The organism is Blastococcus sp. SYSU DS0617 (assembly GCF_054051075.1).
The window spans coordinates 1-57671 of the sequence record NZ_JBJHAO010000008.1; the positions used below are offsets into that span (position 1 = coordinate 1).

Annotated in this window: 47 protein-coding genes (1 of these 47 running past the window's edge); 30 read left to right on the plus strand and 17 right to left on the minus strand. The window is 74.0% G+C overall.

From position 1 onward, the window contains the following. From ACI793_RS10600 to mce, 4 genes are all read right to left on the minus strand, one after another. Positions 1-1238 (minus strand): DUF4397 domain-containing protein (locus ACI793_RS10600; RefSeq protein WP_456606338.1); only part of this gene is annotated, 1238 nt, incomplete at its 3' end. Between the two features lie 77 nt (positions 1239-1315). Next, positions 1316-2605: a hypothetical protein gene (locus ACI793_RS10605; RefSeq protein WP_456606339.1), complete on the minus strand. Its 1290-nt coding sequence runs from the start codon at positions 2603-2605 to the stop codon at positions 1316-1318. Positions 2606-2761: 156 nt separating this feature from the next. Next, on the minus strand, positions 2762-4093 hold the full coding sequence (gene ccrA / locus ACI793_RS10610; protein WP_456606340.1) for a crotonyl-CoA carboxylase/reductase: 1332 nt from the start codon (positions 4091-4093) through the stop codon (positions 2762-2764). A 113-nt stretch (positions 4094-4206) separates the two neighbouring features. Beyond that, positions 4207-4668 (minus strand): methylmalonyl-CoA epimerase, encoded by a 462-nt coding sequence (gene mce, locus ACI793_RS10615; RefSeq protein WP_456606341.1) that lies wholly within the window; start codon positions 4666-4668, stop codon positions 4207-4209. Between the two features lie 202 nt (positions 4669-4870). On the opposite strand from mce, the gene ACI793_RS10620 reads away from it, so the two are divergent. Continuing rightward, positions 4871-6079: an acetyl-CoA C-acetyltransferase gene (locus ACI793_RS10620; RefSeq protein WP_456606342.1), complete on the plus strand. Its 1209-nt coding sequence runs from the start codon at positions 4871-4873 to the stop codon at positions 6077-6079. 122 nt (positions 6080-6201) lie between these two features. After that, positions 6202-7104 (plus strand): methylmalonyl Co-A mutase-associated GTPase MeaB, encoded by a 903-nt coding sequence (gene meaB / locus ACI793_RS10625; RefSeq protein WP_456606343.1) that lies wholly within the window; start codon positions 6202-6204, stop codon positions 7102-7104. On the opposite strand, the gene ACI793_RS10630 is transcribed toward meaB, so the two are convergent. Next, positions 7068-7961: an MFS transporter permease gene (locus ACI793_RS10630; protein WP_456606344.1), complete on the minus strand. Its 894-nt coding sequence runs from the start codon at positions 7959-7961 to the stop codon at positions 7068-7070. The genes meaB and ACI793_RS10630 overlap by 37 nt on opposite strands. Beyond that, entirely contained in the window at positions 7958-8449 is a 492-nt protein-coding gene (locus tag ACI793_RS10635; protein ID WP_456606345.1) for a hypothetical protein, read from the minus strand. Before ACI793_RS10635 ends, ACI793_RS10630 begins: the two co-directional genes overlap by 4 nt. 136 nt (positions 8450-8585) lie before the next feature. Between ACI793_RS10635 and ACI793_RS10640 the strand changes: the two genes are divergently transcribed. Then, positions 8586-10064, plus strand: a complete 1479-nt coding sequence (locus ACI793_RS10640; RefSeq protein ID WP_456606346.1) for a phytoene desaturase family protein — start codon at positions 8586-8588, stop codon at positions 10062-10064. Between the two features lie 57 nt (positions 10065-10121). On the opposite strand, the gene ACI793_RS10645 is transcribed toward ACI793_RS10640, so the two are convergent. Continuing rightward, entirely contained in the window at positions 10122-11012 is an 891-nt protein-coding gene (locus ACI793_RS10645; protein WP_456606347.1) for an endonuclease domain-containing protein, read from the minus strand. Positions 11013-11172: 160 nt separating this feature from the next. On the opposite strand from ACI793_RS10645, the gene ACI793_RS10650 reads away from it, so the two are divergent. The 3 genes from ACI793_RS10650 to ACI793_RS10660 are packed head-to-tail and all read left to right on the plus strand — an operon-like array spanning position 11173 to position 13128. After that, complete coding sequence (locus ACI793_RS10650; protein WP_456606348.1) at positions 11173-11715, plus strand: MarR family winged helix-turn-helix transcriptional regulator; 543 nt, start codon at positions 11173-11175, stop codon at positions 11713-11715. Positions 11716-11741: 26 nt separating this feature from the next. Continuing rightward, positions 11742-12116: a VOC family protein gene (locus ACI793_RS10655; RefSeq protein ID WP_456606349.1), complete on the plus strand. Its 375-nt coding sequence runs from the start codon at positions 11742-11744 to the stop codon at positions 12114-12116. Positions 12117-12174: 58 nt separating this feature from the next. Further along, the gene (locus ACI793_RS10660) at positions 12175-13128 is read left to right on the plus strand and encodes a tetratricopeptide repeat protein (RefSeq protein ID WP_456606350.1); all 954 of its coding nucleotides are present in this window, start codon (positions 12175-12177) and stop codon (positions 13126-13128) included. 11 nt (positions 13129-13139) lie between these two features. Here ACI793_RS10660 and ACI793_RS10665 read toward each other — a convergent pair whose 3' ends face one another. Genes ACI793_RS10665 through ACI793_RS10685 form a run of 5 tightly spaced genes read right to left on the minus strand, consistent with a single transcriptional unit; the run spans position 13140 to position 22760 of the window. After that, positions 13140-14507 (minus strand): neutral zinc metallopeptidase, encoded by a 1368-nt coding sequence (locus tag ACI793_RS10665; protein WP_456606351.1) that lies wholly within the window; start codon positions 14505-14507, stop codon positions 13140-13142. Between the two features lie 45 nt (positions 14508-14552). After that, entirely contained in the window at positions 14553-17423 is a 2871-nt protein-coding gene (glgB, locus tag ACI793_RS10670; protein ID WP_456606352.1) for a 1,4-alpha-glucan branching protein GlgB, read from the minus strand. A gap of 38 nt (positions 17424-17461) precedes the next feature. Then, positions 17462-18835 (minus strand): maltokinase N-terminal cap-like domain-containing protein, encoded by a 1374-nt coding sequence (locus ACI793_RS10675; protein WP_456606353.1) that lies wholly within the window; start codon positions 18833-18835, stop codon positions 17462-17464. Beyond that, positions 18832-20673, minus strand: coding sequence for a maltose alpha-D-glucosyltransferase (gene treS / locus ACI793_RS10680; RefSeq protein WP_456606354.1), 1842 nt, complete (start codon positions 20671-20673; stop codon positions 18832-18834). The genes ACI793_RS10675 and treS overlap by 4 nt, the downstream gene beginning before the upstream one ends. Positions 20674-20726: 53 nt before the next feature. Continuing rightward, complete coding sequence (locus ACI793_RS10685; protein WP_456606355.1) at positions 20727-22760, minus strand: alpha-1,4-glucan--maltose-1-phosphate maltosyltransferase; 2034 nt, start codon at positions 22758-22760, stop codon at positions 20727-20729. A gap of 184 nt (positions 22761-22944) precedes the next feature. Here ACI793_RS10685 and glgP point away from each other — a divergent pair, with 184 nt between their 5' ends. Beyond that, a complete protein-coding gene (gene glgP / locus ACI793_RS10690; protein WP_456606356.1) occupies positions 22945-25494 on the plus strand; it encodes an alpha-glucan family phosphorylase in 2550 nt (849 codons plus the stop codon). Positions 25495-25626: 132 nt separating this feature from the next. Then, positions 25627-26595 carry an FHA domain-containing protein gene (locus tag ACI793_RS10695; protein ID WP_456606357.1) on the plus strand — a complete coding sequence of 323 codons (969 nt, stop codon included), beginning with the start codon at positions 25627-25629 and terminating at the stop codon, positions 26593-26595. Between the two features lie 162 nt (positions 26596-26757). On the opposite strand, the gene glgX is transcribed toward ACI793_RS10695, so the two are convergent. Continuing rightward, a complete protein-coding gene (glgX, locus tag ACI793_RS10700; RefSeq protein WP_456606358.1) occupies positions 26758-28893 on the minus strand; it encodes a glycogen debranching protein GlgX in 2136 nt (711 codons plus the stop codon). Positions 28894-28964: 71 nt separating this feature from the next. Between glgX and ACI793_RS10705 the strand changes: the two genes are divergently transcribed. From ACI793_RS10705 to ACI793_RS10750, 10 genes are all read left to right on the plus strand, one after another. Then, the gene (locus ACI793_RS10705) at positions 28965-29771 is read left to right on the plus strand and encodes an ABC transporter ATP-binding protein (protein WP_456606359.1); all 807 of its coding nucleotides are present in this window, start codon (positions 28965-28967) and stop codon (positions 29769-29771) included. Between the two features lie 10 nt (positions 29772-29781). Next, a complete protein-coding gene (locus ACI793_RS10710; protein WP_456606360.1) occupies positions 29782-30570 on the plus strand; it encodes an enoyl-CoA hydratase/isomerase family protein in 789 nt (262 codons plus the stop codon). 146 nt (positions 30571-30716) lie between these two features. Then, on the plus strand, positions 30717-31865 hold the full coding sequence (locus tag ACI793_RS10715) for an extracellular solute-binding protein (RefSeq protein ID WP_456606361.1): 1149 nt from the start codon (positions 30717-30719) through the stop codon (positions 31863-31865). Between the two features lie 62 nt (positions 31866-31927). Beyond that, positions 31928-32767: an ABC transporter permease gene (locus ACI793_RS10720; protein ID WP_456606362.1), complete on the plus strand. Its 840-nt coding sequence runs from the start codon at positions 31928-31930 to the stop codon at positions 32765-32767. Next, positions 32764-33648 carry an ABC transporter permease gene (locus tag ACI793_RS10725; protein ID WP_456606363.1) on the plus strand — a complete coding sequence of 295 codons (885 nt, stop codon included), beginning with the start codon at positions 32764-32766 and terminating at the stop codon, positions 33646-33648. The genes ACI793_RS10720 and ACI793_RS10725 overlap by 4 nt, the downstream gene beginning before the upstream one ends. After that, positions 33645-34745 carry an ABC transporter ATP-binding protein gene (locus ACI793_RS10730; protein WP_456606364.1) on the plus strand — a complete coding sequence of 367 codons (1101 nt, stop codon included), beginning with the start codon at positions 33645-33647 and terminating at the stop codon, positions 34743-34745. Before ACI793_RS10725 ends, ACI793_RS10730 begins: the two co-directional genes overlap by 4 nt. Positions 34746-34849: 104 nt before the next feature. Continuing rightward, positions 34850-35014, plus strand: coding sequence for an RGCVC family protein (locus tag ACI793_RS10735; RefSeq protein WP_456606365.1), 165 nt, complete (start codon positions 34850-34852; stop codon positions 35012-35014). A gap of 27 nt (positions 35015-35041) precedes the next feature. Continuing rightward, positions 35042-36157: an L-cysteine desulfhydrase Cds1 gene (cds1, locus tag ACI793_RS10740; protein ID WP_456606366.1), complete on the plus strand. Its 1116-nt coding sequence runs from the start codon at positions 35042-35044 to the stop codon at positions 36155-36157. A 116-nt stretch (positions 36158-36273) separates the two neighbouring features. Continuing rightward, positions 36274-37053 carry an electron transfer flavoprotein subunit beta/FixA family protein gene (locus ACI793_RS10745; protein WP_456606367.1) on the plus strand — a complete coding sequence of 260 codons (780 nt, stop codon included), beginning with the start codon at positions 36274-36276 and terminating at the stop codon, positions 37051-37053. A 35-nt stretch (positions 37054-37088) separates the two neighbouring features. Beyond that, positions 37089-38051 carry an electron transfer flavoprotein subunit alpha/FixB family protein gene (locus tag ACI793_RS10750; RefSeq protein ID WP_456606368.1) on the plus strand — a complete coding sequence of 321 codons (963 nt, stop codon included), beginning with the start codon at positions 37089-37091 and terminating at the stop codon, positions 38049-38051. 57 nt (positions 38052-38108) lie between these two features. Here the strand turns inward: ACI793_RS10750 and ACI793_RS10755 are convergent, their stop codons facing one another. Beyond that, positions 38109-38783, minus strand: coding sequence for a response regulator transcription factor (locus ACI793_RS10755; RefSeq protein ID WP_456606369.1), 675 nt, complete (start codon positions 38781-38783; stop codon positions 38109-38111). After that, positions 38780-40135, minus strand: a complete 1356-nt coding sequence (locus ACI793_RS10760) for a sensor histidine kinase (RefSeq protein WP_456606370.1) — start codon at positions 40133-40135, stop codon at positions 38780-38782. Before ACI793_RS10760 ends, ACI793_RS10755 begins: the two co-directional genes overlap by 4 nt. 161 nt (positions 40136-40296) lie before the next feature. Here ACI793_RS10760 and ACI793_RS10765 point away from each other — a divergent pair, with 161 nt between their 5' ends. From ACI793_RS10765 to ligA, 8 genes are all read left to right on the plus strand, one after another. Next, complete coding sequence (locus ACI793_RS10765) at positions 40297-40974, plus strand: hypothetical protein (RefSeq protein WP_456606371.1); 678 nt, start codon at positions 40297-40299, stop codon at positions 40972-40974. Between the two features lie 64 nt (positions 40975-41038). Continuing rightward, on the plus strand, positions 41039-42430 hold the full coding sequence (locus ACI793_RS10770; RefSeq protein ID WP_456606372.1) for an MFS transporter: 1392 nt from the start codon (positions 41039-41041) through the stop codon (positions 42428-42430). Beyond that, positions 42427-43617: a cysteine desulfurase family protein gene (locus ACI793_RS10775; protein WP_456606373.1), complete on the plus strand. Its 1191-nt coding sequence runs from the start codon at positions 42427-42429 to the stop codon at positions 43615-43617. Before ACI793_RS10770 ends, ACI793_RS10775 begins: the two co-directional genes overlap by 4 nt. A gap of 10 nt (positions 43618-43627) precedes the next feature. Then, on the plus strand, positions 43628-44698 hold the full coding sequence (gene mnmA / locus ACI793_RS10780) for a tRNA 2-thiouridine(34) synthase MnmA (RefSeq protein WP_456606374.1): 1071 nt from the start codon (positions 43628-43630) through the stop codon (positions 44696-44698). Between the two features lie 110 nt (positions 44699-44808). Continuing rightward, positions 44809-46662 (plus strand): bifunctional metallophosphatase/5'-nucleotidase, encoded by a 1854-nt coding sequence (locus tag ACI793_RS10785; RefSeq protein WP_456606375.1) that lies wholly within the window; start codon positions 44809-44811, stop codon positions 46660-46662. A 43-nt stretch (positions 46663-46705) separates the two neighbouring features. Then, a complete protein-coding gene (locus ACI793_RS10790; RefSeq protein WP_456606376.1) occupies positions 46706-47740 on the plus strand; it encodes a methionine synthase in 1035 nt (344 codons plus the stop codon). A gap of 59 nt (positions 47741-47799) precedes the next feature. Continuing rightward, a complete protein-coding gene (locus tag ACI793_RS10795; protein WP_456606377.1) occupies positions 47800-50022 on the plus strand; it encodes an insulinase family protein in 2223 nt (740 codons plus the stop codon). 40 nt (positions 50023-50062) lie between these two features. Further along, positions 50063-52204: an NAD-dependent DNA ligase LigA gene (gene ligA, locus ACI793_RS10800; RefSeq protein WP_456606378.1), complete on the plus strand. Its 2142-nt coding sequence runs from the start codon at positions 50063-50065 to the stop codon at positions 52202-52204. Between the two features lie 10 nt (positions 52205-52214). Here ligA and ACI793_RS10805 read toward each other — a convergent pair whose 3' ends face one another. Next, positions 52215-54356, minus strand: a complete 2142-nt coding sequence (locus tag ACI793_RS10805) for a DUF222 domain-containing protein (protein WP_456606379.1) — start codon at positions 54354-54356, stop codon at positions 52215-52217. A gap of 238 nt (positions 54357-54594) precedes the next feature. Then, a complete protein-coding gene (locus ACI793_RS10810) occupies positions 54595-55263 on the minus strand; it encodes an ACT domain-containing protein (protein ID WP_456606380.1) in 669 nt (222 codons plus the stop codon). A 174-nt stretch (positions 55264-55437) separates the two neighbouring features. On the opposite strand from ACI793_RS10810, the gene gatC reads away from it, so the two are divergent. The 4 genes in view from gatC to gatB are tightly spaced (each overlapping or abutting the next) and all read left to right on the plus strand, a layout consistent with a single transcriptional unit that may run on beyond the window. Further along, the gene (gene gatC / locus ACI793_RS10815; RefSeq protein WP_456606381.1) at positions 55438-55755 is read left to right on the plus strand and encodes an Asp-tRNA(Asn)/Glu-tRNA(Gln) amidotransferase subunit GatC; all 318 of its coding nucleotides are present in this window, start codon (positions 55438-55440) and stop codon (positions 55753-55755) included. Next, on the plus strand, positions 55752-57269 hold the full coding sequence (gatA, locus tag ACI793_RS10820; protein WP_456606382.1) for an Asp-tRNA(Asn)/Glu-tRNA(Gln) amidotransferase subunit GatA: 1518 nt from the start codon (positions 55752-55754) through the stop codon (positions 57267-57269). Before gatC ends, gatA begins: the two co-directional genes overlap by 4 nt. Continuing rightward, positions 57266-57469, plus strand: a complete 204-nt coding sequence (locus tag ACI793_RS10825) for a hypothetical protein (RefSeq protein WP_456606383.1) — start codon at positions 57266-57268, stop codon at positions 57467-57469. Before gatA ends, ACI793_RS10825 begins: the two co-directional genes overlap by 4 nt. Further along, positions 57466-57671: the start of an Asp-tRNA(Asn)/Glu-tRNA(Gln) amidotransferase subunit GatB gene (gene gatB, locus ACI793_RS10830; RefSeq protein ID WP_456606384.1), read on the plus strand. Its footprint extends 1309 nt past the window's final position; the window shows 206 of its 1515 coding nt (coding positions 1-206); the start codon lies at positions 57466-57468; the stop codon falls past the right edge of the window. Before ACI793_RS10825 ends, gatB begins: the two co-directional genes overlap by 4 nt.

A 57671-nucleotide genomic window follows, 5' to 3' on the forward strand; every position in this document is an offset into this window, starting at 1 on the left:
CCCCCCCCCCCCCCCCCCCCCCCCCCCCCCCCCCCCCCCCCCCCCCCCCCCCCCCCCCCCCCCCCCCCCCCCCCCCCCCCCCCCCCCCCCCCCCCCCCCCCCCCCCCCCCCCCCCCCCCCCCCCCGCAGGTGATCAGCCGGAGCTCCGCGCCGGGCACCGGCCCGTAGACGGCGTCGGTCGGGAAGGCGTGCTTGGGCACCCGGACCACCCGGTCGACGGCGAACCGCACGCTGGTGCCGTCGGCCCGGTCGACCGCGATCTCGTCCCCGGGGGCGAGCCGGTCGAGTCCGTCGAACACCGCGGGGCGGCCGGCCCAGTCCACGTGCCCGGCGAGCACCGCGGGCCCCGGCCGGCCCGGAGCCGGACCGGCGACGTACCAGCCGGCCACCACGGGATCGGCCGGCACGGTCAGGGCACCGGCGGCGCCCAGACCGGAGCCGGTCACCGCGGCGTCGATGCCGGCCGCGGGCACGCGCACCCGCACCGGCAGGTCGTCGCCGGCAGCCCGGTCGTGCGCGGCCGCGGCGAGAGCGGCAGCGAGCCGGGGGAACCGGGCGGGCCGCGCGATCGATCCGCCGGCCTCCACCCCGCCCACGGGCTGTACGGCCGGTGCGACGGCGTCCACGAGCGTCCGGACGGTCAGGCCGCCGCCGGGGGCGTCGAGGACCAGCAGGCTCACGACGGTGCCCGCGGTGAGGTCCACCGGCACGGCGGTGTCGTCCGCACCGCCGGTCAGCCGCACCGTCGCCGGGCCGGCCGGGACGGCGGTGTAGCCGGACGCGGCCGTGAAGGGGAGCTCCGCGGCCAGTGCCGGGCCCGTGTCGAGGAGCACGTCGAGGCTGGGCGCCGCGGCCGCCGCCGCGAGCACCCGGACCCGGGCGGTGCCGTCGGCCGGCGCGGTGAGGTCGTCGGGGAGGGGTGTCAGCGCGAGCTCGGCGAAGGTGCCGGACAGCGCGAGGGTGCGGGCCCCGCCGGCGGGCACGTCGACGAGGGCGGAGAGCGCCGGTGGCGTCTCCGGTGGCGTGTCCGCCGGCCGGACGCTCACCGCGTAGCTGCCCGCGGGGAGGGTGCGGTAGCCGCCCACCTCGCCGTAGCCGAGGGCGCCGGCGACGTCGGGTCCCGGGTCCGCGGCCGGCCCACCGGCCGCGGCAGGGGTCAGGGCGACGTCGACGGCCGGGGTGTCGGGGGACAGGTGCGCGATCCGGAGCCGGCCGGACTCATCGCCGGCCGAGGCCACCGGCGCCCCGCCGAGGACCGGGAGCAGGGTCCACAGCAGGGCGGCCGACAGGAGGGCCAGCAGCCTCCGCGGAGCGGTCAGGAACGCCCCTGCCCGACGGGCTGGTCGATCGACTGGGTGGACGGACCGCCGGCCGGAGCGGTGGTCGTACCCGCGGGAGTCTGGCCCGGCCGGGGCGGCAGGGGCAGCTGACGGGTGGCGGGCGCCTCGGCCCGGGTCGGCTGCCGGGTGGCTGCGGACTCCCCGTCACCGCGCGACACCGGCGAGGCCGCGGGCGCGGGCTGGGCCGGCTCGGTGGACTGCTGCGCGGCGGGGGCCGGCTGGGTGACCCGGGGCGTCGGCTGGGGACGCTGCTCGGCGGTGGTGCGCGTCGCCTCGGGCCGCTCGGTCTCGGTGCGCGCGGGCTCCGGACGGGCGGCAGGCTCCGGACGGGCGGCCGGCTCGGGACGGACTTGCTCGGCACGGACCTGCTCGGCACGGGCCTGCTCCGGGCGGGCCTGCTCCGAGCGGGGCTGCTCCGCACGGGCCGGCTCGGGTCGCTCCGTCGCGCGGGGCGCCGGCTGCTCGGCGAGGTCACCGAGGTCGGGCAGGTTGTCCAGCAGGCGGCGGGCCTGGACCAGCCGGCCGGTGAGCTCGTCGCGGACACCGCGGATCGCCTCCGCCTTGGCCTCGGCGTCGGCGACCAGCTGGGCGGCGTGCTGCTCCGCGGCGGCGATCCGCTGCCGTGCGGCCTGCGTGGAGACGCGCTCGCGCTCTTCCTCGGCGCGCGCTGCCTCGGCGCGGCGAGCGCGCTGCGCGATGTCGAAGTCCTCCTCGACCTTGGCGCGCCGGGCCTGCGACTCGGCGTCGAGGCGGGCCACCCGCTCCTGGGCCTTGGCGACCAGCTCGTCGGCGCGCAGCTGGGCCTTCTGCATGATCTGCTCGGCGGCCTGCCGCGCCTCGGCGATCATCCGCTCGACCTCGGCCTGCCCGGCCGCGTGGCGCTCGAGCAGTGCGCGCTCCTCGGCGTCGGTCTGCTCCCGGACCGCCTGGGCGTCGAGCTCGGCGGCCCGCCGGATCTCGCCCGCCTCCTCCTCGGCGAGCTGCAGCATGTGCTGGATGCGCTCGCTGATGTTCTCGAAGGTGGGGGCGGCCGCGGTGGCCGCCTTGCGGCGCAGCGACTCGATCTCGCCGTGCATCGCCGAGAGCTGACCGGCCAGATCGGCGGTGCGGGCGACGGCGGCGTCGCGGTCGGCCAGCGCGATGCGGAAGTCCGCCTCCAGCCGCTCGATCGTGTCGGCGACCTGGCTGCGGTCGTACCCCCGCAGCACCACGTCGAACGAGTGCTGGGCCTCGTGCATCGGCAGTTCGTGGCGGGGGTCGCTCATGGCCACATCCTCGCAGACGGGGGATCGGTCAGTCACCGTGTCGGGCGCTTCATATCCCAGGAGTCCCGGACGCCCCGGGGGCAACGGCAGGGCCGTCGGACGTGCCGAGGGCCCGGCCCCCGGAGGGGAACCGGGCCCTCGGGCTCCGTCGCCTGCTCAGACGCCGCGGAAGCGGTTGATCGCCTCGACGTGCTTCGCGCGCTTCTCGGCGTCCTTGATGCCGAGGCCCTCCTCGGGGGCGAGGGTCAGGACGCCGACCTTGCCCTGGTGGGCGTTGCGGTGGACGTCGAGGGCGGCCTGGCCGACCTCCTCCATCGGGTACACCTTCGACAGGGTCGGGTGGATCAGGCCCTTGTCGATCAGCCGGTTGGCCTCCCACGCCTCCTTGTAGTTGGCGAAGTGGGAGCTGAGGATGTTCTTGAGGTTCATCCACAGGTAGCGGTTGTCGTACTGGTGCATGTAGCCGCTGGTGGAGGCGCAGGTGACGATCGTCCCGCCCTTCTTGGCGACGTAGACGCTGGCGCCGAAGGTCTCGCGGCCGGGGTGCTCGAAGACGATGTCGACGTCCTCGCCGCCGGTCAGCTCACGGATCTTCTTGCCGAAGCGCTGCCACTCCTTGGGGTCCTGGTTGTGCTCGTCCTTCCAGAACTTGTAGCCCTCGGCGGAGCGGTCGATGATCAGCTCGGCGCCCATCTTGCGGACGATCTCCGCCTTCTCCGGGCTGCTGACGACGCACACCGGGATCGCGCCGCCGTTGAGCGCCATCTGGGTGGCGTAGGAGCCCAGGCCACCCGAGGCGCCCCAGATGAGCACCGTGTCGCCCTGCTTCATGTGGGCGCCGTTCCGGCTGACCAGCTGGCGGTAGGCGGTGGAGTTGACCAGCCCCGGGCTGGCGGCCTCCTCCCAGGAGAGGTGGGCAGGCTTGGGCATGAGCTGGTTGCTCTTGACCAGGGCCAGCTCCGCGAGACCGCCGAAGTTGGTCTCGAAGCCCCAGATCCGCTGCTGCGGGTCCATCATCGTGTCGTCGTGGCCGGCCGGGTCCTCGAGCTCCACCGAGAGGCAGTGCGCGACGACCTCGTCACCGGCCTTCCACTTGTTGACGCCGGGGCCGACCCGCAGCACGACGCCGGCGAGGTCGGAGCCGACCACGTGGTAGGGCAGGTCGTGCCGCTTGGTGAGCTCCGACAGGCGGCCGTAGCGCTCCAGGAAGCCGAAGGTCGAGACCGGCTCGAAGATCGACGTCCACACGGTGTTGTAGTTCACCGAGGAGGCCATGACCGCGACGATGGCCTCGCCGGGGCCCAGTTCCGGGGTGGCGACCTCGTCGATGTGGAGGGACTTGCGGGGGTCCTTGTCCTTCGTGGCCACCCCCTCGAACATGTTCTGCTCGTCCTTGCGCACCACGACGGCGCGGTAGGACTCCGGCACGGCGAGGCCGCCCAGTGCGTCCAGCTGGTCGGCGAGGATGGCGTCCCTGATCTCGTTCACGCGAACTCCTGTTCGTGGAAGGCCGTCGACGGCCGGCTCCGAGGGCGGTACGGGCAGTGCAGTGCCGGAGGTTACCGAGCGTTAACCCGGCCGGAACACGGTGGTACCGGCGGTCAGTGCGCGGAGGCCGCCGGCTGGACGAGCTCGACGAGGACGCCGCCGGCGTCCTTCGGGTGGATGAAGTTCACCCGGCTGTCGGAGGTGCCGCGCTTGGGGACGTCGTAGAGCAGCCGCAGGCCGCGCTCGCGCAGGGTGGCGCTGACGGCCTCGACGTCGTCCACCCGGAAGGCCAGCTGCTGCAGGCCGGGGCCCGAGCGGCCGATGAACTTCGCGATCGTCGACTCGGGGGTCAGCGGGGCGAGCAGCTGGATGCGGGTGTCGCCGTCGCCGACGGCGAGCATCGCCTCGCGGACGCCCTGCTCCTCGTTGGTCTCCTCGTGCACCGAGCGCACGCCGAAGGCCTGGGCGTAGAAGGCGATCGCCTCGTCCAGGTCGGGCACCGCGATGCCCACGTGGTCGATGGTGGTGAACAGCCCCTGGGGCAGACCCGAGGACGGCGCGTCGTTGGTGGTCACGTCGGGCATCCTGCCGCGCCTCCGCGCGGGGCGACACTCCGGGGCCGCCGGGATGCCCGGGTCGGGTGACGGGAGTGGGCCAGGCCACGCCGGTCAGGAGGTGGTCCTATCCTGGTATACAGCCCGACGCCGCGCGCTCAGCGCGGTCTGCTCTGTCACTCTCGGTCGCCGGCGTCGGCGGCCCGGCACTGGAGGTCCCCCTATGAGCGAGAACAACAGAGCCCGCTCGGTCATCGTCAGCGGTGCCCGCACCCCGATGGGCCGGCTCCTCGGTGGGCTCAAGGACTTCTCGGCCGCCGACCTGGGGGGCTTCGCGATCAAGGCGGCCCTCGAGCGCGCCGGCATCTCCGGCGACCAGGTCGACTACGTGATCATGGGCCAGGTCATCCAGGCCGGCGCCGGGCAGAACCCGGCCCGCCCCGCCGCCGTCAAGGCCGGCATCCCGATGTCGGTCCCCGCCCTGACCATCAACAAGGTCTGCCTCTCGGGCCTGTCCGCGATCGCCATGGCCGACCAGCTCATCCGCGCCGGCGAGTACGACGTCGTCGTCGCCGGCGGCCAGGAGTCGATGACGCAGGCGCCGCACATACTCGCGAACTCGCGCACCGGCACGAAGTTCGGCGACACCAAGCTCATCGACTCGATGTCGCACGACGGCCTGTCCGACACCTTCGACCAGGTGGCCATGGGCGAGCTGACCGAGAAGGCCAACTCCCGCTACAACCTGACCCGCGAGGAGCAGGACGAGTTCGCCGCGGCCAGCCACCAGAAGGCCGCGCGCTCGCACAAGGACGGCGTCTTCGCCGAGTCGATCACCCCCGTGCTCATCCCGCAGCGCAAGGGCGACCCGATCGAGTTCACCGACGACGAGGGCATCCGCGCGGACACGACCGCGGAGAGCCTGAGCAAGCTGAAGCCGGCCTTCGCCAAGGACGGCACGATCACCGCCGGCACCGCCTCGCAGATCTCCGACGGCGCCTGCGCCGTGGTGGTCATGAGCGCCGCGAAGGCCGCCGAGCTGGGCATCACCCCGATCGCCGAGATCGGTGCCCACGGCGTCGTCGCCGGCCCGGACGCCACGCTGCAGAGCCAGCCGTCCGGGGCCATCAAGAAGGCCTGCGAGCGCGAGGGCATCGACCCGAAGGACCTCGACGTCGTCGAGCTCAACGAGGCGTTCGCCGCCGTCGGCATCGTCTCCACCCGCGAGCTGGGCATCGACCCCGAGAAGGTCAACCCCAACGGTGGCGCGATCGCCCTCGGTCACCCGATCGGCATGAGCGGTGCCCGCGTCGTGCTCGACGTCGCGCTGGAGCTCCGCCGCCGGGGCCTCAAGGTCGGTGCCGCCGCGCTGTGCGGCGGCGGTGGTCAGGGCGACGCCCTGATCCTGCACGCGCCATCCGCCTCGGCGTGACGGAGGTCCCTGCGGGGACCGCGGTCCAGACGTCCGCCCCCGCCGCCTCCGGGCGGCGGGGGCGGCGTGCTGTCGACGTCCCCGCGCTGGTCGAGCGGGCCCGAGAGGGCGACGCCCGCTCGGTGGCCAGACTGATCTCGCTGGTCGAGGACGCCAGTCCCGTCCTGCGCGAGGTGGCCGCGGCGCTGGCGCCGCACACCGGCCGCGCCCAGGTGCTGGGCCTCACCGGCTCGCCGGGTGTCGGCAAGTCCACGACGACGACGGCGCTGGTGCGGGCGCTGCGGCAGGCCGGCAAGCGCGTGGGCGTGCTCGCCGTCGACCCGTCGTCACCGTTCTCCGGCGGCGCCCTGCTCGGTGACCGGGTGCGCATGCAGGACCACGCCGGCGACGGCGGGGTCTTCATCCGGTCCATGGCCTCGCGCGGGCACCTGGGCGGGCTCTCGTGGGCCACCCCCCAGGCGCTGCGCGTGCTGGACGCCGCCGGGTGCGACGTCGTGCTGATCGAGACCGTCGGGGTGGGCCAGTCCGAGCTGGAGATCGCCTCGCTGGCCGACACCACCCTGGTCCTGGTCGCGCCGGGGATGGGCGACGGCATCCAGGCGGCCAAGGCCGGCATCCTCGAGGTCGCCGACGTCTTCGTCGTGAACAAGGCCGACCGGGACGGCGCCCAGCAGGCCGTGCGCGACCTGCGCTACATGCAGTCGCTCGGCGGCCGGTACACCGAGGCCGGTGGCTGGCGCCCGCCCATCTGCACGACGGTGGCCTCCCGCGACACCGACAACGGCGTCGACGACGTGCTGGCCAAGGTCGAGGACCACCGGCGCTGGCTGGAGTCCTCCGGGGAGGGCCACCGCCGGCGTGCCGAGCGCGCGGCGCGGGAGATCGAGGCGATCGCCCTCGCCGCGCTCCGCGAGCGGATCGGCGACCTGCGCGGCTCGTCGGCCCTCGGCGCGCTGGCCGAGCGGGTCGTGGCGGGGGAGACCGATCCCTACGGCGCGGCCGACGAGCTGGTCGCCAGGCTCTGAGGCGCGCGGTCGGTGAACCGGGCGGTCAGCCGCTCCCACGGGAGGATCGACAGGATCGCGATGCAGTGCGGCAGGAAGATGATCGTCACGCCGGCGAACACCATGAGGTGGAAGCCGATGAGGAAGAGCACCAGGCCGATGCGTGCGCGGTCGCTGCGCACGAAGAGCATGAGCGGCGCCGCGAGTTCCAGGACGATCATCACCCACTGCGCCGCCGTCAGCAGCCACGGCACCTCGACCGTCCAGTCCGACATCCACGTGCCCCGGCGCAGGACGGCCCGGGTCAGCGTGGAGCCGGTGGGCCAGTCCCAGCCGCCGAAGCGGATCTTGGCCCAGGCGGCGAGGAAGTAGGTGAGCATGACGGCCACGAGCACGGCCGCCATCGCCCAGCCCGCGGCCTCCGAGCGGCGCATGTCGCGGAACCTCGCCCGGCCGATCGTGGGCAGCACCGCGAGCAGGACGAGGAAGGCGATCCGGTCGTGGTCGACCTTGCCGTAGCTCATCGCGATCACCATCCACTCCAGGTAGAGGAGGAAGACGGCGGAGCCCAGCAGCCGCGGCGCCTTGCCGCTGGCAGCGGCCACCGCGGCCAGCACCAGCGCCCACTGGACGACGACGATCAGCGTGTGCGTGGGGGTGGGCAGGTGCAGCACCCGCCCGATGAGCAGCGGGGCGTACCACTCGGTGGGGACGTCGGCGTGCGCGCGGACCCAGGCGGTGGTCAGGAACACGTCGACCGGGATGAACAGGTAGGCGATCACGCGGACCACCGCGATCCGCGCCAGCGGCACCGGGGTGAACCACCACCGGCTGGTCAGGGGCGCTGCGGTCGGGGTCGGGTTCGCGGTCGTGCTCACGATGCGTCGTCCTCCAGCTCGAACTCGACGACGACGGTGTCGGTGTAGTCGCCCGTAGGCTTGCCGTCGGCCAGCTCGAACTTGCGGTGCACCATCTGGACGGCCACGAGCTCCGGCGCGTCCGGGTTGGCGTCGGCGAACGCGTCGGCGAGCAGTCCCAGCAGCTCCGGGTGCTCGCGCAGCCGGTTGATCTGCCCCTCGAACTCCGCGCGTCGCAGCCCGACCTGGCCACCGGACAGCCGGACCTCCTCGCCGGCGGCGGTCACCCCGACCGCCCGGGTGGAGATCACCGGGGTGTTCGGGTCGTTGCGCGTCGAGTACATGCGGAAGGGCCCGAACGGGAACGCGTCGTCGTCGCCCCAGACGGTGCCCGCGAGCAGCAGCGCCAGCACGACGACGACGGCCGCGAGGCGGCTCCGGCGCCCCGCCGGTGTCAGCCGGAGCACCTCCGGCTCGGCCGTCGGTGGGAGATCGAGGGAGGACTGCACCGGGGGAGGCTAGAGCCGGCCGGGCCCGGGTCGCCACGGGCGCGCGCGCGAGGGCGGCCGGTACGCCTCAGCTGCACGGCCCGACTCACGAGCCACGGAACTTGCGCATCGGGGATGCCCTCGTGAGGATCACCCGGTGAGTGGGCGTGCTGGACGACCCGATGCCGTCGTCGTCGGAGCGGGGCCCAACGGGCTGGCCGCGGCGCTGCGGCTGTCCGCGGCGGGGCTCCGCGTGCAGGTGGTGGATGCCGGCGACCGCCCCGGCGGCGGGATGCGCACGGAGGAGCTGATCCGTCCGGGCTTCCACCACGACGTCTGCTCGACCGTGCAGCCCATGGCGGTCGCGGCGCCGTTCTTCCGCGAGTTCGACGTGGAGAGCCGCGGGGTGCGGTTCGTCCAGCCCGAGATCAACTTCGCGCACCCGCTGGACGGCGGGCGGGCGGCGCTGTCGTTCCGCTCGCTGGAGGAGACGGCCGTGGGGCTCGGGGCGGACGCCGAGGCCTACCGACGGCTGTTCGGTCCGCTGGTCGAGCACGGCACCGACATCATCGACTTCTTCCTGTCCAGCCGGCTGCGCTCGCTGCCGACGAAGAGCGTCGCGCAGGTCACCAGGTTCGCCCTCACCGGCCTGCCGAACGTGCGCTGGCTGGCCAACCGGTACTTCGACACCCCGGAGGGCCGCGCGCTCGTGGCGGGGGCCGGCGCGCACGGGATGCTCGACCTCGCCCAGCCCCTCACCTCGGCGCTGGGGATGCTCCTGGCGATGCTCTCCCACCACGCGGGGTGGCCGTTGATCGAGGGCGGCTCGCAGAAGCTCGCCGACGCGATGGTCACCGCGCTCGAGGAGCAGGGCGGCGAGGTCGTCACCGGGCACCGGGTCACCGACCTCCGGGAGTTCGAGGGCGTGCCGGCCGTGCTGCTGGACACCACCCCCGAGGACTTCGTGACGATGGCCGGCGACCGGCTGAACGAGGGCTACCGGCGCTGGGTCCGGCGGTACAAGCACGGCGCCGGCGTCTTCAAGATCGATTGGATCCTCTCCGAGCCCGTGCCGTGGACCAACCCCGACGTGCGGCGCGCCGGCACCATCCACGTCGCCGGCGACCTCGAGGAGACCCTCGCGGGGGAGCGGGCGCCCAACCAGGGCCGGCTGACCGACAAGCCCTACGTGCTCGCCGTGCAGCCCACGGTGCCCGACCCGACGCGGGCGCCGGAGGGTGGCCACATCTTCTGGGCCTACGTGCACGTGCCGCACGGTGCCGACGTCGACATGACCGGGCCCATCGAGGACCAGATCGAGCGGTTCGCGCCCGGGTTCAAGGACACCGTCGTGGCGCGGGCGACGAAGAACGCCGTGCAGATGGAGCAGTGGAACCCGAGCTACCTCGGGGGCGACATCTCCAACGGGCGGGCCACGCTCCGCCAGATGCTGGCCCGGCCGGTGCCCCGCTGGAACACCTACCGGACGCCGGTCGAGGGCGTGTACCTCGCGTCCGCGGCGACCCCGCCCGGGCCGGCGGTGCACGGCATGTGCGGCGACCTCTCCGCACGGGTGGCGCTCCGCGACGTCTTCGGCGTCCGCGACGTGCCGCCGCTGCGTCCGGCCCTCGGCTGACTTCCTCCTGCGCCCGCATGCGCATCGGCGTCGTCACCACGTCGCCGGAGGCCGCGCTCAGCCGTACCGGCGCGGGGACAGCACAGCGGTGAGGCGGGCGATCAGCCCAGCGGGGTCGCGGAGGTCCGCCGCCGTCGCGAAGACGACGGTCCACCCAGCGGCGGTGAGGTCGTTGAGCCGTCGCCGGTCGCGCCCCACCTGCTGCGCCTGCCCGTGCCAGACGCCCTCGTACTCGAGGGCCACCTTCGCCTCCGGCCAGGCGAAGTCGGTCCGCGCGACGAACTGCCCGGCGGCGCCCCGGATCGTGCACTGCGCAACAGGGCGAGGCAGCGGGCTGGAGAGCAGCACCAGTCGGAGGCGCGTCTCCTGAGGTGACCCGGCCAGGCCGTCGGCGAGCTCGGCGGCCCGGCGCACGGAGCGGCAGCCGGGCCCGCCGAGCGCGGACGCTGCTCGACGCAGCTCCCCGAGGGTCAGGAGGCCGGCGCCGATCACCTGGTCCAGGGCGACCACGGCCTCCTGCACGGGCTGGATGCGGGCGACGTCCACCGCGGTCCGGATCGGCGTGGTCACGCGGACGCCGCCGCGGACGACGACGTCGTCCGCCGGCAGGCTCCGCCGCGAGATCCGGATGCCGCGGACCGCCCCCGCGCGGCAGTCCGGCGGGACGGTGAGTTCGACGTCGTCGTCCGCGTCGGCGAGCGGGACGCCCCAGAGCACGGCTGCGCTGCGCCCGCTGATGCAGGCACCGCGCACTGCCAGAGCGGCCGCTGCCCTGGCGCGGCACTCGTGGTCGACGGCCAGCGAGGCGCAGGCGTAGACGTCGGGGAAGAGCCGTCGCCAGGCGGCGCTGCGCAGCTGCCCCTTCGTCAGGCGGCCCGACCGCACCTGGTCGGACCCGCGGAACAGTTTCCCGCGCAGCGCGGGCGGACGGGTCGGGGGGACCGGCATCCGTGCACTCTGCCGTTCTCTGCGGAGGTGCTGGATCGCCCGTCCACAGGCTGGGCGCCCGCATGCGCATCGGCGTCGTCACCACGTCACCGGACGCAGCGCTCATCCGTACCGGCGCGATCCGGACGGAGCCGCGCGGGGCGCCGGTAGCGTCGCGACCATGGTGCGACCGCTGGGGCTGCCGTTCGACCCGATCGAGCGGGCGGCCGAGACGTGGGAGGAGCGCTTCGGCCCGGCCGCGACGATGCGGGCCGCCACGTCGGTGTTCCGCGTGCAGCAGATCCTGGTGGCCCGCTTCGACGGGGTGCTCAAGCCGCACGGGCTGACCTTCGCGCGGTACGAGGTCCTCGTGCTGCTCTCCTTCAGCCGCACCGGGGAGCTACCGCTGAAGGTGATCGGGAGCCGGCTGATGGTGCACCCCACCAGCGTCACGAACGCCATCGACCGGCTCGTCGCGGCCGGCTACGTCGACCGGCGTCCCAACCCCGCCGACGGGCGCGGGGTGCTCGCCGGGATCACCGAGGCAGGGCGAGCGGTGGTCGAGGTCGGCACCCGCGCACTCACGGACCTGGACTTCGGCCTGGGGGACCTCCGGGACGGCGAGCTGGACACCCTGTTCGACGTGCTGCGCCGCGTCCGGCTGGGCGCCGGCGACGTGGCGGGCGGGGACGCCGGCGCGGCCCCGGACGGAGCCCGTTCCTGACAGACCCGTCCGGCACTCTGCCGGGCATGACGGACACCACCGCACACAGGCACCACTCCATCGACTACGTCGAGCTCACGGTGACCGACCTCGCCGCGGCCAAGCGGTTCTACTCCGCGGCCTTCGGCTGGGGCTTCACCGACTACGGACCGGCGTACTCCGGGATCCGGGGCGTGACGGAGGGCGCGCCGGAGGCGGGCGGCCTCCGGCTGGACAGCGAGCCGCCACGGCCCGGTGGCCCGCTGGTCCTGCTCTTCTCCGCCGACCTGGACCGGACGGTCGCCGCGGTCGAGGCGGCCGGGGGGCGGGTGACCGACGGCCCGTACGCCTTCCCCGGCGGCCGGCGCTTCCACTTCACCGACCCCAGCGGCAACGAGCTCGGGGTCTGGGCCGAGGCCTGAGGGCCGCGACCGCACCCGGGCCCGACACGCCCGTGCGCGCGGTGGGATGATCGAGGTCATGCAGCCGACCCGACCCGGACGCCCCGACCCCCGCCAGGCCCAGCTGGCCGCCACCATGGCCGGGGCCGTCGATCTCGCCGCCGTCAAGGCGCGGTCCGAGGCCGCCGCGCGCGCCCAGGCCGCGCCGCCGCCGAGCGCCGCCGCTCCCGCCGGGGCGTCGGGCAGCGCGGTCGTGGACGTCACCGAGGCCACCTTCCAGGCCGAGGTGCTGGACCGCTCCTTCCAGGTGCCGGTCGTGCTCGACCTGTGGGCCGAGTGGTGCGGTCCGTGCAAGCAGCTCTCGCCGGTGCTCGAGCGGCTCGCCGCCGAGGGGGGCGGTTCCTGGGTGCTGGCCAAGGTCGACGTCGACGCCAACCAGGCGCTGGCCCAGGGCCTGCGGGTGCAGGGCATCCCCGCGGTCAAGGCCGTGTGGCAGGGCCAGCTGGTCGCCGAGTTCAACGGCGCCATCCCCGAGGAGCAGGCGCGCGAGTTCGTCGCCGAGCTCGTCCGCGCCACCACCGGGGGAGCGGTCCCGGCCGACGGGGAGCCCGCGCCCGAGGCCGAGGACCCCCGGCTGGACGCCGCCGAGGCAGCGCTCGAGCGCGGTGACCTCGCCGCCGCGGAGGCCGCCTACGAGGCGATCCTCGCCGAGGAGCCGAACCATCCGGACGCCGGCATCGCGCTGCGGCAGGTGCAGCTGTTCCGCCGCGCCGAGGAGGCCGGGCCCGACGCGCTGGCGAAGGCCGACGCCGCTCCCGACGACATCACGGCGCAGACCCGGGCCGCGGACTTCCTCCTCGGCACCGGCGACGTCGAGGGCGCCTTCGAGCGGCTGCTGTCGGTGATCCGCCGGACCGCGGGGGAGGAGCGCGACCAGGCCCGCAAGCACCTGGTGGAGCTGTTCGCCGTCGTGGGCGACCAGGACCCCCGCGTGGGCCCCGCCCGCCGGGCCCTCACGACGGCGCTCTTCTAGGCCCCGCTCGGCTAGGTGTCGAGGCCGCAGGCGTCGAGCCCCTGGACGAAGCCGTTGCGGAAGAGGTCGACCAGCTGGAACCCGGTGAGGTCGGCGTCCGGGACGACGGAGGGCTCGCCGCCGAAGGCGAGCAGGAACTGCACGCTCTCGTCGATGTCCCCGGGTGAGACGGAGGTCCCGCCCGCCTGGCCCGCGTAGACCTGCGCGGCGTACCAGCCGCTGAGGCAGACCGCCGAGCGGAGGGCCTCCTCGCCGTCTGTGGACAGCCCGAGCTGGTCGCGGACCGCCAGTCCGTAGGGCAGCGCGACGGCGGTCGCGACGGCGAAGTCGCCGAGGTCCTCGTACGCCGGAGCGGCCAGATCGGTCCGGTCGAACGCCACCAGGTTCTCGTCGGCGCAGTAGACGAGGTCGAGGCCGGCATCGGTGGCGCAGCCGGGGGCGTCGCCGTCGAACGAGGCGATCGTGGGCGGCTCGAAGCCGGTCACCGCCTGCTCCCACGCGGCCGGCAGGGACCTGTCGATGATCTCGAGCAGCTCGCCGTACGGCGCGTTCCCGCCCCTGTCGAGGTCCTCGTCGCTGAGGAACGGTTCCTGGGTGAAGACCCGGTCGGGCCCGAAGTTGTCCCGGCAGGCCGCGGTGCCGCTGTCGAAGCCCTCCTGGAAGGCGGCGACGCGGTCGAAGTAGGAGCCGTGCGCCTGCTGCTCACCGGGGTTGGTGCCCACCGGGTCGCGCAGCAGCAGATAGCCACGCAGCAGTTCGTCGAGCTCGGGGGTCCGCAGCACCGAGTGCTCGGCCTCGCCGTCGGCGACCCAGCGCGTCCAGGTGCCGGCCAGGCAGTCGGCCTGGGTCTCGACGGCGATCGAGACCGGCGGTGCGCCCACGCGGGCCTGCACGGCGTGGGCGAACTCGTGCGCCATCACCAGCGCCGGGATGAACCGGCCGTACTCCGCGCCCAGGTCGGCCAGGAAGGTGCGGTCGTAGCTGATCGAGTCGGAGTTCGGGGCATCGCGGGCGACGCAGTAGAAGGCGTTGTTCTCGACGTCACCGGCGACGCTGCCGCAGCCGATGCCGCGAGGGTAGGCAGCCGGGTCGGCATTGCCGGGATCGACGCTGAAGTAGCCGCCGGCCAGGGGCTCGAAGGCGATGCCGAAGTCCTCGGGGAACCGCTCCGCCCAGAAGACCTCCAGGTCGGTGAGCGCGTTGCGGGCCAGCACGTCCACCGGCTCTCCGGTCGCACCGGTGATCCCGGTCTCCCCGGCGGCGACGTCGGTGACCGGCGGCCGGGCCGGGGTGGCCTGGCCCACCACGACCACCGAGCACCCGGTCAGGACGACCAGCGAGAACGCGACGGCGGTGAGCCTCGCCCACCGCCGTCGCATGCTGCTCGCCCCCACGAAGCGGACCGGTACCCGTGCGGGCGTCGATCAGGCCTCGTGCAGGAACCAGACCGTGCCCAGGGGAGGTGCGGCGATCGTGGCCGAGTACGGCTGCCCGTGCCAGGGCTCCGCGACGGCCTCGACGCCGCCGAGATTGCCCACCCCGGAGCCGCCGTACCCCTCGGCGTCGGTGTTGAGCACCTCGCGCCAGTAGCCCGGGCGCGGCAGGCCGATCCGGTACTCGTGGTGCGGGGTGCCGGCGAAGTTGACCACGCAGGCGAGCGCCGAGCGGCTGTCCGCGGGAGCCGCGTCCTGGCTCCCCGTGGCCGCCTCCTGGTCCTCGGCGGCGTCGCCCTCAGCGGGCGGCGCGGCGTCCGCCGGCGTCGTGGACCTCCCGTAGCGCAGGAAGGACAGGGTGTTGCCGCCGGCGTCGTTGGCGTCGATCCACTGGAAGCCCGAGGGGTCGATGTCGTGGGCCCACAGCGCGTCCAGTTCGCGGTAGCGGCTGTTGAGGTCGGTGACCAGCTGGAGGATCCCGCGGTGCGCGGGGTCGTCGAGGTGCCACCAGTCCAGCGACCGGCTCTCGGCCCACTCGGAGTCCTGGGCGAACTCCGAGCCCATGAACAGCAGCTGCTTGCCGGGGTGCGCCCACATGTAAGCGTAGTAGGCGCGCAGGTTGGCCAGCTGCTGCCAGCGGTCACCCGGCATCTTCCGCAGCATCGAGCCCTTACCGTAGACCACCTCGTCGTGGCTGATCGGCAGCACGAAGTTCTCGGAGTAGGCGTAGTGCATCGAGAACGTGAGCTGACCGTGGTGGAAGCTGCGGTACACCGGCTCCCGCTCCACGTAGGCCAGCGAGTCGTGCATCCAGCCCATGTTCCACTTGAACCCGAAGCCCAGGCCGCCCAGGTGCGTGGGCCGGGTGACGCCCGGCCAGGCGGTCGACTCCTCAGCGATCGTCATGACGCCGGGGACCTCGCGGTAGACGGTGGCGTTGAACTCCTGCAGGAACGCGACCGCCTCGAGGTTCTCCCGGCCGCCGTACTGGTTGGGCAGCCACTCGGTCCGCGAGTAGTCCAGGTACAGCATCGAGGCGACCGCGTCGACGCGGATGCCGTCGACGTGGAACTCCTTGCACCAGAACAGCGCGTTGGCGACCAGGAAGTTGCGGACCTCGGAGCGGCCGAAGTCGAAGACCAGCGTGCCCCAGTCCAGCTGCTCGCCACGGCGGGGGTCGCCGTGCTCGTAGAGCGACGTGCCGTCGAACCGGGCCAGCGCCCACTCGTCCTTCGGGAAGTGGGCGGGCACCCAGTCGACGATGACCCCGATGCCGGCCTGGTGGGCGCGGTCGATCAGGTAGCGCAGGTCGTCGGGGCTGCCGAAGCGCGAGGTGGGCGCGTAGTACGAGGTGACCTGGTAGCCCCACGAGCCACCGAAGGGGTGCTCGGCCAGCGGCATGAACTCGATGTGGGTGAAGCCCGCCGCGACGACGTAGTCGACCAGCTCGTCGGCCATCTCGCGGTAGGACAGCCCCTGCCGCCAGGAGCCGGCGTGCACCTCGTAGACGCTCATCGGCTTCTCGTGCCAGCCGGCGGAGGCACGCTCGGCCAGCCAGGCGTCGTCGTTCCACTCGTGGGTGGACTCGGTGACGACCGAGGCGTTCAGCGGCGGCACCTCGGTCGCGAAGGCCATCGGGTCGGACTTCTGCCGCCACACGCCGTCGGCACCCAGGACGTGGTAGCGGTACCGGCTGCCGACCGGGACGCCGGGCACGAAGATCTCCCACACGCCCGAGGAGCCCAGGGAGCGCATCGGGTAGGCCCGCGCCTCCCAGTAGTCGAAGTCGCCGGTGACCTTGACGCCCTGGGCATTCGGCGCCCAGACGGCGAACGAGACGCCGTCGACGGTGCCACGCGGGGTGTCGTAGCGCCGCACGTGCGCCCCGAGCACCTCCCACAGCCGCTCGTGCCGGCCCTCGCGGATGAGGTGCTCGTCGACCGGGCCGAGGGTCGGCAGCCACCGGTAGGGGTCGTCGACCGTGTAGCGCGTCGTACCGCCCTGGCCGTCGGGGTACTCGACCTCGATGCGGTAGTCGCCCGGCTGCCGCGGGACGGTGGCCTCGTAGATGCCGCCGGGGTGCACCTGGCGGGCGTCGTGGCGGCTGCCGTCCTCGTCGAGCACGGTCACGGAGACGGCGTCGGGGCGCAGGGTGCGCACGACCCAGCCATCGCCGGCCTCGTGCGCGCCCAGGACGCGGTGCGGGTCGTGCGACCAGCCGTCCACGATCGCGCGCAGGTCGTCCTCGCCCACCTCGCCGAGGGTGGGCTGCCCGCCGGCGGTCGCCGGCCCGCCGGCGGCGGCACCGTCGGACACGGCACCGTCGGAGGCGGGTTCCGCCGGCGCGGCCGGCGCCGGGGCGGAGGCCACGCCACCGTCCTCGGGAGCCTGCGGCGTGCTCGGCTCGGCGGGGTCCGGGTCCGGCGCCTCGGGCGGTGCGGCGGGGCTGCCGGCCGGATTCCCCGGCTCGGCGATCGGTGCCGGGGCGACCACCGGCGCCGTCGTGGTGCCGCCACCCTCGGGCGCGGTGGAGGCGGTGCTCTCCTGCTCGGCCGTCGTCTGCACGTCGTCCGGAGCGGTGTTGCCGGTGGCCGGCTCGGCGGCGGGAGTCCGCTTCGCGGTCGCCTTCTTCGCCGGCGTCGCCTTCTTCGCGGGCGTCGCCTTCTTCGCGGGCGCGGCCTTCTTCGCCGGCGTGGTCTTCTTCGCCGCGGGCTTCGCGGCTGCCCGGGTCGTCTTCTTCGCCGGGGCGTTGATCACGGGTTCGGTGCCGGCGGCCGCCTCCGCGGCGGCCACGCGCTCCTCGACGGCTCGCTGCAGGTCGTCCTTGTCGGCCACCGGGTCCTTCCGGTCATCGCTGCTCATCGTGTCGTCCTCTGCTCGGGTCCGGAGTGTCCGCGCGCTCAGTCGCGGCTGGTGAGCCGGGACAGGGAGTCCAGCGGGATCATCAACCAGTGCGGACGGTTGCGTGCCTCGTAGACGCACTCGTAAACCGCTTTGTCGGCCTCGAACGCCCGAAGGAGTGGTGAGCCGCCGCACGGGTCCAGGCCGCTGGCCTCGGAGTAGCCGGCGCAGAACGCGGCCCGGTTGCGCTCGGCCCACTCCTGCGCCCGGTAGGCCCGCTGCGTGTCCTCGGGCTGCTCCACCAGCATGTGCCGCGCCGCGTAGTCGAAGCTGCGCAGCATGCCCGCGACGTCCCGAAGCGGGCTGTCCAGCTCGCGACGCGAGGCCAGCGGACGGGCCGGTTCGCCCTCGAAGTCGAGCACGATCCAGCCGGTCGCGGTGCGCAGCACCTGACCGAGGTGCAGGTCGCCGTGCACCCGCTGGCGCACCGTGGGCTCGGTGCTCTGCGCCACCGCCGCGTAGATCGTGCGGAGGCCGTCGGCGTGCTCGGCGAGCTGGGGGACGACCTCGATCGCGGCGTCCAGGCGCTCGCCCATCTGCCGGGCCACCGTGGCGTACCAGTTGCGGTCGGCCGGCTCGGTGGGCAGGACGGCGGCCATGTCGCGGTGGACCGACGCCGTCGCCGCGCCCAGCCGCTCGCTGTCGGCGGCGAAGTCGCCACCCACCTCGTCGGCGTGCAGGTCGCCCTCGGCGTACAGGTCCCGGACGCTGGCCGTGGCCAGGCGCCATCCGTCGCTGGCGTTGGGGACGAAGGTCTGCAGCATCGCGACCGTCGCCGGCTCGTTCGCCGCGTCGGGGTCGTCGATCTCGATGTGCCCGAGCAGCGGGGCGATGTGCGGGTTCTCCGTCCGGCGCAGCGCGTCGTGGATCTCCACGTCCGGGTTCATCCCCGGCTCGAGACGCCGGAAGATCTTGAGGATCGCCTCCGACCCGTAGACCAGCGAGGTGTTGCTCTGCTCGGTCGAGACGATGTCGCCGGGCACCCCCTCGGGGATGTAGGCCACGCCCGCGGGGTGGAAGTGCATCGGGCCGACGGTCGAGGCGTTCACCAGGTGGATGAGCCAGGGGGTCGTGGCGTCCCGGTCGCGGAGGGCGTCGTAGGCGTGGGACTGCTGGTCGCCGTCGCCGGCCAGCGGGCCGATGTAGGCCGAGCTGAGCTCCTCGACCGCGGAATCCCGCCAGGAGATCGGCACCAGGTAGGTGTCGCCGTGGCCGTCGGTGTAGGTGACCCGCACGCGGTGCACCGAGAGCACCGGCTCGCTGCGGTCGAGGAAGAAGCCGTCCTCGGTGACGTCGGCCCATTCGCGGCCCTTGCTCCCGAACCACCGCTGCGCGGGCATCCACTCGCGGAGCAGCTCGGCCAGTGCGCTCATCGGGATCCTCCGTCGGAGTCGTCGGGGGCCGGGAGGTTGTCGCCGGGCGTCTCCTCCGCGGCCTGCACCACCCCGGCGGCGAGGAGGGAGTCGGCGACCGGGCTGCTGCCCGTGCTCTCCCAGTCCTCGGGCTCCTCGGGGACGGGCTCGGCCGGCTTGGACAGCTCGAACCAGTAGAAGCCGTGCCCCGCGAGGGTCAGCATGTACGGCAGGACGCCGATCTGCGGGAACTCGACCCGGCCGGTGAGCTCGACGGGCGTGTAGCCCTCGAACTGCCGCAGGTCCAGCTCCACCGGCTGCGGGAACCGGGACAGGTTGTTGACGCACAGCACGACGTCGTCGCCGAACCGCCGCACGAACGACAGCACGGTCGGGTTGCGCGAGCCGATCTCCTCGAACGTGCCCAGGCCGAAGGTCGGGTGCTGGTTGCGGACCTGGATCATCCGGCGGATCCAGTGCAGCAGCGAGGTGGTGTTGCGCAGCTGGGACTCGACGTTGGTCACCTGGTAGCCGTAGACCGGGTCGGCGTTCAACGGCAGGTACATCCGCTGCGGATCGGCGGTGGAGAACCCGCCGTTGCGGTCCGGCGTCCACTGCATCGGCGTGCGGACGCCGTCGCGGTCACCGAGCCAGATGTTGTCGCCCATGCCGATCTCGTCGCCGTAGTAGAGGACGGGCGACCCGGGCAGGGACAGCAGCAGGGCGTTGAACAGCTCGAGGGTGTTGACGTCGTTGTCCAGCAGCGGGGCCAGCCGCCGGCGGATGCCGATGTTGGCCTTCATGCGGGGGTCCTGGGCGTACTCGCCCCACATGTAGTCGCGCTCCTCGTCGGTGACCATCTCGAGGGTCAGCTCGTCGTGGTTGCGGAGGAAGACGCCCCACTGGCAGTTGTCCGGGATGTCCGGCGTCTGCGCCATGATCTCCGAGATCGGGAACCGCTGCTCCCGCCGGACGGCCATGAACAGGCGCGGCATCACGGGGAAGTGGAAGGCCATCTGGCACTCGTCGCCGTCGTCACCGAAGTACTCGACGACGTCGGCCGGCCACTGGTTGGCCTCGCAGAGCAGGACGACGTCCTGGTAGTTCGCGTCGACGACGCTGCGCACCTCCTTGAGGAACTCGTGGGTGCGCGGCAGGTTCTCGCAGTTGGTGCCCTCCTCCTCGAAGAGGTAGGGCACGGCGTCGAGCCGGAATCCGTCGATGCCCAAGTCCAGCCAGAACCGCAGGGCGTCGATGATCGCCTCGCGCACCTTCGGGTTCTCGAAGTTCAGGTCCGGCTGGTGGGAGAAGAACCGGTGCCAGAAGTACTGCTTGCGCACCGGGTCGAACGTCCAGTTCGAGCTCTCGGTGTCGACGAAGATGATCCGCGCGTCGGAGTAGCCGGTGTCGTCGTCGGCCCAGACGTAGAAGTCGCCGTACGGGCCGTCCGGGTCGCTGCGGCTGGCCTGGAACCAGGGGTGCTGGTCCGAGGTGTGGTTCATGACGAAGTCGATGATCACGCGCATACCGCGCGAGTGGGCGGCGTCGAGGAACTCCTTGAAGTCCTCGATGTCGCCGAACTCGGGCAGCACGGCGGTGTAGTCGCTGACGTCGTAGCCGCCGTCGCGCAGCGGTGAGGCGAAGAACGGCGGCAGCCACAGGCAGTCGACGCCGAGCCACTGCAGGTAGTCCAGCTTGTCGATCATGCCGCGGATGTCACCCACGCCGTCGGAGTTGCTGTCGGCGAAGCCGCGGACGAGCACCTCGTAGAAGACGGCGCGCTTGTACCACTCGGGGTCGGTGCCCGGCGGGGGCAGCGCGGAGTGGGCGGGGGCGGACTCGGGAACGGGAACGGTCATCGGTGCGGGGAGCCCTCGGTGAGTCGCGGATGGGCGGTCGGTACGTGCTCCGGTCAGGCGACCGGCGGCGGGAACTGCACGGGGCGGGGGAAGGTGACCGCGAAGACGTGTGCGGGCTCGCGGAAGGGATCCAGTTCGAGGTAGTTGAACTGGCCCCAGTCGTAGGAGGCGCCGGTGAGCTCGTCGGTGACGGAGAACCGCTCGTGCCAGTCCAGGCCGAGCGCCCGCATGTCCAGCGCCGTCGTCCCGATGTGGGTGTCCCGGCTGGACAGGTTCACGACCACGAGGACGGCGTCGGCCGAGCCCGGGTCGGTCTTGGAGAAGCAGAGCAAGTTGGGGTTGTCGACCGGGTGGAAGTGCAGCGTGCGCAGCTGCTGCAGGGCCGGGTGCGCGCGGCGCACCTCGTTGAGCCGCCGCAGGTAGGGCGCCAGGCTGCGGCCGGCGGCCTCGGCGCCCTCCCAGTCGCGCGGGCGCAGCCGGTACTTCTCGCTGTCCAGGTACTCCTCGCTGCCCGGCTTGACGGCGACGTGCTCGAACAGCTCGAAGCCGGAGTAGACGCCCCACGTCGGGCTCATCATCGCGGCGAGCACGGCCCGGATCTTGAACATCGGCGGGCCGCCGAACTGCAGCGACTCGTGGAGGATGTCCGGGGTGTTCACGAAGAAGTTGGGCCGCATGTAGTGCGAGTTCTCGGCGAGCTCGCGCCCGTACTCCTCGAGCTCGTCGCGCTCGGTGCGCCAGGTGAAGTACGTGTAGGACTGCGTGAAGCCGATCCGCGCCAGCTGGTGCATCATCGCCGGCCGGGTGAACGCCTCGGCCAGGAACAGCACGTCGGGGTCGGTCTTCTTGACCTCCCAGATCAGCCAGTGCCAGAAGTTCAGCGGCTTGGTGTGGGGGTTGTCGACGCGGAAGATCTTGACGCCCGCCTCGATCCAGACCCGGATCACCCGCAGGCACTCGGCGTAGATGCCCTCGGGGTCGTTGTCGAAGTTGATCGGGTAGATGTCCTGGTACTTCTTCGGCGGGTTCTCCGCGTAGGCGATCGTGCCGTCGGGCTTGGTGGTGAACCACTCGGGGTGGGCCTCCACCCAGGGGTGGTCCGGAGCGGCCTGGAGCGCGAAGTCCAGGGCGACCTCCATGCCCAGCTCGCGGGTGCGGGCGACGAACGCCCGGAAGTCGTCCATCGTGCCCAGCTGCGGGTGGACGGCGTCGTGCCCGCCCTCGGCGCTGCCGATCGCCCACGGCGAGCCGACGTCGTCCGGTCCGATCTCGTGCGGGTTGCCGCCGGGGAACTGGGCGGTGTTCGGGCCCTTGCGGTTGACCGTGCCGATGGGGTGGATCGGCGGCAGGTAGACGACGTCGAAGCCCATGTCGGCGATCGCCGGCAGGCGGTCGGCCGCGGTGGTGAAGGTGCCGTGCGTGGGGACGCCGCCGACGACGGGTCCCTCGGAACGCGGGAAGAACTCGTACCAGGAGCCGTACAGCGCCCGTGGGCGGTCGACGTACACCTCGAACGGCTCCGTCCGGGTGACCAGCTCCCGGACCGGGTGCTCGTGGAGGTACCGCTGCAGGCCCGAGGCCAGCGCGGGGGCCACCCGGACGGTGAGCTCCTGCGAGCCGTCGCGCAGCGCGGCGGCCGCGGCCGCGACCCGGTCCCGCCAGTCCCCGTCCGCCTCGGCGGCGACGCGGTCCAGCAGGCGCGCACCCTCCTCGAGGTCGTTGGCCAGCTCGTCGGCGCCCTGACCGGCCTCGATCTTCACCTCGACGGCGTGCCGCCAGGTGGCCAGCGGGTCGCTCCAGGCCTCGATGCGGAAGGTCCAGGGCCCCTCGCGGTCGGGGACCACCGTGGCCAGCCAGCGGTCGGGCTCGGGCGGGAGCTTGGCCATGCGCACGAACGGCGCGCTCGCGTCGTCTCCGCCGGGTGCGGTCCAGACGACGTTCGCGGCGACGGCGTCGTGGCCCTCGCGGAAGACGGTGGCGGTGATCGGCAGGTGCTCGCCGACGACGGCACGGGCGGAGAAGGTCCCGCAGGAGACGACGGGGGCGACATCGGTGATGCCGAGGCGGAGGTCAGCGCGGCCATTCATTGCCGCAACGCTATCGAGGTAGTGCGGCCCGGGCACCTCGGCGGGCACTCGTCCGGGTGGGGGCGGGGGAGGACCCGGCGTGGGGGGCGGGGGGTGAGGCGTCGTGGGGCCGGTGGGACGGGGGCGCCCAGAGATGTCCCGCGCACCTCTGGCGGTACCGCTCAGGCTGGCTAGTCTCGTCCGCGTGCGAGCCCTCCGTCGTTTCACCGTCCGCGCCGCCCTCCCGGAGCCGCTGCTCCCGCTGTCCCAGCTGGTGATGAACCTCCGCTGGTCCTGGCACCCCGAGACCCGGGACCTGTTCGAGACCCTGGACCCCGAGCTCTGGCAGCGCTGTGGCGGTGACCCCGTCAAGGCGCTCGGAGAGGTCTCCGCGGAGCGCCTGGCCGCGCTGGCCAAGGACCGCCGGTTCGTCCGCCGTCTCCAGGACGCCGTCGACGACCTGGAGGAGTACCTCGCCACGCCGCGCTGGTACCAGTCGCTGGGCGACGAGGCGCCGGCGAGCATCGCTTACTTCTCCGCGGAGTTCGGCATCACCGAGGTGCTGCCGCAGTACTCCGGCGGTCTCGGCATCCTGGCCGGTGACCACCTCAAGGCGGCGTCTGACCTCGGTGTCCCGCTGATCGGCGTGGGCCTGCTGTACCGCGCCGGCTACTTCGAGCAGGGGCTGTCCTCCGACGGCTGGCAGCTCGAGCACTACCCCTCGCTCGACCCGCACGGCCTCCCGGTCAAGCTGCTGCGCGAGCCCGACGGCACCGCCGTGGTCATCTCCGTGCCGCTGCCCGAGGGCCGCACCCTCTACGCGCACGTGTGGCGGGCGCAGGTCGGCCGCGTCACCCTCCTGCTCCTCGACAGCGACATCGAGGAGAACGCGCCGGCCGAGCGCGGCGTGACCGACCGCCTGTACGGCGGCGACGAGGACCACCGCCTGCGCCAGGAGATGCTGCTGGGCATCGGCGGCGTCCGGGCGCTGCGCGCCTACTGCACGCGCACCGGCACCCCCGCCCCGGAGGTGTTCCACGCCAACGAGGGCCACGCCGGCTTCCTCGGCCTGGAGCGGATCCGCGAGCTGATGGAGTCCCACGGCCTGGCGTTCGCCGAGGCGCTGCAGGCGGTGCGCTCGGGCACCGTGTTCACCACGCACACGCCGGTGCCGGCCGGCATCGACCGCTTCCCGAAGGCGCTCATCGAGCGGTACTTCGCCGGCTTCGGCGTCCCGCTGCACGACCTGCTCGCGCTGGGCGCCGAGGAGGACCCGGCGAAGTACAACATGGCGCACATGGGCCTGCGGCTGGGCCAGCGCGCCAACGGGGTGAGCGAGCTGCACGGCCACGTGAGCCGGGGCATGTTCAGCAACCTGTGGCCCGGCTTCGACGAGAGCGACGTGCCGATCGGTTCCATCACCAACGGCGTGCACGCGCCGACCTGGACCGCGCGCGAGCTGGTCGACATGGGCACCCAGACCTCCAGCCAGGGCGACCCGGTCGACGTCGACGGCCCGGTGCACTTCGACGGCGTCGACGGGATCCCCGCCGGCGACCTGTGGGGCATCCGCCGCACCCTGCGCGCCCGGCTGGTCGAGGAGGTGCGGCGTCGCGTCCGCGAGACCGCGCTGTCCCGCGGGGCGACCGAGGCCGAGGTCGGCTGGACCGAGAGCGTCTTCGACCCGGACGTGCTGACCATCGGGTTCGCCCGCCGGGTGCCGAGCTACAAGCGCCTGACGCTGATGCTGCGCGACCCGGCCAGGCTCAAGGCGATGCTCCTGGACCCGGAGCGCCCCCTGCAGCTCGTCATCGCCGGCAAGAGCCACCCCGCCGACGACGGCGGCAAGAAGCTGATCCAGCAGATGGTGGAGTTCGCCGACGACCCGGAGATCCGGCACCGCATCGCGTTCCTGCCCGGTTACGACATCGGGATGGCCCGCTACCTCTACTGGGGGTGCGACGTCTGGCTGAACAACCCGCTCCGTCCGCTGGAGGCCTGCGGCACCTCGGGGATGAAGTCGGCCCTCAACGGCGGGCTGAACCTCTCCATCCGCGACGGCTGGTGGGACGAGTGGTTCGACGGCCAGAACGGCTGGGCGATCCCCACGGCCGACGGCGTCGCCGACGCGGACCGCCGCGACGAGGTGGAGGCGCGGGCCATCTACGAGCTGCTGTCCACCCAGGTGCTGCCGCGGTTCTACGAGCGCGACGGCGAGGGTGTGCCGGCGCGGTGGGTGGAGATGGTGCGCCACACCCTGCGCGAGACCGGCCCCAAGGTGCTGGCCACCCGCATGGTGCGCGACTACGTGCAGGCCCTCTACGTGCCGGCGGCGCAGTCGGCCCGCGTCATGTCGGCCGACGGGTACACCCCGGCGCGTGCCGAGTCGCAGTGGCGGGGGCACCTGCTGCACAACTGGTCGACCGTCCGCGTCGCCCACGTCGAGGCGACCGGTGCCGGCGACACCCCGGAGATCGGGTCGACCCTCGCGCTGCGCGCGGAGGTGGAGCTGCCGGGGCTGGAGCCGGGCGACGTCCAGGTGCAGGCCGCCTACGGCCGGGTGGACGACGCCGACGGACTGCACGAGGTCACCACGGTGCCGATGGAGCACGAGCAGACCGAGGGGTCGAGGCACTGGTTCACGGCCACCGTCCCGCTGGAGCGCACCGGCGCGTTCGGCTACACCGTGCGCGTCCTCCCGCACTCCGAGCACCTGGCCGACCCGGCCGAGCTCGGCGTGGTGACGACGGCCTGATCGCGAGCCCGGTCACCCGTCGCGACGCTCCCGTCACGCTCGTCCCATCTGTTCGGTTCACCACAGAACGATCACGGCGTGGCGGGGGCGGCCGGGCGCCGAACCCCGTTGTGCATCACTAGGCTGGCCGCCATGCCCGACCGCTGTGAAGTCCTGCCCGGAGACGCCGTCGTCGCCCGCCGCGACGGCGGGATGCTGTGGGTCGACGCACCCGGTTCCCCAGCCCTCGTCGCTGCCCTGCACGCCTGCCTCGGGGTCTCGGGCCCCGGGGCCGAGCAGGTGCTGACGGCCGTGCTCGGGCAGGCCGGGTCGCTCGCCTCCGGCACCGCGTCGTTCGCCCTCGTCCTGACCGACGCCGGCACCGGGTCCGGTGTCGCCGTCTGGTCCGGCAAGGGGCAGCCGTCCGTGGACGGGGTGCCGGTCTCCGGTTCCTCCGTCTCCGGCGGCACCGTCGCCTCCTTCTCGCTGGGCCGCACGCTCTACGTGGGTCCGGGATCCTCCGGCCCGCAGCCGGCCCCCGGGGTCTCCTTCGACCTCGTCGAGGGCACCGTGCCGGGTTCCGGCGCGACGCTGCACGTGACCGCTCCCGCTGCCGCGCCGGCCGCGCAGGCTCCGGCCCAGGCGGCGCCGTCCTCGTTCACCGCGGGCTCGGACTCCGGCTTCGGCTCCGGGACGGGTTCCAGCCGCGCCGGTGCTCCGGCCGAGTCGGGGGAGCAGACCGCGTTCTGGCGGCCGGACTCCGACGCGGCTCCCGCCGACGACGCCCCGGTGCTGCGTTTCGACGACGGGCTGGTCGTGCCCGTGGACGGCGATCTCGTGCTCGGGCGCCGTCCCGACAACCACGAGATGGTCACCAGCGGCACCGCCCGCCCCGTGCCGATCGCCGACACGCAGAACGTCCTCTCCTCGGCGCACGCCGCCCTGACGCGTTCGGGCAGCGAGGTGTCGCTGGTCGACCTCGGCTCCCTCAACGGCACCCACGTCGCCGGCCCCGAGGCCACCGAGTGGACCCAGCTCGAGCCGGGGATCGCCCACCCGCTCTCCGACGGCGACCGCCTCCTGCTGGGCTGGACCGTCATCACCTTCGAGCAGGCCGAGTGACACCGCGATCCTCCGGATCGCACCGCGGCCACGTGCCGTTCCCCGGTTGAGCTGAGCCCTCCCCGTCCCACGTCGGGGAGGGCTCCGCCCTCCCGCTCCGCGGAGTCGGACCCGTCGTGGCCGGCGGGGACCCTTCGGGCCCGCCACCGGCCACGACATGCCTCACGGCCTGCGCAGCACCTTGAGCACCCAGACGCAGCGGGCGGGGAGCTCCACCGGCCCGGGCGCGACGATCGCCGTCTCCGGGGGTGCGCCGGTCGGGTACTCGGTCGACAGCACGAGCTCGTAGCCGTCGGCCCACGGCGCCTCGGGCAGCTGCACGGTGAGCGGCTCCGGCCCGGCGTGCAGCCAGACCAGGTAGCAGTCGTCGACCACCGGGCGGCCCTGGGCGTCGCGGTGCCGGATGCCGCGCCCGTCGAGGTACATGCCCACCGTCTGCAGCCCGGTGTCGAACCAGTCGGCGGTGGTCAGCTGCCCGCCGCCGGGTGCGAACCAGGCGAGGTCGCGGGTGCCCCCGGTGCCCGGCAGCTCGTGGCCCTCGAAGAACGCCTCCTGTCGCAGCACCGGCGCCGAGCGGCGCAGCCGCAGCAGGTGGGTCACGAACGCGCGCAGGTCCTCGTCGACCTGCGTCCAGTCCAGCCAGGAGAGCTCGTTGTCCTGGCAGTAGGCGTTGTTGTTGCCGCGCTGGGTGCGACCGAGCTCGTCGCCGGCGGTGAGCATGGGCACCCCGGTGGAGACCAGCAGGGTGGTGAGCAGGTTGCGCACCTGCCGGCTCCGCAGTGCCGTGATCTCCGGGTCGGAGGTCTCGCCCTCGACGCCGCAGTTCCAGTTCCGGTTGTGGTTCTCGCCGTCCCGGTTGTCCTCGCCGTTGGCCTCGTTGTGCTTCTGCGCGTAGGTGACCAGGTCGCGCATCGGGAAGCCGTCATGGGCGGTGACGAAGTTGATGCTGGCGAACGGACGGCGGCCGTCGGAGCGGTAGAGGTCCGAGGAGCCGGTGAGCCGGTAGGCCAGGTCGCGGACGCCCACGTGCGCCCCGGACCACACGTCGCGCACGGTGTCGCGGTACTTGCCGTTCCACTCCGTCCACGGCGGCGGGAAGTTGCCCACCTGGTAGCCGCCGGGGCCGACGTCCCACGGCTCGGCGATCAGCTTCACCCGGCTGACCACCGGGTCCTGGTGCACCACGTCGAAGAACGCCGACAGCCGGTCGACGTCGTGCAGCGAGCGGGCCAGCGCCGAGGCGAGGTCGAAGCGGAAGCCGTCGACGTGCATCTCGGTCACCCAGTACCGCAGCGAGTCCATGAGCAGGCCCAGGACCGCGGGGCGGCGGACGTCCAGGGTGTTCCCGCAGCCGGTGTAGTCGGTGTACCGGGCCGGGCTCTGCGCGTCCAGGCGGTAGTAGCCGGCGTTGTCGATGCCCTTGAACGACAGCGTGGGGCCGGTCTGGTCGCCCTCGGCGGTGTGGTTGTAGACGACGTCGAGGATCACCTCGATGCCGGCGGCGTGCAGCGCCTTGACCATCGTCTTGAACTCGGTGACCTGCCCGCCGCCGCTGCCCGAGGAGCTGTACGCGGCGTGCGGGGCGAAGAAGCCGAGGGTGTTGTAACCCCAGTAGTTGGTCAGCCCGCGGCGCAGCAGGTGCGGCTCGCTGACGAAGTGGTGCACCGGGAGCAGCTCCACCGCCGTCACCCCCAGGGACTGCAGGTGCTCGACGAAGGCCGGGTGGGCCAGCCCCGCGTAGGTGCCGCGCTGCGTCGCCGGCACGCCGGGGTGCCGCATGGTCGCGCCCTTGACGTGCACCTCGTAGATGACGGTGTCCGACCACGAGGTCCGCGGGGCGCGGTCGCCGTCCCACGGGAAGGTGTCGTGCACGACGACGCCGCGGGGGACGTGCGGAGCGGAGTCCCGGTCGTCGGGGACGGCGCTGTCGACGGCGTCGCCGGGGTGCCCGAACAGGGCGGGGTGCAGCTGCAACCCGCCGTCGACCGCGCGGGCGTAGGGGTCGAGCAGCAGCTTTGCCGGGTTGTAGCGGTGCCCGGTGGCCGGGTCGTAGGGCCCGTGCACGCGGTAGCCGTAGCGCTGACCGGGGCCGATGCCGGTGACCCGGCCGTGCCACACCTGGTGGGTGCTCTCGGTGAGCGGGTGCCGGTGCTCGGTGCCGTCGGGGTCGAACAGGCACAGCTCCACCGCGGATGCGCCGGCCGACCACAGGGCGAAGTTGGTGCCCGTGCCGTCCCAGTGCGCGCCGAGCGGGGTGGGGGAGCCGGGCAGGACCTCGACGGCCGGGGATGCGGTCACCGGGCGATCGTGCCAAGTCCCGGGGTGGACGGCGTGCAGGTGGCGCGCGCGGGGTGGGGTTGGATGGGGTCGTGACGAGCTCAGGTGCCTCCGACGGCGCCGTCGTACGGATGACCGGGGTCGACGTCGTGCGGGGCGAGAGCCACCTGCTGCGCGGCGTCGACTGGCGCGTGGAGGCCGACCACCGGTGGGTGGTGCTCGGGCCCAACGGGGCGGGGAAGACGACGCTGCTGCAGCTGGCGGCCGCGCTGCTGCATCCCAGCCGTGGCGAGGTGGAGCTGCTGGGGGAGACCCTGGGCGCGGTCGACGTCTTCGAGCTGCGTCCGCGCATCGGGCTGACCAGTGCGGCCCTGAGCCAGCGGATCGCCCCGGCGGAGAAGACCGGCGACGTGGTGGTCTCGGCCGGGTACGCCGTCGTCGGCCGGTGGCGGGAGCGCTACGACGTCCACGACCTCACCCGCGCCGGGATGCTGATGGAGCAGTGGGGCGTGGCCCAGTTCGCGCACCGGCCGTTCGGGACGCTGAGCGAGGGGGAGCGCAAGCGGACCCAGATCGCCCGCGCCCTGATGCCCGACCCCGAGCTGCTGCTGCTGGACGAGCCGGGCGCCGGCCTGGACCTCGGCGGCCGGGAGGACCTCGTGGCCCGGCTGTCGGACCTGGCGCGCTACCTCTACGCGCCGGCGCAGGTGCTGGTCACCCACCACGTCGAGGAGATCCCGCCCGGCTACACGCACGCCCTGCTGCTGCGCGACGGGGAGATCGTCGCCTCGGGCGCCGCCGACGACGTGCTGACCACCGCGAACCTCTCGGACACCTTCGGCCTGCCGCTGGAGCTCACCCGCACCGACGGTCGTTTCACCGCCCGCCGCGCTCGTTAAGGTGCCGTCCATGGCGCAGACCCCGGAGTTCGTGACCCTGCAGGTGGAGGACGGGGTGGGCACGATCCGCCTCGACCGCCCGAAGATGAACGCCATCGACGAGCAGCTGCACCTGGAGGTGCGCGCCGCGGCGATCGAGGCGGGGGAGCGCGCCGACGTGCGCGCCGTCGTCGTCTACGGCGGTGAGCGGGTGTTCGCCGCCGGCGCCGACATCAAGGCGATGTCCCAGCTGGACGCCGCGGGCATGCGCGAGTGGGGCCGCGAGCTGCAGGACTCCTTCCGCACCGTCGCCCGCATCCCCAAGCCGGTCATCGCGGCCATCACCGGGTACGCCCTCGGCGGCGGGTACGAGCTCGCGTTGTGCGCCGACTTCCGCGTGCTCGGCGCCAAGGCCAAGATCGGCCAGCCGGAGATCCTCCTGGGGGTCATCCCCGGTGCCGGCGGCACGCAGCGGCTGGCGCGCCTGGTCGGCCCGGCCAAGGCCAAGGACCTGGTCTTCACCGGCCGGCACGTGGGGGCGGAGGAGGCCCTCGAGATCGGCCTGGCCGACGCCGTCGTCCCCGACGCCGAGGTGTACGGGACGGCGGTGGCCATGGCGCGCAAGTTCGCCGCCGGACCGCCGCTGGCGCTGGCCGCCGCGAAGCGCGCCATCGACGAGGGCCTCGAGCTGCCCATCGACGAGGCGCTGGCGCTGGAGACCCGGCTGTTCGCGGAGCTGTTCGACACCGAGGACCAGGCGACCGGCATGCGCTCGTTCCTGGAGAGCGGCCCGGGCAAGGCGCAGTTCACCGGCCGCTGAGACCGCCGGTCCGTTCGCCGAGAGATCACCGGACCGTCACGTCCCCGTACCGGGCGCCGCCATGTCCGGTCGGTCACAATGCGCGAGGCCGTCCGGCCGGGTCCAGAGGGATCCGGGTGCGGAACGGCCCCACACCAGGAGGACACGTGCGACGAACCACCCTGCGGACCGCGGTCGCGGTCGTCACCGCGGGACTCACCCTGACCGCCTGCGGCTCCGACGACGGCGGCTCGGGCTCCGGCGGCGGCAGCGACTCCGACTGGGCAGAGGCCACCTCCGTCGAGGACGGCGGCGGGATGGACGCCCTGGTCGAGGCGGCGAAGGCCGAGGGCGAGCTCAACGTGATCGCGCTCCCGCCGGACTGGGCCAACTACGGCGAGATGCTCGAGACGTTCAGCGACAAGTACGACATCGAGATTAACAGCGCCAGTCCCGACGGCTCCAGCCAGGACGAGCTCAACGCCGTCACCAGCCAGCGCGGCCAGGACCGGGCTCCCGACGTCCTCGACCTGGGGACGGCGTTCGCCCGCCAGGCCCAGGGCCAGGACCTGCTCGCTCCCTACAAGGTGCAGACCTGGGACGACATCCCCGAGGACCAGAGGGACCCCGACGGCCACTGGTACAACGACTACGGCGGCTACATCTCGATCGGCTGCAACGACACGATCGTCGACGAGTGCCCGGAGACGCTGCAGGACCTCCTCGACCCGCAGTACGCCGGCCAGGTGGCGCTCAACGGCAACCCGACGCAGGCCGCGGCGGCGTTCGCCGGGGTCTGGGCCGCGTCGCTGGCCAACGGGGGCGACCTGGACGACATCGGCCCCGGCATCGACTTCTTCGTCGAGCTGAAGGAGGCGGGGAACTTCAACCCCGTCGAGAGCACGCCGGCCACCATCGAGAGCGGTGAGACCCCGATCGTCCTCGACTGGGACTACCTCAACGCCGCCTACGAGGAAGGCCTCGCCGAGATCGGCACCGAGTGGACCGTGGCCGTCCCCACCGACGGGCTCTTCGGCGGCTACTACAGCCAGGCCATCAGCAAGTTCGCGCCGCACCCGGCCGCGGCCCGGCTCTGGCAGGAGTTCCTCTACAGCGACGAGGGCCAGAACATCTGGCTGAACGGCGGCGCGCGCCCGGTGCGGCTGCCCGCGATGGAGGAGGAGGGCACGGCCGACGCCGAGGCGCTCGCGGCACTGCCTCCGGTCGAGGGCGAGGCGGAGTTCCCGACCCAGGAGCAGGAGACCGCGGCCAAGGACGTCGTGACCGCGCGCTGGAACGAGGAGATGTCCGGCTGAGCACCACTCCGGAGACGATCGACGCGCCGGCCCCGGGCACGCCCCGGGGCCGGCGCGCCGGTGTGCTCGGCGCGCTGGGCATGGTGCCGTTCTTCCTCTACATCGCGGTCTTCCTGCTGCTGCCTCTCGGCGTGCTCGCCGTCGAGGCGTTCCGGGTCACCGACCCGGTCACCTTCGACGAGGGCTGGTCGACGGCGAACCTCAGCGCGGTGACCCAGGGTGCGGCCGGACGCGCGTACCTGGGCAGCCTCCAGCTCTCGGCGATCACCGCGGTGCTCGGCGCCGTCCTCGGGCTGGCGCTGGCGGTGGCCATCCTGCGGTCGCGCCGCGGCACGCTGCTGCGCCGGCTGGTCCTCACCGCCGCGGGGGTGCTGGCCAACTTCGGCGGCGTCCCGCTGGCCTTCGCCTTCCTGGCCACGATCGGCAACGCCGGCGTGGTCACCTCGCTGCTCACCGACACCCTCGGCCTGGAGTTCTCGCTGTACTCGATGACGGGCCTGGCGGTGGTCTACCTGTACTTCCTCATCCCGCTGATGGTGCTGATCATCACGCCGGCGCTCGAGGCGCTGCGCCCGCAGTGGCGGGAGGCGGCCGACAACCTGGGGGCCAGCGGCTGGCAGTACTGGCGGTACGTCGGCGGCCCGGTCCTGCTGCCCCCGGTGCTCGGCGCGACGATGCTGTTGTTCGCCTCGGCGTTCGCCGCCTACGCCACCGCGAAGGCCCTGGTGGGCAGCAGCGTCCCGCTGGTCACGCTGCAGATCGCCGACGCGCTGTCGAGCAACGTGGTCGTAGGGGCGGAGAACCTCGGCAAGGCGCTGGCGCTGGGGATGGTCGTCCTCGTGGGGCTGGTCATGGTGTTCTACGCCTGGGTCCAGCGGCGCACCCAGCGGTGGCTGGCATGACGGCCATGGCCACGGGGGTCGCCGGGGCCGGAGGCGTCGCCCCGGACACCCCGGTCCGTCCGGGCAGCCGGGGCCGCGGCGCCTGGCGCTGGGTGGTGTTCGGGCTGCTCGGGGCCTACTTCCTGGTGCCCATCGGCGCCTCGATCTGGTTCACCGTGCGGGACCGCCGGAACGGCGGCATCACCCTCGAGCCCTACACCCAGATCCCGGGCGCCCCGGGTTTCGCGGAGTCCTTCGGCCGGTCGCTGCTGCTCGGGGTGCTGACCGTGGTCCTCGCTCTGGCGCTGGTGGTGCCGACCATCGTCCTGGTCGAGCTGCGGTTCCCGCGCCTGCGGACGACGGTGGAGCTGCTCACCCTGCTGCCGCTGGTGCTGCCACCGATCGCGCTGGTGGTGGGCGTGCGCAGCGTGCTCGCCTGGGCGCCGGACTACTTCTACGGCACCCCGGTGGCGGAGTTCATGTTCGCGCTCCAGGAGCCGGACCTGCCCTGGATCCTGGTGCTCGTCTACGTGGTGCTGGTGATGCCGTTCGTCTACCGCGCGCTGGACGCCGGCGTGCGGGGTGCGGGGCTGCGCACGCTCACCGAGGCCGCCCGCAACCTCGGCGCCTCGTGGCCGCGGACGATGCTCTCGGTGGTCCTGCCCGTGCTCCGCACGTCGGTGCTCAACGCCTCCTTCCTGGCCCTCGCCCTGGTATTGGGGGAGTTCACCGTCGCGAACATCCTGGGGTTCCAGACCTTCCCGACCTGGATCGTGCTCGTCTCGGGTGCCGCTCCGCAGCTGTCGGTGGCGGTCTCGGTGCTCGCGCTGCTGCTCACCTGGGGCCTGCTGCTGATCATCTCCTCGCTGGACCGTCAGCGGGGCACGAAGGAGACCGCATGACCGCCACCTCGCCGCGGACCGTGGACGCAGGCGCGGCCGACCGGCCCGGAGTGCCCATCCGGCTCGACTCGCTGACCCGCCGCTACGGCGCGGTCGTCGCCCTCGACGGGCTGGACCTCGACATCGAAGGTGGGGAGTTCCTCGCCCTGCTCGGCCCCTCGGGCTGCGGGAAGACGACGGCGCTGCGGGCCATCGCCGGGTTCGACCGGCCGGACGCGGGCCGGGTGCTGCTCGGGGGCCGGGACGTCACCGGCGTCCCGGCGAACAAGCGCGACATGGGGATGGTCTTCCAGGCCTACAGCCTGTTCCCGAACCTCACCGTCGCGGAGAACGTGGCCTTCGGTCTGCGTGTGCGCCGCCGGGACCGGTCCGAGCAGCGCGGCCGCGCAGCGGAGCTGCTCGAGCTGGTCGGCCTGGCCGACCGCGGGAACCGCTACCCCCACCAGCTCTCCGGCGGCCAGCAGCAGCGGGTGGCGCTGGCGCGCGCGCTCGCGGTGGCCCCCCAGGTGCTGCTGCTCGACGAGCCCCTCTCTGCGCTGGACGCCCAGGTGCGCGTGCAGCTGCGCGAGGAGATCCGCCGCATCCAGCTCGAGCTGGGCATCACGACGGTGTTCGTGACCCACGACCAGGCCGAGGCGCTGTCGGTCGCCGACCGGGTGGGGGTCATGCGGGCCGGGCGGCTGGAGCAGGTGGCCGGCCCCGACGAGCTCTACGAGCGCCCGGCGACGGCGTTCGTCGCCGAGTTCGTGGGCACGATGAACCGGCTGCCCGCGACGCTGTCGGCGGGCGCGGTCGAGGTCCTCGGCACCCGCCGAGCGGTAGCGGGGGCGACGGTCGACGGGCCGGTCGAGGCGCTGATCCGCCCCGAGGCGCTGCTGGTCACCGATGGCGGTCCCGGCCGGGTGGTCACCCGCACCTTCTCCGGTGCGAGCACCCGGCTGCTCGTCGCGCTGCCCGGCGGCGTGGAGGTGCGCGTGGACCTCGCCAGCACCGACAGCCAGCGCCTCACCCCGGGGACGGCGGTGTCTGTGGTGCCGGCCGAGCGCCCGGTGCTGGTCGTGCCGCGGGAGCCGGGGACGGCGCCGGCCGGGGCGTAGCGTCGGGGGAGTCCTGGTCCTCCCTCGCGCAGCGGCCGTCCGCACCCGCTGCCGGGACCAGGAGCACACCGTGGGCCGGTCGTCCGGCCCGGTCAGGTAACCCCATGTCTTCCGCACCGTCCCCCGTCCTCGCCGTCCAGGCCGCACCCGTCGACGCCTGCGGCAACTGCCCCCACCCGCTGAGCGCCCACGACGCCATCTCGCTGCGCTTCTGCCGGGCGACGCGGGCCGGCGACCTGCCGCGCGGATGCGCCTGCCCGTCGTCCTGACGGCGGGCGATGCGTGATCATGCGCGGGTGAACGCTCCCGCGGATTCCGCCGCCGTCGACCGCTCCGATCCCGACGGCCGGGCGTGGGTCGACCGCGCGGTCGCGATGGTGGAGGCCGACGCCCGCCGCAGCGCCGACACCCACCTGCTGGTCTACCCGCTGCCGCCGGAGTGGGGCATCGACCTGTACCTCAAGGACGAGTCGACGCATCCGACCGGCAGCCTCAAGCACCGGCTGGCCCGGTCGCTGTTCCTGTACGGGCTGTGCTCGGGTCAGATCACCGAGGGCAGCACCGTGGTCGAGGCGTCCAGCGGGTCGACGGCGGTCAGCGAGGCCTACTTCGCGCGGATGCTCGGCCTGCCCTTCGTCGCGGTCATGCCCCGCTCGACCAGCTCCGAGAAGGTGGCGCTCATCGAGTTCCACGGCGGGCGGTGCACCTTCGTGGACCGGGCGCCGGAGATGTACGAGGAGGCCCGCCGGCTGGCCGCCGAGTGCGGTGGCCACTACCTGGACCAGTTCACCTTCGCCGAGCGGGCCACCGACTGGCGCGGGAACAACAACATCGCCGAGTCGATCTTCGACCAGCTCTCCCAGGAGCGGCACCCCATCCCGGAGTGGGTGGTCGTGGGCGCCGGCACGGGCGGGACGAGCGCCACCATCGGCCGCTACCTGCGCTACCGCAGGCACCCCACCCGGCTGGCCGTCGTCGACCCGGAGAACTCCGCGTTCTTCCCCGGCTACGCCAGCGGCGACCCGGACACCACCACCGGGATGCCGTCCCGGATCGAGGGCATCGGCCGCCCTCGGGTGGAGCCCTCGTTCGTGCCGACCATCGTCGACCGGATGGTCCGCGTCCCCGATGCCGCCTCGCTGGCGGCGATGCGGCACCTGGCGGAGGTGACCGGGCGGCGGGCCGGCGGGTCCACCGGCACCAACCTCTGGGGCGCGTTCGGCCTCGTGGCCGAGATGCTGGCGGCGGGACGCACCGGCAGCGTGGTCACGCTGCTGTGCGACGGCGGCGAGCGCTACGCCCACACCTACTACTCCGACGAGTGGGTCGCCGGGCAGGGCCTGGACCTCGCTCCGCACACCCGCACGCTGCGCCGATTCGCCGCCACCGGCGAGTGGGACGGGGCGAGGTGACGTGGCTCACCCAGCCCTCGTCCTGCGCCGCCTTAACGTGCAAGTAACCTCGAAGGTCGGAGCTGGGCGGGCTACCTGCCCGCACCCCATGACCCCGTCGCGGAGGTAGGTCTGGCGTGAACATCGTCGTTCTGGTCAAGCAGGTCCCCGATTCCGGTAGCGAGCGCAAGATGGATCCGGCGGACAACACCGTCGCCCGCGCCGCCGCCGACAACGTCGTCAACGAGATCGACGAGTACGCCATCGAGGAGGCGCTCGTCATCAAGGAGGCGCAGGGCGGCGAGGTGACCGTCCTGACCGTCGGCCCCGACAGCGCCACCGACGCCATCCGCAAGGCCCTCTCGATGGGTGCGGACAAGGCGGTGCACGTCTCCGACGAGGCCATCAAGGGCTCCGACGCCGTGCAGATCAGCGCCGTCCTGGCCGCTGCGCTGCAGCAGATGGAGTACGACCTGGTCCTCTGCGGCGCCGAGGCCACCGACAGCCAGATGAGCGTCATGCCGGCGCTGCTGGCCGAGCGACTGGGCCTCCCGCAGCTCTCCGGCGCCCGCAAGCTCACCGTCGACGGCGGTGTCGCGAAGATCGAGCGGCAGACCGACGGCGGCTACTGGGCCGTCGAGGCGCCGCTGCCGGCGATCGTCTCCACCTGGGACACGATCAACGAGCCGCGCTACCCCTCGTTCAAGGGGATCATGGCCGCCAAGAAGAAGCCGGTCGAGACCAAGTCGCTCGCCGACCTCGGCGTCGACGGCTCCGCCGTCGGCCAGGCCAACGCGACCACCCAGGTCCTCGACTTCGCCGGTCGCCCGCCGAAGGGCGAGGGCGTCAAGGTGACCGACGAGGGCGACGGCGCACAGAAGTTCGTCGACTTCCTCGCCGGCCAGAAGATCGTCTGACCCGGCTCGGATCGAAGGAAGAGGAGAAGCTACTCATGGCAGAGGTCCTGGTCCTGGCCGAGCTCAACCCGGCCGGCGGAGGAGTCCGCAAGACGACCCTCGAGGCGCTGACGGCGGCTCGCGCGCTCGGTGAGCCGTCCGCGGTCGTCATCGCCGCCCCCGGCGCCGCCGCGGGCGTGAAGGACGCGCTGGCCGAGTACGGCGCAGCCACCGTCTACGTCGCCGAGGCCCCCGAGATCGACGAGTTCCTCGTCGCTCCCAAGGCCGAGGTGCTGGCCCAGCTGGTGGGCGAGAAGTCGCCCGCCGCGGTCGTCATCCCCTCCTCGCCCGAGGGCAAGGAGGTCGCCGCCCGCCTGGCGATCAAGATCGGCAGCGGCTTCCTGACCGACGTCACGGAGATCGCCGCCGACGGCACCGCGACCCAGGTCGCGTTCGCCGGGCAGATCATCGTGCACTCGAAGGTCACCGCCGGCACGCCGATCTACACGCTGCGCGGCAACTCGGTCACCCCCGAGCCGGCTGCCGGTGCGGGCGCCGAGCAGGCCGTGTCCGTGTCGGTCTCCGACGCCGCCAAGCAGGCGAAGGTCACCGACCGGGTCGTGGAGCAGAAGAGCAGCCGCCCCGAGCTCACCGAGGCCTCGATCGTGGTCTCCGGTGGTCGCGGTGTGGCCAGCGCCGAGAACTTCTCGATCATCGAGGGCCTGGCCGACTCGCTCGGTGCCGCCGTCGGTGCCTCGCGCGCCGCGGTCGACTCCGGCTTCTACCCGCACAGCTTCCAGGTCGGGCAGACCGGCAAGACCGTCTCGCCGAACCTCTACGTCGCGGTCGGCATCTCCGGTGCGATCCAGCACCGCGCCGGCATGCAGACGTCGAAGACGATCGTCGCCATCAACAAGGACCCGGAGGCGCCGATCTTCGAGCTCGCCGACTTCGGTGTCATCGGTGACCTGAACACGGTCGTCCCGCAGGCGACCGAGATCATCACCGCCCGCAAGTAGTCGCACTCGCGCGCGCCGAGCGCCGGTCCCCGTCCGGGGACCGGCGCTCGACGCGTCTCAGGCGGCAGGCCCGCGGTGCTCCAGCCAGGCGAGGACGGCGCTCACCCGCCGGTCCACCTGTCGCGACTCCGGGAGGTCCAGCGCGGCGAAGATGGCGGCGACGTGCTTGCTGACGGCCGACTCCGACACGTGCAGCCGCGCCGCGATCGCGCCGTTCGTCCGGCCCTGGGCCATCTCCCGCAGCACCTCGAGCTCGCGGCCGGTCAGCCGGTTCACCGGTGAGTCGCGGGCCCGGCGCCCCGCAGCGACCAGCGCGTCCACCACGGCAGGGTCCACCACCGAGCCGCCCTCCCGCACGGCACGCAGCGCGCGCACCAGCTCCTCGCGGTCGGCCACGCGGTCCTTGAGCAGGTAGCCCAGACCTGCCGTCCCGGCGCTGAACAGGGTCGTCGCGTACGAGGCGTCGGCGTGCTGGGAGAGCACGACCACACCTGTACCGGGATGCTCGGCCCGGACCTGCAGTGCAGCGGCGATGCCGTCGGTGCCGAATCCGGGGGGCATCCGGATGTCGGTGAGGACGACGTCCGGGCGCAGCTGCGCCACCCGCGCCAGCAGCTCCGGTGCGCTGGCGGCGGTGCCGACCGTCTCGATCTCGGGCCCGTCGTCCAGCAGCCGGCGCACCCCCTCGCGCACCAGGTAGTTGTCGTCGGCCAGCACCAACCGCACGGTCACCGCCTCCCCGCCGGAAGCGTGGCCCGCACGACGGTCCCCCCACCGGGCGCGCGGCCGGTGGTGAAGGTGCCGCGCAGGGACTCCACCCGGTCCCGGAGACCGCGGAGCCCATGTCCGGACGGCTCGTCGTCGGGCAGCCCGGGACCGTCGTCGGCCACCTCGAGGCACAGCCGGTCGCCGTCGACCAGATCGATGCGCACCACGACCCGGCTGCCCGGCGCGTGCTTGAGGGCATTGGTCACCGCCTCCGCCGCCACGAAGTAGGCGGCGCCCTCGACGGCGGGGGCGCAGCGCACCTCCGGGCCCAGCCGGGTCTCGAGCTCGACGCGGGCGGGCAGGCCGACGAGCCGGCTCTCCACCGCCGCCACGAGGCCGGCGTCGGCGAGCACCGGAGGGCGCAGCCCGCGCACCAGTTCGCGCAGTTCGGTCATCGCGCCGTGGACTCGCTCACCGACCTCCCCGACCGTGGCCCGGGCCTCCTCCGGACGGGAGGTGGCCTGCCGGGAGGCGAGCGCCACCAGCGAGAGGGCGGCGACGAGCTGCTGCTGGACGCCGTCGTGCAGGTCTCGCTCCAACGCCCGTCGCGCGGCGTCCTCGGCGTTGACCAGCCGCTCGCGCGACTCGACCAGACGTGCCTCCAGCCCACGGACCCTGCGGGTGATCCCGATGAGCAGGGTGACCGGGAACAGCGCGAGGGAGACCAGGAACAGCGGCACGAACACCCGCTCGGGCGGGATCGGCAGGTCGCTGACCTCCACGACCACGATCAGCACGAGCAGGCCGGCGAGCAGGGCGATGCTGCGCAGCGCCCAGCTGAGCTCCCGTCGGCGTTCGGCGTCCCCGCGGCGCCACCGGATCACCAGGACGAGGACGCCCAGCAGGACCCAGGCCGGTTCGGTGACCCGCACGGCCGCTCCCAGCGTGGCCAACGGCTCGAGGGCCGCGACGGCCAGCGGATTCGCATGCACCACGCCGTCCTCGTCGACGGCCAGGGTCGGGGAACCGAGCAGCTCGAGAACCGGTGCGAGCACCGCGAGCACGGCCAGGCACTGCGGGAGGCGGACGTGCCACCGGCGGTCCGGTCGTCCGTCGGGCAGCCGCACCAGGGTTGCGACGATGGCGGCGACGCCGCCCAGGAAGGACGCCCAGCCGGCGGTGCGGAGCAGGGCGAACGACAGGTCGCCCACGTCGGGATCCTCCGCGAGGGAGTCGGCCACGGCGCTCGCGGAGAGCAGCATGCCGGCCAGCAGCAGGGCGCGCGCGGCGGCGTTGCGCGGGGTCAGGCAGACGGCCGCCAGTCCTGACGCCAGCCACGCGACCAGGACCGAACCGATGAAGACCTCGGCGGGCACTGCGTCACTGTCGCAGTCGGGGGCTCGGTGCGGGAGGGAGCGGACTCCAGGCCCGCCCTGCAGTGGACTGCAGGCGGCCGGGCAGCCCGCGTCAGTCCCGCAGCCGTCGCGAGTTCCGACGATCGGTGCGACCACCGTCGTCGTCCCCGCTGGAGGACATCGTGAAGCGCTCGTCCCTGCCCGTCCTGCTCCTGCTCGCCGGTGCCGCCTGGACCGCCGGCCAGGCCGTGCTCCCCGACATGGGCACCGCCTGGTCCGACCGGCTGGCCGCCGTCGCCGACGACCGGCCGATGCAAGCCGTGGCCACCGCCCTGTTCGTCCTCGCCGGGGCCCTGCTCGTGTCCGCCGCAGTCGTGGCCGGTGGCCTGCGCGCATTCGGCCGCGGCGGTGGAGCCGTGCGGGCCGGCACGGTGATGCTGGCGCTCGGTGGCGTCTGGCTGGCCGCCGGCCGCGGCGCCTTCAACCTGCGCATGTACCAGCTGACCGACCCGGCGGTGAGCCGGGACGCGGCCGAGACCGTCGTGGGTGTCGACGTCGGCGTCGGCTTCCTGCCGCTGGTGCTCACGCTGCCCGCGTTGCTGCTCGGGCCTGTCGTCCTGGCCGCGGGGCTGCTGCGTGCCCGGCAGGCCGGCATGCTGCCGTGGGCCGCACTGGCCTGCTGGCTGCTCGGCATCGGGGCGTTCGTCGCGACCGAGTTCACCGTGAAGGCGACCGAGATCGCGGGGATCGCGGTCGCGACCGTCGGGCTGGTCCTGCTCGGCCGCGCGCTGACCGTGCGGCCGGAAGGCGCACCGGCCGCCCCGGCCGCCGGGCCGGCCGTCTCCGCCGGCCGCGACTGACCACCGTCGACACGAGCCGCTCCGGAGCGGGAAGCTCCGGGGCGGCCGCGCGGTTGGGCCGTTCGTGGAGGGGACTGCGCAGCCGAGCATCTGGGACGCCGGCCATCGCCGCACCACGATCGGCCTGCTGACCCTCGTCACCCTCGTGGCCTTCGAGGCGATGGCGGTGGGGACGGCGATGCCCAGCGCCGTCGACGAGCTCGACGGCGTCGCCTGGTACGCGTGGCCCTTCAGCGCCTTCCTGGTCACCTCGGTCGTCGGCATGGTCGTCGGGGGCGAGGTCGGTGACCGGCGGTCGCCCCGGCCGGGCGTGCTCGCCGGTGTCCTCGTCTTCGCCACGGGGCTGCTGATCGCCGGCATCGCCCAGCACATGGCCGTGCTGATCCTCGGCCGGGCGGTGCAGGGTCTGGGCGCCGGCGTCGTCATCGTGTTGCTGTACGTCATCGCCGGGCAGGCGTACTCCTCGGACCTGCGCCCCCGGCTCTTCGGCGCCTTCGCGGCCGGGTGGGTGCTGCCCGCCCTCATCGGCCCGCTGGCCGCCGGGCTGATCACCACCCACGTCGGCTGGCGCGGGGTGTTCCTGTTCCTCCTGCCGCTGGTCGGTGCCGGCCTCGTGCTGCTCCTCACCGCCGGGTCGGACGACGCCCCCGCGCGGGAGCGGGCCGACCACCCCCGCAGCAAGGCTCCGTACGCGCTCCTGGCCGGCGCCGGCATCGCCGGCCTGCAGTACGCCGCCCAGCGCCTCGACCTCGCTTCCGTCGCTCTCGTGGTCGTCGGTGCCGCCGCGCTGGCGGTGGGTCTGCGCCGGCTGCTGCCCCGCGGCACCGTCCGCGCCCGGCCGGGGATCCCCGCGGTCGTGGCCTGCCGGGGTCTGCTGGCCGGTGCCTTCTTCGGCATGGACGCCCTGCTCCCGTTCGTCATCACCGAGCAGCACGGGTGGAGCGCCGCCACCGCGGGGCTGCCGCTGACCGCCGGAGCCGTGGGCTGGGTGGCCGCCGCCCAGCTGCAGGGCCGCCGTCCGGACGTGCCTCGGCAGCGGGTGCTGCGCATCGGCTTCCTCGTGCTGGCCGCAGGACTCCTCGCCACGGCCACGGCCGCGGTGCCCGCCCTGGGCGGCTGGCCCGCCTACCTCACCTGGGCCGTGGCCGGGGTCGGCATGGGGCTCGGCATGCCGAGCGTCGGCGTGCTGCTGCTGGACCAGTCGCCCGAGGCCGACCGCGGCGCCAACTCGGCGGCCTTCCAGATCTCGGACGTCACCGCATCGGCCCTCTGCGTCGGCCTCTCGGGCGTGCTCGTCGCGGGAGCGGCGAACGGCGACGGTGCGCTCCTGCCGGCGGTGCTCGCCGCGGTGGCCGTGCTGTCGGTCCCCGCGCTCCTCGGCGTCCGGGTGGCCGGGCGCACCGTTCCGCCGGGCCAGGCGGCCCCGGCGTCCGCGACTACCCTGGCGGCGACATGACGTATCTGGACCACGCGGCGACGACGCCGATGCTGCCCGAGGTGCTGGCGGCGATGACCGGGCAGCTGGCCCGGGTCGGCAACGCCTCGTCGTTGCACGCCAGCGGCCGGGCGGCCCGCCGGGTGGCCGAGCAGTCGCGCGAGCGGCTCGCCGACGCGCTCGGCGCCCGGCCGTCGGAGGTGCTCTTCACCGGCGGCGGCACCGAGAGCGACAACCTCGCGGTCAAGGGCCTGTTCTGGGCCCGGCGGGCGGCCGACACCCAGCGGCGCCGGCTGGTGGTGAGCCCGGCCGAGCACCACGCCGTGCTGGACAGCGTCGAGTGGCTGGTCAAGCACGACGGCGCCGAGGTGACCTGGCTGGCGGTCGAGCCCAGCGGGCGGATCCGCCCCGAGGCGCTGGCGGAGGCGCTCGGGGACGGCCGGGACGTCGCGGTGGCCAGCGTCATGTGGGCGAACAACGAGATCGGCACCGTCAGCGACATCGCCGCGCTGGCCGCGACGGCGCACGCCGTCGGCGTCCCGCTGCACACCGACGCCGTCCAGGCCGTCGGGCAGGTGCCGGTCGACTTCGGTGCCAGCGGCGTGGACGCCCTCACCATGACCGGGCACAAGCTGGGCGGGCCCATGGGTGCGGGCGTGCTGCTGCTGCGCCGGGACGCCGAGTGCACCCCCCTGCTGCACGGAGGCGGTCAGGAGCGGGACGTGCGCTCGGGCACCCTCGACGTCGCCGCGATCGTCGGCCTCGCCGTCGCGACCGTGGCCGCGGTGGGCCGTCGCGAGGAGCGCGCGGAGCAGGTGGGCGCGCTGCGCGACCGGCTGGTCCGCGGGGTGACCGCCGAGGTCCCCGACGCCCAGCTCAACGGCGCCGCGCTGGACGACGTGCTGGCCGGTGGCCCCGGCCGGCTGCCCGGCAACGCGCACCTGTCCTTCCCGGGCGCCGAGGGCGACGCGCTGCTCATGCTGCTCGACGCCCGGGGCATCGAGTGCTCGACGGGCTCGGCGTGCAGCGCCGGCGTGGCCCGCCCCAGCCACGTGCTGCTGTCGGTGGGCGCGGACGGCGAGCGCGCCCGCAGCTCCCTGCGGTTCAGCCTCGGGCACACCTCGACCGACGCCGACGTCGACGCCGTCCTCGAGGTGATCGGCCCGGTCGTGGAGCGGGCCCGCCGGGCGGGGCTGGGCCGTCGATGAGGGCCGCGTCGTGAAGGTGCTCGCCGCGATGAGCGGTGGTGTCGACTCCGCCGTGGCCGCCGCGCTGGCCGTGGACGCCGGGCACGACGTCACCGGCGTGCACCTGGCGCTGTCGCAGAACCGGCAGACCCTGCGCAGCGGCTCCCGCGGCTGCTGCAGCGTGGAGGACTCCCACGACGCGCGCCGGGTGGCCGACGAGCTCGGCATCCCCTTCTACGTCTGGGACCTGGCCGAGCGGTTCACGGAGGACGTCGTCGACGACTTCGTGGCCGAGTACGCGGCGGGGCGCACCCCCAACCCGTGCCTGCGCTGCAACGAGAGGATCAAGTTCTCCGCGGTGCTCGACCGGGCCCTCTCGCTGGGCTTCGACGCCGTCGTCACCGGGCACCACGCGCGGCTCGCGGACGGCGAGCTGCGTCGCTCCGTCGACACCGGCAAGGACCAGTCCTACGTGCTCGGCGTCCTGACCCCGGACCAGCTGGCCGCGGCGTGGTTCCCGCTCGGGGGCATGACCAAGGACCGGGTGCGCGCGATCGCCGCCGAGCGCGGGTTCGCCGTGGCGACCAAGCCCGACTCCCACGACATCTGCTTCATCCCCGACGGCGACACCCGGGGATTCCTCGCCCGGCGGCTCGGCAGCCGTCCCGGGCCGGTGGTCGACGCGCTGACCGGCGAGACGGTCGGCGAGCACGACGGCACCTACGGGTTCACCATCGGTCAGCGGCGGGGCCTGGGGGTCAGCGCCGGTGACTCGGCGCCGCGGTACGTGCTGGGCATCGAGCCGGTCAGCCGCACGGTGACCATCGGCACCGCCGAGCAGGCCACGGTCGACGAGGTGCGCACCGGCGTCGCCACCTGGACGGGCGCGGCTCCGGCGCTGCCCGCCCGGTTCGAGGTGCAGCTCCGGGCGCACGGCGTCCCCACGCCCTGCGAGGTCACCGCCGACGACGGCGGCCTGCGCATCGCCCTGGCGCAGTCCCAGCGCGGCGTCGCCCCCGGGCAGTCCGCCGTCCTGTACGAGCCGGACGCGCAGCGCGGGGACCGGGTCGTCGGCCAGGCAGCGGTGACGTCCGCCGGCTGAACCGGACCTCTCCTCCGGGCGTCACCCGATGGTGGACCGGGTACCGCTTCGGTTCGTGCCCCCTGCTGTCCCGTGGTGGGCTGGACGACCGACGGGCCGGGAGGACGAACGTGCGCAGCTGGAGCGGAGTGGCCGGGGCCTGCCTGGTCACGCTGGCGCTGACCGCTGCGGCATGCACGGGCGGGCAGACCTCGGTGCACGAGGACGCGGTCGTGGAGGCGGCTGCGCCGCGCGAGCCGGTGGCCACGCCGGTGCAGATCCTCGCGATGAACGACCTGCACGGCCGGATCGCGCCACCACCGGACGACGAGGCCGTCGCCGTCGTGGACGACGGCCCCGGCCCGGACGGGCTGCCGGGCACCGCGGACGACGGCACCGCCGTGCTCGGAGGAGCCGCACACCTGGCGGCCACGGTCCAGCGGGTGCGGGCCGACTTCGGGGGGCCGGCGGAGGACAGCCTGCTCGTCTCCGCCGGTGACCTCGTCGGCGCCTCGACCTGGGCGTCGGCGACGTACGCGGACGAGCCGACGATCGAGGTCCTGGACGCGCTGGGCCTGGTCGCGTCCGCGGCCGGCAACCACGAGTTCGACAGCGGCCAGGACGAGCTGTTCCGGCTCTCCGGCGCGACCGACGGCACCTACCTCGACGACGTCGGTGCGTGCGACGCGGTCGGCACGGTCGGCGGGACCTGCTTCCGCAACAGCGCGGGGGAGCGGTTCGAGGGCGCGGGCTTCCCCTACCTGGCGGCCAACGTCGTCGACCGGGAGAGCGGCGCGCCGGCGCTGCCGCCGTACGAGATCGTGACGACCAGCACCGGCATGCAGATCGGGTTCATCGGCGTGGTCACCACCGATACCGAGCTGTTCGTGCGGCCTTCGGGCCTGACCGGGCTCGCCGTCGAGGAGCCCGTGGCGGCGGCGAACCGGTACGTGTCGGAGCTCCAGGAACGGGGGGTCGAGGCCATCGTCCTGCTCGCCCACGAGGGCGGCCGGCAGGGACCGGGTGGACGGCTGGACTCCTGCGCGGGGGAGCTGGCCGGGACCCCCATGGGAGAGCTCAACGCGGCGCTGTCGCCGGCCGTGGACGCCGTCGTCGGCGGGCACACGCACACCCCGTACACCTGCCTGCTGCCCGACCCGGACGGGGAGCTGCGCCCGGTCACCCAGGCGCTGACCTACGGGCGTTCGCTCACCGACCTGCGGTTCGTGGTGCGGCCGGACGGCGACGTCGACCGGTCGTCGGTCACGGTGGCCGCGGTGCCGGTCACCCGGGAGGCGGAGGACGAGCGCGTCGCCGCGATCGTCGACCACTGGGTGCAGCGGGCCGCGGCCAGTGGGGACCGGCCGGTCGGGACGCTCGTCGAGGACGTGCGGGAGGAGCGGGCGCCGGACGGGCCCCTCGGGGTCCTGGTGGCCGACGCCCTCCTCGCCGCCGTGCGGGGGCCGGAGTTCGGCGACCCGGTCCTGGCCTTCATGAACCACGGGATGCTGCGCAGCGACCTCCTGCGCGGGAGCAGCGGTCCGGGCGACCCGGAGGGCGTGGTGACGCAGCGGGAGGTGTTCCGGACCATGCCCATGCGGTTCCCCGTGGAGGTGGTCACGGTGTCCGGCGCCGACATCCGCGCGGCCCTGGAGCAGCAGTTCATCGGTGCGCCGGCTCTCCTGCTCAGCACGTCCCAGGGGCTCGCGTACCGCTACGACCCGGCCCGGCCGGCCGGTGACCGGGTCGACCCCTGCTCGCTGACCCTCCTCGGGTCCCGGATCGATCCGGCCGGCAGCTACCGCGTCGCCATGACCGCCTACCTGCGGGAGGGCGGTGACGGGTACACCTCCTTCGCCGACGGGGCCGACCTCGTCTCGCACACCACCGGCACCGATGCCCTCGCCGCTCACCTGGCCGCGACGTCGCCGGTGGGTCCGCCGGCCGGTGGTGCGGTGCCCACCGCGGAGCGGCTCTCCTGCTGAGGCGGGACCGACCGGTGCCACCGGGACGGCTACCGTCGCCTCCGTGACCACCCCCCACGACCCCGCAGGCCTGCCGGACGGGTCCGGCGGTGCGGCACCGGCAGCGACGTGGGGCCCGGCCACGGGCATCGGCTCCCTCCCGGGGACCGACCCGGCCGAGGCGCTGCGGCTGGTCCTCGGCGAGCTGCCCGGGATGCCGCACCTGCCCGAGCTCCCCGGCCGCGGCGCCGGTGCGGACATGATCGGCCGGACCGCGAGCCTGCTCGTGGACCTCGCCGTGGAGATCACGCCGGCCGGCTGGCGGCTCGTGCCGCGCTCCGGTGTCGACCAGCGACGTGCCCAGGAGTTCCTGGCCCGCGACCTGGACGCGCTGCACGAGCAGGCGGAGGGCTACGCGGGGCCGTTCAAGCTGCAGGTCGCCGGACCCTGGACGCTGGCCGCCTCCCTGGAGCGGACGCGCGGGGAGCGGGCCGTCGTCGATCCGGGCGCGCGCCGCGACCTGGCGCAGTCGCTCACCGAGGGGCTGCGGGCGCACGTGGCCGCGGTCGGTGCGCGGCTGCCCGGTGCGCGCCTCGTGGTCCAGCTGGACGAGCCGAGCGTGCCGGCGGCGCTGCAGGGCGGCCTGCCCACGGCGACCGGGTTCGGCCGCCTCCCGGCCGTTCCCGCCGAGGCCGTCGAGCAGGAGCTGCGGGCGGTCGTGGCGGCGCTGCCGGTGCCGGTGGTCGTCCACTGCTGCGCGCCGCGGATGCCGTTGACGCTGTTCCGCGGCGCCGGTGCCGCCGGGCTCTCCTTCGACCTGTCGCTGGTGCAGGACCTCGACGCCGTGGGGGAGGCCGTCGACGCCGGCGTCCACCTGCTGGCCGGAGTCGTCCCGGGTACCGATGCTGACCTGCCGGCCGCCCGGGCCACCGCGTCGCGGGTGCAGGGCTGGTGGCGCGAGCTCGGCTTCGCGGCCGAGCAGCTGCCCGGCGCCGTCACCCTGACGCCGTCCTGCGGTCTCGCCGGGGCCACGCCCGGCTACGCCCGCGCCGCGATGACCCACCTGAGCGAGGCAGCGAAGTACCTCCAGCCGGAGTGACGCCGACGACACGAGCGGTTCTCCACGCCGGGGAGCGGGAACGGCCCTACCCTGCGCCGGTGCACGAGACGCTGATCGACGGGATCCCGGCCTTCCTGGTGGAGGGCCCCGCGCCCACCACCGTCGGACTCGTGTTCGGGGTCGGCCGCGCCGACGAGACCTTCGTGCGGGGCGGGCTCAGCCACCTCGTCGAGCACCTGGTCATGAGCGCGGTCGGCCGGACGGTGTACGACTCGAACGCATCGGTCGACCTGAACCGGACGGAGTTCACCGCGTCCGGGACGCCGGAACAGGTCCGCGACTTCCTGACCCGCGTCTGCCGGGCACTGGGGGAGCTCCCGGTCGACCGGCTGCGGGTGGAGGCCGACGTGCTCCGGACCGAGGGTGCCGCCGCGGTACCCCCGGCGGTCGGGATCCTGCTCGCCGAGCGGTACGGCACGGAGGGCCCGGGGCTCGCCGGCGTGCGCGAACCTGCCATCCGGTCGCTGACGGCGGAGGACGTGCAGGGCTGGGTGCGCACCTGGTTCACCCGGCAGAACGCGGCGCTCTGGCTCAGCGGCCCCGTGCCCGAGGGACTGGTCCTGCGCCTGGCCGACGGATCGCCACCGGCCCGGCGCCCGCTGCGGCGCGCGGAGGTGCCGACGCCGGGGTGGCTGGAGGCGCCGGTGGAGGGGGCGGTCGCCCTCGGGGCAGAGCTGCCGCCCGGGGTCGCGGGCTCGATGACCCTCGAGCTGCTGCGCCGCCGGCTCGAGGACGAGCTGCGCCACCGCCGCGGGGTCGCGTACGCGGTGGGGGCCGACCGGCTGCCCCTCGACGCGGAGACCCGGTTCGGCGTCGTCGTCACCGACGTGCGGCCGGGCCAGGAGGACCTCGTCGTCCGTGTGCTCTGGCGGGAGGTGCAGCGGCTGGCCGACGAGGGGCCCACCGCCGAGGAGCTGGAGGACGAGCGGCGGGGTGTCCTCTCCGCCCTGGACGACGGTCGCGGCGACACGGGGGAGGCCGCCTCCCTGGCCGAGGCGCGCGTCACCGGGGTGCCCGCCTACGACGCGGACGGGCTGCGCCGGGAGCTGGCCGCGCTGACCGTCGTGGAGGTCCGGGAGGCCGCGGCGCGACTGCGGGACGGCGCACTGCTCGCCGTCCCGGGACCGCTCGATCCGGGCCCGGCGGGAGTCACCCGGATCCCGGGCTGGTCCAGGGACGCCGTGCAGGGAAGGACGTTCCGGCGGCGGCGGCGCACCGGCGTGCCGAAGGGGGCAGCGCTGGTCGTCGGGGACGACGGCGTGAGCGCGGTGCTCGCGGAGGGCGCGATCACCGTCCGCTGGGCCGACGCGGTCGGGCTGGTCCGCCAGGGGCCGGGGGAGTACCAGCTCCTCGGCCGCGACGGGTTCGCGCTGCCGCTGTCGGCGGCCGACTGGCGGGACGGCGAGGAGGCGGTCGGCCTGATCCGGGCCGCGGTGCCCGACGAGCTGCAGGTGGACGACGACGACGTCGAGGAGACCGCCGGGCTGCTGCTCATCCGGGCGCCGGAGCACCGCGTGCGCGAGGCGATCGCGATGTCGGACCACGGCGCCACCGTGGTCGCGAACGCGGAGTGGACCGCGGTCGTGGCCGACGACGCCCCGGACTTCCTCGTGCGGCAGGCGGAGCTGACGGCAGCGCCGGGACGCAGCCCGGTGTCGCTGGTGCTGCGGCAGACCCACGCCGACCTGGAGTACGTCCTCTACCGGGGGTACAAGGAGATCGCCCGCCACCGGTGGGGCATCGCTCCCGCGGATCCACGGCTGCTGGCCGAGGCGGTGCAGCGCCCCGAGGAGTCGGTCAGCCGGCTGCACGGCGCTGGAGGCACCCCGCGTGAGATCGCCGAGAAGGCGGTGGCCGCGCTGGGGCTGCCGCCCCAGGTGCCGGCACTGCTGGCCGGCGAGCCGGCGGTCGGCGGACAGCGGGTCGAGGGGGCGGGAGCGTTCGGTGGCTTCCGAGCGTCGATGCGTGGCGACTTCGTGCCGGAGCACGGCAAGGGCAGTCCGCTGGAGCGCTACCAACGACTGGCCCGCCGGCGACCGCGGTGGTTCCGGGCGCTGAACGCCGCCGGGGTGCTGGTGTACGGGTTGCTCGTCTGGGGCCTGGTCGCCTGGCGCGAGCACCTCGACGGCTGGCAGTTCTGGGCGCTGCTCGCGCTGTGCGGAGCCAGCCTGCTCAACGCGGCCTGGGACGCACGGCCGCTGCGGGGGCCCGAGGGCGGCGATCTCGTCCCGCCCGAGCCGGACCGGACCCCGACCGGGTGAGGACCGGTTCGCCGTCGTACCCGCCGGATAACGTGCCCGCGTGAGCACCGACCCCGCTGCGCTGGACGAGCCGGTCGTCGAGGCCGCGACCGACCGGGAGGACCTCACCGAGGTCCCCGACGACGCGCGCACCCGGCACCGGGACCTCTCGGAGGAACTGGACCGGTACGCCTTCGCGTACTACGTGCGCGACGAGCCGCTGGTCAGCGACGGTCAGTACGACGAGCTGATGGGCGAGCTCAAGGCGCTCGAGGCCGCGCACCCGGCGCTGGTCACCCCCGACTCGCCCAGCCAGAAGGTCAACGGCGGCTTCACCGCCACCTTCGCGCCGGTCCAGCACCTCGAGCGGATGCAGAGCCTGGACAACGCGTTCAGCAGCGACGAGCTCTCGGCCTGGGCCGCGCGGGTGGAGCGCGAGGGCGCGGCCGGCGCGAGCTACCTGTGCGAGCTGAAGGTCGACGGCGTCGCCGTGGCGATCGTCTACGAGCGCGGCCGCATGGTCCGTGCCGCCACCCGGGGCGACGGGACGACGGGGGAGGACGTCACCGCCAACGTCCGCACCATGGCCGACGTCCCGCAGCAGCTGGCCGGTGCCGACGTCCCCGACCTGCTCGAGGTGCGGGGCGAGATCTACTTCCCGGTCGCCGCCTTCGCCGACGTCAACGCCGGCATGGTTGAGTCAGGGAAGGCGCCGTTCGCCAACCCGCGCAACGCCGCGGCCGGGTCGCTGCGGCAGAAGGACCCGAAGGTCACCGCCTCGCGCCCGCTGCGCCTCGTGGTGCACGGCGTCGGCGCGCACCGCGGGTTCGACGTCGACCGGCAGTCCGCGGCCTACGACCGGCTGCGCGGGCTGGGGTTGCCGGTGAGCGACCGGTACGAGGTGGTCGGCGACCTGGAGGCCGTGTGGGCCTACATCGAGCGGACCCGGGAGCAGCGGCACTCGGTCGAGCACGAGATCGACGGGGTCGTCGTGAAGGTGGACCAGTACGCCCTCCAGCGGCGGCTCGGCTCCACCTCGCGGGCGCCCCGCTGGGCGATCGCGTTCAAGTACCCGCCGGAGGAGGCGACGACGAAGCTGCTCGACGTCCGGGTCAACGTCGGCCGCACCGGGCGGGTCACCCCGTTCGCGTACATGGAGCCGGTGAAGGTCGCCGGCTCGACCGTGCAGATGGCCACGCTGCACAACGCGTCGGAGGTGAGGCGCAAGGGCGTGCTCATCGGCGACACGGTGGTCATCCGGAAGGCCGGTGACGTCATCCCCGAGGTGCTCGGCCCGGTGGTCGCCGCCCGGGACGGTTCCGAGGTCGAGTTCGTCATGCCCTCGCACTGCCCGGAGTGCGGCACCGAGCTCCGGCCGGAGAAAGAGGGCGACGCCGACATCCGCTGCCCGAACTCCCGGTCCTGTCCCGCGCAGCTGCGGGAGCGGGTCTTCCACGTCGCCGGCCGCGGCGCCTTCGACATCGAGAACCTCGGCTACGAGGCGGCGACCGCGCTGCTGCAGAGCCACCTCCTGCAGGACGAGGGCGACGTCTTCTTCCTCGACGCGGAGCAGCTGCAGCGGTCGTCGTTCTTCACCAAGAAGGACGGCACCCTGAGTGCCAACGGCGCGAAGCTCCTGACCAACCTGCAGAGCCGCAAGGACGTCCCGCTCTGGCGCGTGCTGGTGGCGCTCTCCATCCGGCACGTCGGGCCGACCGCCGCCCAGGCACTGGCTCGCGACTTCCGCTCGCTCGACCGGATCATGGAGGCGTCCGAGGAGGAGCTGGCCGCCGCCGACGGGGTCGGGCCGACGATCGCGACGTCGATCCGCGACTGGTTCGCCGTCGACTGGCACCGCGAGCTCGTGGAGAAATGGCGCTCGGCGGGTGTGCGCATGGCCGACGAGGGCGAGGACGCCGGCCCCGGTCCGCTCACCGGTGTGACCGTCGTCGTCACCGGCTCGCTGCGCGACTACAGCCGCGACGAGGCGACGGCGGCGATCCAGCAGCGCGGGGGCAAGGTCACCGGCTCGGTGTCGAAGAAGACCGGCTTCGTCGTCGTGGGCGCGGACCCGGGCAGCAAGTACGACAAGGCCGTGCAGGTCAAGGCGCCCATCCTCGACGACGACGGCTTCCGGGTGCTGCTCGAGGACGGCCCCGACGCCGCCCGCGAGGTCGCGACGATCGGCGACGGGAGCGAGTAGCCCCCCGTCGTCAGAACGGTGGGGGAGCCGTGGTCGCGGCCAGGCCGGTCGGGGTGGTGACCGTGAGGGTGCCGTCGGCGGCCAGGTGGTGCTGCCAGCCGGGGGCCTGATGCTTGCCGCGGTGGTGGCCGGTGCAGTAACCGACGAGGTTGCCGGCGCTGGTCGGCCCTTCCGGCCACGGGCGGTCGTGGTCGAGCTCCCCGCCGCGCGGCACTCGCCGGCGGCAGCCGGGGAACCGGCAGCGCGGGTCGCGGGCCCGGACGAACCGGTCGAGTGCCGCCCGCGGGCGGTAGCCGTCGGTCGGCCCGGGCGGCCCCAGTCCCGGCCGGCCGGCCAGGTCGTGGTCGCAACCAGCCGGGTTGCGGCGGCAGCGGCGGGCACTGCAGGTGGCGTGCCGGCGCAGCTCGTCGCTGTCGGTGAGGCAGAGCAGCGCGCCGGTGAGCTCGTCGACGAGGGCGATGCGCGGGCGGTCGACGAGCCCGCCGCCCGCACTCCGGTCGAGCAGGTCGGCGAGTGCCGCCCGCTGGGCGTCGGCCATGGCGTGGAGGTCGTCCAGGGTGCCCGCCGCGGTGCGCACCCGTCCGGCCGCGCTGCCCTGCCACGCACCCCCGTCCTCCGCATCGGCACGGCGGGCACCGTCGACCGCCCGGTCGGCCCGCCCCACCGCGCGTTCGAGGTCCAGGAGGAGGGCGCCGGCCTCGTCCACCGCGCGGTCGGCGTCCGCCCAGCTGCCGGTGTCGGGGGCCGGGCATGCCTCGTCGTCCGGTCCTCCCTCGACCGGTGGAGGAAGTGTCGCCGCCGCGCTTCCCGGTGGGCGAGGAGCCGTCGGTGCTGGTCCCGGCGGTGCGGGTTCTGTCGGGGGCGGCGCGGTCGGTGCTGGTCCCGGCGGTGCGGGTCCTGTCGGGGGCGGCGCGGTCGGTGCTGGTCCCGGCGGTGCGGTCGGTGGTCGTCCCGGCGGTGCGTGTCCTGTCGGGGGCGGTGCGGTCGGTGGTGCGGTTCGGGACAGCTGGTCCCGTGCGGCCTCGAGGGCCCACCACCGCTCCAGTTCATCGCGCGGAGGATCGTCCTCACCACCCCAGTCACCGCGCAGTGCCCGCGCCTCGACCTCGGCCCACCACCGCTCGTCTGCGGACCGCATCGCCGCGGTCCACGTCCCGACGGGAGGTTCGTCCGGGGACAGGTCGTGCGCGGGGACGACCGGCGTCGGCGCGCGCGAGGGCGCACCGGGGAGGAGGCCGAGCGCCCGGGCCAGCACGCGCACCATCTCGGCGGGCACCGGCTCCCCGCCGATCTCGCCTGGAGCGTCCCCGCCGGCCAACGCCGGCACGCCGGCGACCAGCGTCAGGCGCGCCTGCACGGGGGCGTGGTCGTGCTCGCCGGGACGCAGCACCAGGTCGAGCAGGCAGTCGGCCATCTTCTGGCCGCGGGTCCGGGTGTCCCCGGGGTCGTCGATCGCGTCGGCGTACCGCCCCAGCGCGTCGAGCAGGGCCTGCGCCTCGGGGACGGTCAGCAGCGCGTCGAAGACGGCCATGCCCTCGCGGTGGTCCGCGCGGACGGAGACGCCGCGCTGGCGCAGCGCCCTCACCAGGCGCTGCGCGGCGGCCGCGGCATCGTGCCGGAGCACCGATCGCCGGACCTTCGCGCCCACCTGCGCCGGCGTGGTCACCGACCGGCCGGCCACCCAGTCGAGAACCTCGCGCTCCACGCGGGCGCGGATCCGCGCGTCGGTGATCGGCCCGACCTTGTCCAGCAGATGCCACAGGTGCCCGCCGTGGATCACCCCGGACTCGAGTGCCGTCAGGGTGCCCGGCAGCCGGTGCACCAGCAGGAGCGAGCGCTCCAGCAGATTCTCGGCGGTCACCTGCGTGATCGACAGGGCCAGCGCCAGCTCCTGCCCAGCCCATTCGCTGACGTCCGCGAGCACCTGCGGTCGACCAGCCCTGCGGTCGTCGCTCATGGCACCCGGCGTCCCGGCGGGGCGGTCAGCCGAGGCGGGCCTGCTCGCGGCGAACTCGGCCACGGCACGGGCCCGGATCGCCGTCTGCCTGCTGATCTCGCGCTCCGCGACCTGGACCGCGCCGAGCGGACCCGTCGCCCAGCCGACCGACGGTGCGCCCGCAGGCGCACCGGACGGGGAGGCGGCGTCGATCACGGGTCGATCATGTGTTCGACCACCGACAGTTTTCGCGCGCGGGATGAACGGGCCGAGCCAGCTCGACCGGCGGCGCCGGATCGATGGGTAGCGCAGGGTGGGCGGGACTGAGGCAGCGGTGCGGGTTCGTCGGGTGGCGTCGTCGGGTGGCGCGGGATCGGCGCGTGGCGCGGGTTGGTCGGGGGCGCCGATGGATGAGCGGCGCGGTTTCGTCGGGCGGCGCGGGGTCCGACGGGACTCAGGCAGGCGGCAGGTGGGTGACGGTCGAGGCGATGCCGGTCAGGTGCACCAGCCGCAGGAGCTCGGACCGGCGGAACGCCGGCCCACCGGAGCGGCCGACGACGACCGCGCGCGCCTCGCCACCGAACGGCGTCGCCATCATCTCGATCGCCATCTCCTGCCAGCGCTCGGGCAGCCAGTCGTCGTCGCTGGACAGCAGCCGGGGAGCGGCCAACGGCATCCACGGCAGCGCCACCCCGTCGAACGCGGGCGCCGCCTCGGACGCGGCACGGACCTCCCCGGTCACCCCCGGAGTGCCGTCGAGCACCACCGCCCACCCGCTGTGGAACACCCGCGGCAGCTCGGCGGCCAGCAGCTTCTCCGCCGTGCCGCCACCGGCGTGGGCCAGCGCGTCGAGCAGCTCCAGCTCGCGGTGGGTGTCCAGCGGGCCGGCGAACGGGCGCAGCGACTCCACCCGCACGTCGGGCACGCTCTGCGCGACGGTGATCAAGCTGTCGGGCAGCCGGTCGGGCGGGAGGTCGACCACCACGTCGTCGACGGCCACGCCGGTACCGCGCTCGAGCACGTCCAGGGACACGATGTCGATGCCCGCGGTGCCCAGCGCGGTGGCCACCGCACCCAGGATGCCGGGACGGTCGGGCATGACCAGACGCAGCAGATAGGACACGGTTCCTCCGGGAGCCTCGGGCGCGGGCCGATCTCCGTTGATCGCAGGCGAGGGCAGCCTCTCACGGTGACGACCGGGTCGGACCCCCCACGTACAGTGGCAAGGTCCGGTCCCGGCCCCGCACCACGGTGGTCGGCGCCGACCGTCGCCCCCCGAAGTGGAGTTCCGCCCCGCATGAGCACGCCGTCCCGCAAGGACCGACTCACCCGTGACGAGGTGGCCCACCTGGCGCACCTGTCGCGGCTGGCCGTGACCGACGAGGAGCTCGACCTCTTCGCCGGTCAGCTGGGCGCGGTGCTGGACGCCGTCGCCCAGGTCGGCAGAGCCGACGTCGCCGACGTGCCGCCCACCACGCACGCCGTGCCGATGACCAACGTCTTCCGCGAGGACGTGGCCCGGCCCAGCCTGCCCCGCGACGTGGTCCTGGCCGGTGCGCCGGCCGCCGAGGACGGCCGGATCCGCGTGCCGCGCATCCTCGGGGAGGAAGCATGAGCGACCTGACGACCACCGATGCCGCCGAGCTCGGCCGGCTGCTCGCCGCCGGTGACGTGACCGCCGCCGAGGTGACCCGGGCCTACCTGGACCGCATCGAGTCCGAGGACGGCGCGCTGGGCGCCTACCTGCACGTCGACGCCGAGGCCGCGCTGCGTTCCGCGGAGCAGGTGGACGCCGCCCGTGCCCAGGGGGACGAGCTCGGCCCGCTGGCCGGGGTCCCGCTGGCGCTCAAGGACGTCGTCGTCACCGAGGGCGTCCCGACGACGAGCGGGTCGAAGATCCTCGAGGGCTGGCGCCCGCCGTACGACGCGACGCTGGCCGCCCGGCTCAAGACCGCGGGCACCGTCCTGCTCGGCAAGACCAACATGGACGAGTTCGCGATGGGCTCCTCCACGGAGAACTCCGCCTACCGCGTGGCCCGCAACCCGTGGGACCACGACCGGATCCCCGGCGGCTCGTCGGGCGGCTCGTCCGCGGCCGTCGCCGGCGGGCTGGCACCGTGGGCGATCGGCACCGACACCGGTGGCTCGATCCGGCAGCCCGCCGCCGTCACCGGCCTGGTCGGGCACAAGCCCACGTACGGCTCGGTCTCGCGCTACGGGCTCATCGCCTTCTCCTCCAGCCTCGACCAGGCCGGCCCCATGGCGCGCACCGTCCTGGACGCCGCGCTGCTGCACGAGGCGATCGCCGGGCACGACCCGCTCGACTCCACCTCCATCGACTCCCCGGCGCCGGTGCTCGCCGAGGCCGCGCGCCGCGGCGCCGAGGGCGACCTGGCAGGCCTGCGGGTCGGCGTCGTCACCGAGCTGGGCGGCGACGGCCACACCGACGGCTACGACGAGGGCGTGCTCGCCCGGTTCGCCGAGACGGTCGCGCTGCTGGAGAGCCTGGGCGCGCAGGTGCGGCAGGTGTCCTGCCCGGCCTTCGACCTCGCGCTCCCGGCCTACTACCTGATCGCGCCCAGCGAGGCGTCATCCAACCTCGCCCGCTTCGACGGCGTCCGGTACGGCCTCCGGGTCGGCGACGACGGCAACCGCGACCTGGACGAGGTCATGGCGCTCACCCGCGAGCAGGGCTTCGGCCCCGAGGTGAAGCGCCGGATCATCCTGGGCACCTACGCGCTGTCCAGCGGCTACTACGACGCCTACTACGGGCAGGCGCAGAAGGTGCGCACGCTCATCACCCGCGACTTCACCAGCGCCTGGGACGACGTGGACGTGCTCGTCAGCCCGACCAGCCCGACCGTGGCCTGGCCGGTGGGCGCCCGCGTCGACGACCCGATCGCCATGTACGCCGCCGACCTGTGCACGCTGCCGGCCAGCCTCGCCGGGGTCCCCGCGATCTCGGTGCCCTGCGGGCTGTCCGAGGGCCTTCCGGTCGGGTTGCAGATCATGGCGCCGGCCCTGGCCGACGACCGCTGCTACACGGTGGCCGCCGCCCTCGAGGCCGCCCAGGACGCGGCCCGCGGATCGCGGTTCCTCGACCAGCTGCCCGTGCGGAGCGCCGCATGAGCGCCCCGCTGAAGGCCGCGTGGGGCCTGACCGCGTTCGTCATCATCGCCGGCATCGTCGGCTGGGTCGTCACCGACCGCGCCGTCTTCGCCGTCTTCCTCGTCCTGGGCGTGCTGACCGCCATCGGCGCCGTCGTCACCGGCCGCGCCGAGCGCGCCGCGACCAGGTCCGCCGCCCCGAAGGAGGGCCCCACCCCGTGAGCGTCACCACCACCGCCGACCGGCTCGTCGAGTTCGACGAGGTCCTGACCCGCTACGAGCCGGTGATCGGCCTGGAGACCCACGTCGAGCTGGGCACCGCGTCCAAGATGTTCTGCGGCTGCTCCACCACCTTCGGCGCCGAGCCCAACACCCAGACCTGCCCGACGTGTCTCGGCCTGCCCGGCTCGCTGCCGGTGGCCAA

Excerpts from the sequence above, each read along its gene's own strand:
- ACI793_RS10605 (WP_456606339.1), bottom strand. The coding sequence starts at position 2,605 with ATGAGCGACCCCCGCCACGAACTGCCGATGCACGAGGCCCAGCACTCG.
- ACI793_RS10620 (WP_456606342.1), top strand. The coding sequence starts at position 4,871 with ATGAGCGAGAACAACAGAGCCCGCTCGGTCATCGTCAGCGGTGCCCGC.
- ACI793_RS10645 (WP_456606347.1), bottom strand. The coding sequence starts at position 11,012 with ATGCCGGTCCCCCCGACCCGTCCGCCCGCGCTGCGCGGGAAACTGTTC.
- ACI793_RS10650 (WP_456606348.1), top strand. The coding sequence starts at position 11,173 with ATGGTGCGACCGCTGGGGCTGCCGTTCGACCCGATCGAGCGGGCGGCC.
- ACI793_RS10655 (WP_456606349.1), top strand. The coding sequence starts at position 11,742 with ATGACGGACACCACCGCACACAGGCACCACTCCATCGACTACGTCGAG.
- ACI793_RS10660 (WP_456606350.1), top strand. The coding sequence starts at position 12,175 with ATGCAGCCGACCCGACCCGGACGCCCCGACCCCCGCCAGGCCCAGCTG.
- ACI793_RS10665 (WP_456606351.1), bottom strand. The coding sequence starts at position 14,507 with ATGCGACGGCGGTGGGCGAGGCTCACCGCCGTCGCGTTCTCGCTGGTC.
- glgB (WP_456606352.1), bottom strand. The coding sequence starts at position 17,423 with ATGAGCAGCGATGACCGGAAGGACCCGGTGGCCGACAAGGACGACCTG.
- ACI793_RS10675 (WP_456606353.1), bottom strand. The coding sequence starts at position 18,835 with ATGAGCGCACTGGCCGAGCTGCTCCGCGAGTGGATGCCCGCGCAGCGG.
- treS (WP_456606354.1), bottom strand. The coding sequence starts at position 20,673 with ATGACCGTTCCCGTTCCCGAGTCCGCCCCCGCCCACTCCGCGCTGCCC.
- ACI793_RS10685 (WP_456606355.1), bottom strand. The coding sequence starts at position 22,760 with ATGAATGGCCGCGCTGACCTCCGCCTCGGCATCACCGATGTCGCCCCC.
- ACI793_RS10695 (WP_456606357.1), top strand. The coding sequence starts at position 25,627 with ATGCCCGACCGCTGTGAAGTCCTGCCCGGAGACGCCGTCGTCGCCCGC.
- ACI793_RS10710 (WP_456606360.1), top strand. The coding sequence starts at position 29,782 with ATGGCGCAGACCCCGGAGTTCGTGACCCTGCAGGTGGAGGACGGGGTG.
- ACI793_RS10725 (WP_456606363.1), top strand. The coding sequence starts at position 32,764 with ATGACGGCCATGGCCACGGGGGTCGCCGGGGCCGGAGGCGTCGCCCCG.
- ACI793_RS10730 (WP_456606364.1), top strand. The coding sequence starts at position 33,645 with ATGACCGCCACCTCGCCGCGGACCGTGGACGCAGGCGCGGCCGACCGG.
- ACI793_RS10735 (WP_456606365.1), top strand. The coding sequence starts at position 34,850 with ATGTCTTCCGCACCGTCCCCCGTCCTCGCCGTCCAGGCCGCACCCGTC.
- ACI793_RS10750 (WP_456606368.1), top strand. The coding sequence starts at position 37,089 with ATGGCAGAGGTCCTGGTCCTGGCCGAGCTCAACCCGGCCGGCGGAGGA.
- ACI793_RS10775 (WP_456606373.1), top strand. The coding sequence starts at position 42,427 with ATGACGTATCTGGACCACGCGGCGACGACGCCGATGCTGCCCGAGGTG.
- gatC (WP_456606381.1), top strand. The coding sequence starts at position 55,438 with ATGAGCACGCCGTCCCGCAAGGACCGACTCACCCGTGACGAGGTGGCC.
- gatA (WP_456606382.1), top strand. The coding sequence starts at position 55,752 with ATGAGCGACCTGACGACCACCGATGCCGCCGAGCTCGGCCGGCTGCTC.
- ACI793_RS10825 (WP_456606383.1), top strand. The coding sequence starts at position 57,266 with ATGAGCGCCCCGCTGAAGGCCGCGTGGGGCCTGACCGCGTTCGTCATC.